Below are 57,671 nucleotides of genomic sequence, written 5' to 3' on the forward strand. Positions count from 1 at the left end.
ACTCGAATTATTTTGGTATTATCCGCTCGACGCCTCACGCTTTGATGTCAATAAGCTAAATGACCTGGCCAATAGCCTCATTATTGCGCTGGATAACCTCTCGAGCAGGTCGGTCGATCCTCCTTTTGTAGGCAGGACCTCGGCCATTGGCCCTCTCGATGTAATAACAAACTACCGTAACCGCATTGCAGTAGTGCGCATACCCCTGATGAGTCTTGCCTATCTGATTGGTGCCCTGGTGTTGTTCTTTGTCAGCTTGATGACTGGCCTGCTAGTAGATTGCCAGTCGGAGGCCATTGCGTTGCTACGCAGTCGCGGAGCCAGCCGTAGCCAAATCTTCGCCTCATTAATGATGCAGTGCATAGCTGTGGGCTTGATTGCACTCATTGTGGGGCCTCTGCTGGCAATTGCTTCCACCCGATTCCTGGCGTTGGGTACACTGACCTTGCCCGATCAAGGCGCGATCAACCTGGTTACGAATAATGTGGCACAGGTAGCGTGGGGACTGCGCTGGTCGGCCCTGGTGACGGTAGGAGCTGGTGTACTCGCCATGATCATTTCGATTGGGCAGGCTATTCGCGTGGGTGCGCTGGCTCTGCGCCGCGAGTCTGCTCGCTCGACGTATCGACCTCTCTGGCAGCGCATGCGCCTGGATGTCATGGCAGCTATAATCGCGCTGGTTGCCTATGGCTTCTCGTTGTATGTGACAGATGCGGGCGTGCTTGATACGCGCGTGAGTGTGCTGGTATTGCCAGCAGTAACTGTAGAGGGGGCGCTCTTCTTGTTATTGGGGGGTGTGCTGCTCATGTCGCGGCTTTTCCCACTCGTCTTGCACCTTGCTTCATGGTTAGCCTCGCGCTGCCGCGGTGCCACATCCATGCTGGCACTGGCACAGATGGCCCGTACGCCGCGCCAAATGCTGCGCATAACTATGCTGCTAGCACTCGCCATCGCTTTCAGCATCTTTACCCTATCGTTCACCGCTTCGCAGGCGCAGCGCATTCCTGACCTGGCGGCCTACGAGGTAGGGTCTGATTTCAGCGGAGCGTTCCAGTTAGACAGCTTCGCCAGCTTTGATTCCTGGATACAACAGGAGGCTGTGTACCGTCACATTCCAGGAGTCACCTCGGCTACCATCGGCTATGTCAACTTTATACCAGCCTCGCAGAATACGATAAATGTGGACCTGCGAGCAGTGGATGCTGCTACCTATGCCCAGACTACAATCTGGATGGCCCACGACTCGCCGCAATCCGTTACATCACTCATGGCGCAACTGATAGCGCATCGAGCTATGGCAAATTCAGGCAACGCAGTTCCGGCCATTATTGATGCCGCGATGCAGAACCTGTTGCGCCTATCGATTGGTTCGCATTTCACCATAAACAACGTGAATGACCCGGTCAACATGGTAGTGATTGCCGAGGTTGACCATATTCCAACAGTAAATGATACCACCGAAGTCGGCGGAACGAGCGATACTGCCTCCTTTGGCGGCGTGCTGGTGGACTACGCGAGCTATGACAGCTATTCAAAGAAAGTCAATAGCGTGGGTATCACAGCAACCAACATATGGCTGCGGACACGTAATGACGCTGCATCGCTGGCAAGTGTACGAGCAGCTCTGAGTAAGGGAATGATGCAATTGGAGAGCATCAACGACCGCCGCGCCATCATCGAAAATCTGAATACCGACCCGCTCTATTTAGCGCTCATAGGTGTGCTGATCATAGCAGCAACAACAGCATTACTATTGGCTGTTGTAGGCAATCTGGTGCTTTCATGGCTGAGTGCGCGCAGCCGCCTGGGGAACTTTGCCATCATGCGTGCCCTGGGCAGTACACCACGCCAGGTAACAGGCGTACTGATTTGGGAGCAAAGCATCGTCTATGCCACAGCCATCGTACCAGGTGTTGCTTTTGGTGTACTCTTTTCTATAATAGCCTTGCCCGCCTTAGTTTTCACGAGTGTTGTTACCACCAGCGGTAGCGGTCCGCTCAGCGCAGGACAGTTTTACATCATGCAGGATGTGCCACCGGTACAAGTGGTGCTACCCATCTCGCTAATAAGTATAGCCCTGGGAATTCTTCTAGTTATATGTGTAATTGCCCTTGGTATAATGGTGCGCGTCGTCTCACGTTCATCCGTTGGCCAGGCATTGCGACTGAGCGAGGATTAGGCCTATTGTCATCATCCTGGCCATGTGCGACCCTACCCTCGACGAACAAAAACCACTCAATCACGAAAAGCGTGGGACGCCATTTCCTAAAATAAATTACGCTCTTGCGCACGCAATCACATCCGCCAGCAATCCCTGTCCCGTCTGCATAGCCCCTGCGCCCGGTCCAATAATCGTCACCTCTGAAAGCGTATCGGTCTGGATCGAGATCGCATTCATCACACCATCAACGCGGGCAAGCGGATCGCTCAAAGGCAAAGCAACCGGCTCAACGCAGGCCTCCAGGGAATTTGCCTTGCCATTCTCATTAGTAAGCAGGCGTAACGAAGCCACCAGCTTAATTCTTTGTCCCTGTTCCGTGGCATGCCGCACCTGCTCGTGCGTAATCGTGGTAATGCCCTGCCGCGCGACCTCACCGGGCTTGAGCGAGCGCCCGAATACAAGCGCCGCCAGAATAAGCGTCTTGGCCGCGGCATCATACCCCTCGACATCGGCAGTAGGGTCTGTCTCAGCGTATCCCCGTGCCTGCGCGTCCGCCAGAACCTCGGCGTAATCCCGGCCCGTTGCCATCGCGCTCAAAATATAGTTCGTCGTGCCATTGAGGATACCCCGAATGGATTGCACCCGTGCGCCTGCCATACCTTCACATATCGTACTCAGAACCGGTGTACCCGCCATCACCGACGCTTCCATACGCAGTTGCACGGCATGCTGGCGTGCCAATTCAAGCAGTTCAAGGCCAGCGAGCGCAGCAGGCCCCTTGTTCGCGGTCACCACATGCATCCCCTGTGATAGCGCGGCCCGTATATGGCTCATGCCCGGTTCCGCGTCCCGCAAATTAGTAGGCGTTGCCTCCACCAGCACATCCGCATCTATGGCACGCAGTCCCTCTAATGGGTTCGTCCACTGCACGATTCCTGGATAGCTCATCAATGGTTGCTTCGAGGCTGCAAGTGCCAGCAACGTTTCTAAATCCAGCCCATCTTCCCGATACATAAAGCCGTGACGAGCATTTGCCACACCCACAAGAGTAATATCAAGATCATATTGCTGCCTCAGCAGATATTGTTTGTCGGAGAGCAAACGGGCAAATCCCTGGCCCACAACGCCAAAACCTATCAAGACGAGTCGCACATGTTTCATATAGCGGAACGCTTCCTTTGGTTAGAAATAGAACAGATCGTTGGTAGCCATTTTAACATGCTCTTGCTATCGGATGCCATCTCGAATCAGGAAAACGAACAGCTCAGGGCGCTTGCTCTTGTCACCGGCCTTGCTCTGGAGTACAATAGCCAGAAAAGGGTCTCGGCACGCGCCGGGGAAGGAGATCGGCGATGATCCATGCGTTACGCTACGAGCCGCAAGGCCAGCGCCAGCGTTTTGAAGCACCAGAGCAGCAGGACAGGCACATCCATCTGCACCTGCATTTGAACTTGACGTTCCGGGCGCGGCAGGAGCGTGCCAGCCATCCCAACGCGATCCATCTCAGAAGAATCTTCGCCGCTCTGCTCGCGGCGACGGTGATGCCTGTTGGGATTTTCCTCTTCGCAGTGGCAACAGCAGGAGACGGCCCACCTCTGGCCGCCTGGGAGAATGTGGTGTGGGTGAGTAGTTGCCTCCTTGTTGTTGCCGGCCTCGTCCTGGCCTGGTGGGCCGTTGGCTCACTTCTCTCTCAGGCCTGGCGAGCAAGTCCGCGTGGGCGTCTGGGTCTGCTTCGCCCGTTGTGGCTGTTGTTGCTCCTCCCTCTTGTCGCCGCCATGGAACAATTTGGCCCATTTTTTGTGAAGATACTTCTCGCGGCTCCGTTGCTTCTGGTGCTTCTTGCCCAACCTATCATCATTGCTCTCTTGCTTGGGTGGGTGACCCACGAGGCGCGTGTTCTTGGAGAGAACGACCCCACTCAGCGCAAGCTCGGCTTCGGTCTGGTGGCTGGAGTGGCGCTTGTGCTGCTCGGTGGACTCGTCTGGAACCTCTTGTTCATGCAGGGTGGAGGCAATACGCAGATGATCTTCCTGCCTGCAATTCCAATGGTTGCCGTCATTGTCGCCATTCGCCCGCTCGTGGAGCTTTTGCGCTCACGTGGCAGGATGCAGGCACCTCCCAAGGACGCTTCTCCCTTTGACACTGGGTCGGCTCAGGAGTCGTGAGGGGATCGGGACGGCTCTCGCTGCAACGCTTGCGCGATCCTATCATCCTGTGCAGGCCTGAAGACGAGAGCTCGTCAGAAGACAGAGGGACCCGGGTGCGGATGAGAAGCCCAGAGAACGAAGACAGGGCACTACAGACAACTCCTTCAGAAGTCTTTCTGAGATTGTCTGCCCAAAACATGCACTGCTTTGTTTTTCTCCTGCTTGTTTTCTTACACAACTTTCGTCATGGTATCGGATGCCAGGGCGACTCCGTGGAACCGCAATCCTTTGTTGGGTACAAACATTATCAACTTTCTCAACAATAAGCCCTTGACACTTACCCCGCTTCTCCGTTATACTTACTAACAATACAGCAAGCACCTTACAATTGAACATACACAGCATTTGTTCTCATCAAGAGAGGTGGAGGGAAACGGCCCGGTGAAGCCCGGCAACCCATCTACAAAGTAGTAGAAAGGGTGCCAATTCCGGCGGAATTGTCCGCAAGATGAGGGGAAAAAGCTATGAAAGCTACCCCTGAACTACAGGGGTTTTTTATTGCTTAAACCTTCGCTCTTGGGGTGAAGGTTTTTTTGTCTCAATTTTTAGCAACCAGCAGGTAAAGAAAGGAGAAGTCATGGTGGCCCAGATTGACCGCAATGGCGTTCCGGTCAAGGTAGAAGCAGCGCCGGCGCAGGTACTGCCCGCATATACCACGCATACCTTCGATTCACTCCCCCTACAGTTGGGTGGTCAACTGGGGCCAATCACATTGGCATATGAAACGTGGGGTACTCTGAGTGCCACGCGAGACAATGCTATCTTGATCACGCACGCCCTTACGGGCAGTTCGCACGCTCATGATCCTGAACATCCCGGCGATCCAAAGGCCGCGTGGTGGAATCCATTGATCGGAGAGGGACGCCCTTTCGATACGTCGCGCTACTTCGTGATCTGCTCGAATATCCTGGGAGGGTGTTATGGCAGCACCGGCCCTTCTTCGCTCAATCCACACACAGGCCGCCGCTACAACATGGATTTTCCTGTTGTCACCATTCGTGACATGGTCAACGCCCAAAAGAGGCTGATCGAATACCTTGGTATCAATCAGCTGGCAATGGTTGCCGGTGGCTCAATTGGCGGCCAGCAAGCGCTGGAATGGGCCATCACCTACCCTGAACTGGTGCAAAGCGCCGCGGTGGTAGCGGCGACGGCCCGGCTGACCGCGCAGGCCATCGCCTTCAGCGAGGTGCAGCGACAGGCAATCATGACGGACCCTCTCTGGCAGTGTGGCAACTACTTGCCGGGCGCAGGCCCATCTGCCGGCCTCGCCATCGCCCGTATGCTCGCCATGATTACCTACCAGAGCGAGGAAGCCATGGAGATGCGTTTCGCCCGCAAGCCTGCCACCCGCATGAGCGTTTCCTCGCCCAGCGGCGCGGCTGACCTGGGTACCCGTTTCGATGTAGAGGACTACCTGTACTACCAGGGAGATGCGCTGGTACGGCGTTTCGATGCCAATAGTTACATCTACATCAGCCGTGCCATGGATTTGTATGACGTGAGCGCCGGCTATCCATCGATGGAAGCCGCGCTGCGCCGCCTGCGCAGCAAGCTCCTGTTTATCGGTATTCGCTCAGATTTTCTCTTCCCGGCAGCACATGTGCGCCGCCTGGCGGAGCAGGTTCGCGCCCTGGATGGTAACGCGAACTATATCGAACTTGACTCACCGCACGGCCATGACGCCTTCCTCAAGGAATGGCAACAAATGGCCGCCGCACTTTCCACAATCATCTAGTCTAAAGGAGAACATAAATGGCTTTGAATAGTAATCGCCACTACGGTTTTGAAACGTTATCTTTGCATGCGGGCCAGGAGACGGCGGATAGCGCCACAAATGCCAGGGCTGTCCCCATCTATCAAACATCCTCCTATGTCTTCGATAGCCCGGAACATGCCGCGAATCTTTTTGGATTGAAGCAATTTGGCAATATCTATACCCGCATTATGAATCCAACCCAGGATGCTTTTGAGCGTCGTATTGCCGCGCTCGAAGGCGGTGTGGGCGCCCTGGCAACCGCGTCCGGTCAATCAGCTGAAACATTGGCCATTCTCAATATTGCCCAGGCCGGCGATGAGATCATCAGTTCGGCCAGCCTGTACGGTGGAACCTATAACCTCTTCCATTATACGCTGCCCAAATTGGGCATCAACGTCCGTTTCGTCGATAGCCGCGACCCGGAAAACTTCAGCTCTGCCTTCAACGAACGCACGAAAGCCGTTTTTGCCGAGACGGTAGGCAATCCACGCCTCGATACGCTCGATATTCAAAAAGTAGCCAGCATCGCTCACGAACACGGTGTGCCCCTGATCATCGATAACACGCTGCCCACGCCATACCTGGTGCAGCCCTTGAAACATGGCGCCGATATCGTCATTCACTCGGCTACCAAGTTCATCGGCGGGCATGGCACATCCATTGGTGGCGTGATCGTCGATGGCGGTAAGTTCGACTGGACGAATGGGCGTTTCCCCGGCCTGGTCGAGCCTGATCCCTCCTATCATGGACTTCGCTTCGTCGACGCCCTTGGCCCGCTTGCTTACATCATCAAGGCACGTGTTCAATTGATGCGCGATATTGGCCCGGCCATCTCCCCTCTGAACTCCTGGCTCTTCCTGCAAGGACTGGAAACGCTGCCCCTGCGCATGGAGCGCCATAGCCAGAATGCCCAGCGCATCGCGGAATTTTTAGAGGAACATGAATTCGTCGATTGGGTCAGCTATCCCGGCCTCAAGAGCCATCCCCAGCACGAGATCGCCGCGAAATACCATACCCATGGCTATGGCGCGATTATCGGCTTTGGTATCAAGGGCGGACTGGAGGCAGGCAAACAGCTCATTCGCCACGTCGAACTATTCTCCCACCTGGCGAACGTCGGCGACGCGAAATCACTCATTATCCATCCCGCCAGCACCACTCACTCGCAGCTGACGCCCGAAGAGCAATATGAAACCGGTGTCACACCCGATTTCGTGCGCCTATCCGTCGGCCTCGAAACCATTGACGACCTGATCGACGACCTGGATCAGGCCCTGAAGGCCGCGACAACGAAGGCCAGCGAGCCGGCCAGTGTGTAAACGCAGCTATTATTCTGGAGTCATTATGGATAATCCTGTAAGCATCTTGAAATTTGGAGGCACCTCAGTAGGCACTGGCGAGCGCATTCGCCATGTCGCCCATATCATTGAGAAACAACTGCATGATCGTGAAGAAAATTTTCCCGTCGTCGTCGTCTCCGCTATGTCTGGCGTGACCGACCAGTTGCTGCGCATCGCTCATCACGCCTGGACGCATGAACACGACGCACGCGAACAAGAACTGCACGCCTTAAAACAGAGGCATCTCGAAGCCGCCTGCAAAGCCGTTCATAACCCTGAAAAACAACGCGCTTTGCTTCACGATCTCGAAGCCACCTTCACATCCCTGGAGCAAGACATAGCTAAGGTAGCATCACGCAATCTCCAGGAAAGTGAAACAGGCAAACTCAACACCGCGCTATACGGCGGTTCAGTCATCGCTGCCTGGGGTGAGCGCCTTTCAGTTCTGTTGCTGGCGGCCGCTGTATGTGACATAAATGTCCAGGCAGCACCGGTGCGGCGGGAGATCATCATTACCGGCCATCCGAAAGGTCAAGCGCCAACCTCACCCGCGTCAGTAGTTGGAGCCGAACCTCTATCTGAAGAGACGCGAGCCAATGCGCAGGCGCTGCTTTCCCCATTTCTTGAGCATCGCACCGTACCAATCGCGGCAGGCTTTATCGGCCGCACGAAGTCAGGCATCGTTACCACATTGGGGCGTAATGGCTCGGATTATTCCGCCTCGGTCATTGGAGCAGCCCTGGATTGTAGCGCCGTTTCGATTTACACCGATGTCGATGGTATTCTGACCGCCGACCCACGTATCGTTCCCAATGCACGCCTGCTCCCGGAACTCTCGTACTCTGAAGCCGCCCGTTTATCCTGGTTTGGCGCCAAAGTGCTTCACCCCCGCACGCTGATGCCATTAGCGCATCGCAACATACCTGTGCATGTGCGCAACACTTTTCACCCGCATCGCCGCGGCACCATCGTTGGCCCGGAGGGCAGGTCGTCGAGCGCGGCCAGAGCAATTGCCATTCGCCGCCACCTGGCATTGATCACCGTAGAAAGCACAGCAATGTTCGGCATACCCGAAAACGCCGCGCAAGTTTTTGCCCTTGCGGCTCGTGCCGGTGCCGCGCCCGTTGCTATATGTTCATCATCCGGCTATCATCTTTCGTTTCTCGTGGAGGAGCAGGCTGGCGATTCCGTTGTGGCCCTCTTGCAGCATGATACGGGTAACTGGCGCGTCCTATGCCGGCGTGGACTGGCTGCCTGCGCCTGTATCGGTTCCGGCTTCACGGTCAGCCCGATGAGTCCTGCTCGTGCAATCTCTGCTCTCGCCCACGAACGCATCCCCGTTGTTGCGCAGGGCGTCTCCGAAGGCAGCATCATATTGATTATTGAAGATGAAGACACCGAGCCAGCCTTGCGCAGCCTGCACCGTGATTTGATCGCCCCCGTCATTCCCCTGGTGCGCAGCCACACAGAGGAGAAACACCGCGAAGTCATCTAAGGAGAAATTCAATGCCTCTTCAATCCCCTATTCCCGTAGCGGTTTTAGGCGCCACCGGCATGGTCGGCCAGCGTTTCATTGAACTGCTCTCCGCGCATCCCTGGTTTGACCTCGTTGCGCTGGCCGCCTCACAAGCCCATAGCGGCCGTCCCTATGGCGAGGCTGTACGCTGGCGGCTTCCAGGCAGCGAAATGCCAGCCGCTGCCGCCTCGCTGCCCATCTTACCCTGTCGCCCCACAGCATTGCCAGATGTGAAGATCGTCTTTTCCGCGCTGCCCGGTGAAGTAGCCGGCGAAATCGAAGCCGACTTTGCACGCGCAGGCATGGCCGTCTTCAGCAACGCGAAGAATTATCGCATGGCCCCCGATGTACCATTGGTCGTACCAGAGGTCAACGCTGATCACGCGGCATCTATTATATCGCAGCGCAAAACCCGCGGCTGGTCAGGTTCCATCGTTACCAACGCCAACTGTTCGGCAACGCCCCTGGTCATGGCGCTCAAACCCTTGCAGCAGGCATTCGGCGTCCGCAAAGTCCTGGTAACCACCCTGCAGTCCATCTCCGGCGCCGGCTATCCTGGCCTGCCCTCCTATGATATCCTCGACAATGCCATCCCTTTTATCGACGGCGAAGAAGAGAAGGTCGAGCACGAAACCCGCAAAATGCTCGGTACCTGGCAAGAAGGTTACGGCTTTATCGACGCTTCCACCATCGTCAGCGCCCAATGCAACCGCGTCGCCACCCGTGAGGGTCACCTGGAATGCGTCAGCGTCGAACTGGACACCCATGCCCGTGAAGAGGATATCATCGCCGCCTGGCAAAACTACCAGGCCGAACCGCAGCAACTTCGGTTGCCCAGCGCGCCCACGCGTGCCTTAATCTACCGTACCGAACCAGACCGCCCCCAGACACTGCGCGACCGCGATGCCGGTCATGGTATGTCCATCACCATCGGCAGGCTGCGCCCCTGCCCCATCCTCAGCCACAAATTCGTGCTGCTCGGTCACAACACCATTCGCGGTGCCGCAGGAGGGTCGATTCTGAACGCGGAATTGTGCGTAAGCAGGGGTCTTATTTAAGGAAATCTTGTGCCAGGGAAGCTTCAAGATGGCTCTCGGTAAAGGATACGATTGAAAATCAAGGCTTCCTCCAGGTGGTCTATCCTGACTCTCAGATGGAGGTTGGAGTTCGCAGGCCCTGAAACAGACCGAGTATCCCTGGATGTATGAGGTGTCCAAGTGCGCGCCGCAAGAAGCGCTCAGAGACCTGGAGAAAGCGTATAAGAACTTCTTCAGACGTGTGCAACTCAAGAAGGAAGGCAAGTGGAAGGGCAAACTCGGCTTTCCCACTTTCAAGAAGAAGAGCAAAGGCATCGGCTCCTTCCGTTTGACCGGAAGCATTCATGTCTTTGCCGATAGCATCCAGTTGCCACGTTTAGGCCGCTTGCGCTTGCATGAGCAGGACTACCTCGCCACGTCAGCAAAAGTGCTTTCCGCTACCGTCTCAGAGGAGGCAGGACGCTGGTTTGTCAGTGTGCAGATAGAGGAAGAACAGGACGAATCGGACCGTACAGCCATGCCTGCTATCGGCGTTGATCTTGGCATTAAGACACTTGCCACGCTTTCCGATGGAACCACGTTCCACAACCCACGTGCCTTGAAGCACGCGCAGAAGAAACTCCGGCGTTTAGAGCGGCAAAAGTCACGACGCACAAAAGGAAGCCAGAACCGCGAGAAGACAGTCAAGCACCTCGCGAAAGTTCATGCTCGCATTGCACATATCCGCAAAGACGCGGCGCATCAACTCACGAGCTATCTGGTCAAAAACCACGCTCTGATAGCGATTGAAGATGTACATGTGGCTGGCATGCTTAAAAATCACAAGCTTGCGCAAGCCGTGAGTGATAGCAACTTTGGCGAGATCAGGCGGCAACTGGAATACAAGTCCCTCTGGCATGGCACACATCTGGTCACTGTAGACCGCTTCTATCCATCAAGCAAGACCTGTTCAAGCTGTGGATGGGTGAATGAAAAGCTAACGCTGGCAGATCGTACCTTCATCTGTGAGCAATGTGGGCTTGCCATTGATCGTGACTTGAACGCGGCTATCAATTTAAAGATTGTGGCGGTAAGTTCTATCGACACACGAAACGCCTGTGGACAGAAGAGCACTGGCGCATTCAACGGAATGCGTGAAACTGTTCTGGTGGAAGCAGGAACCAATCATCTTTATGGCTTGTCCGTAAAAGTCTAAGTATTGGAGAACGGTAATTGAGCGCTACCATGATCAAAAACTCTCCTATGTGGATGCTTTTTCCATTGCCTTGATCCAGTCTCGACCCGACATCGACGCGGTTTTTGCTTTCGATCATCATATGACACTTGCCGGTCTGCCCGTCCTACCAGGATGGCTAGATGGGAGCCACCGTTAAGTATAACCATTCTTGAGCCTGGTGGATTTTTCCAACTGGACGAGGCTATACTGAAGGGACAGTACCTGGTGCCTGTCTTCCTTATCCTCACTGTCCGCTGATACTAATCGTCCCGGTCGCGTTATTTACATTAATCGGCACGGATGTCAGTGGCGTAGGAGCCGGACCGCTAACGACGGCCGCTCCCCTGGCCGGATCAAATTGCGCGCCGTGACATGGGCAGAGCAGGAGCTGGCTGCTCGGATCGTATGACACCGGGCACCCGGCGTGCGTGCAGGTGGCGTCGAAAGCCACAAACTGGCCATTGTTGAGATGGACAAGCACACCGGGATCGCCATTCGACGGAATCGTGAAGCTCACAGAGCTATTCGCCGGCACTGCGCTTATCTGCGCAATCGTGCCAGGCGTACCACTTGCGGTCGCTGTCCCAGAAGTGCCACCCGAGCCGGAGCCGCTAGTGGGTGGGGGAAGTGCCCCTTCGTTAGAGCTATCGATGCGGTTCAGCACCTGCCAGACTGCCACAATCCCCAGCATACTCGCCCCGCCAGTTACCAACCCCCACAAGAAATTGCGCCGGCTCTGCTGTTGCTGCCTTAACGCCGCCAATCGTGCCTTAGGCGCCACTTGTTTACCGCCTGGTGCAACTCTTCCCTGCGCCTGCTGCGCTCCTGAATTGGTAGCAAGCTGCGGTTGCTCGCGAACTCCCAGCAGGATATAGTATACCCGCGCCATCCGCAGTCGCCTTGCCGGTGAAGCCTTCTCAAGTAATCGCGCCACGAGCCATGTATCGAGGGCGGGCAGCCAGCACATCTCAGGCCCCGCAATCAGCATCGTGATCCAGCAGAACACAAAGACGATATCAGCTCCATAAAAGTACGGATACACGCGCCAGCTGGCAGAAAGAAAGAACATCAGGCTCAATAAGAGTCCGAAGAAAGCCGCGGGACGCAGGAGCAACCCCAACAATGTTCCAAGACCTATAGCCAGCTCGCCAAACGCCACCAGCGCCCCAAAGAAAGTAGCGTGTGGAACCACAGCATAGACCAGAAAGTTATGAATCGGCGATCCGAACGCGAAGCCCAGGATTTGCTTGCCGATGTATCCCGGCGCCGAATGATTGAAATATTGTGGATCGGTCAATTTCTGAATTCCAGCATACACGAACGTCACACCCAGAAACAATCTAAGCGGCAGCAGAATCCACTCCGCCAGCCGCCTCATCTTATCGCCAGGACTATCCGCTTGTGAACTATTCGGAACAGGGGGCGCGTCAGGCCCTCCCTGCTGCTGGCTAGAGGATTTCGGTTTATTCATTTGTTTCATAAATGCTTTGTACCTCTGTTGATAACATCATAAAAAGGGCTATTTGCGTTATCGCGTTCAGGACGAGGCCCTCCACTTCGACAGCTTTCGCTTTCTGAGTATACAAAGGAATTATGAAGGAGTGATGAAGATTTTATCAATTTATCTAGACCAGATCAGATCGTCTATGTAACCTGCTTTTCTAAAGGAAGAGCTACCGTAAACGTTGTGCCGTTCCCGACCTCGCTCTCAACGGAAACAGTTCCTTTATGAGCCTGCACTATCCAATCGACGATAGCCAGCCCAAGTCCACTGCCACCTGCCGCCCGCGAACGAGCGGCATCTGCCCGGTAAAAACGCTCGAAGATATGCTCCATGTGCTCAGGTGCTATCCCAATACCCGTATCGCGAACAATGAGCAATGCCTTATCCCCGCTGGCTTTGACAACCAGTGAAACCTTTCCACCCGGGTTGGTATAAACAAGCGCGTTTTGTAGCAGGTTCAAAATAACCTGGATCAGCCGCACTTCATCGCCCAGCACCAGCACAGGCTCCCGCGTATCGACTTCGACCACTATATTCCGGTCGCTTGCCAGTAACTCCGTTGACGCCGCGACATCCGTCGCCAGCAGGTCCAATCGCACCGGCTTGCGTTCCAGCAGCACCTGTCCCTCGTCAGCGCGTGCCAGGGTCAGCAGATCATTGAGTAGTTGAGCCAGCCGTTCAGATACACTATTAACCTCGGACAGTACATGCACATATTCTTCCTCTCCGGCGCCTTGCGCGAGTACCACATCTGTCATACTGCGGATGGCAGCAACCGGAGTGCGTAGTTCGTGTGAGGCATCGGCCACGAAGCGACGCTGCTGCGTAAATGCCTTATCAAGCCGCTCGATCATTTCATTGAACGTCAGCGCCAGGTCCTGCACTTCATCCCTGGCGCGCGGTACCGGCACGCGCTGGTGCAGGTCCTCCGCCTCGATCTGCTGCGCGGTGCGCGTTAAACGATGAATTGGCGCGAACGCACGTGCCGCCAACCAGTAGCTTCCCAACGCACCGAATAAAAGCACGAAAGGCACAATCAGCAAAAATTCAAACAAAATGCTGCGCAGCGTCTTATCTAACGACGCAAGCGGTTCCCCAACCTGTACAACGCCGAAAACTTTTCCATTTTCCTCCAGCGCCATACTATAAAGTCTGACCGGGTGACCATTCCGCGCGCTAACCGTTCCTTGCCATGATGTGCCATGCAATGGCTCTACAATACTTGCAGAAGGGACATCCAGGAACCGGAATGCAGGTGAGACATAAACAATCTGTCCATCGCTGTTCAAAACACGTACCAGCACACCGATATCAACATTCGGCCCCGGTTCCTGGTCTGTTTCTTGTTGTGTTGTGGAAGTTGCCTGTGGTGTTACGTTTGTGTGAGCAGCATCATCATTGTCAATCAGCCCTGGCAGTTCGCCGGAAACATCCGAAATCACAATCTTCCCATTCCGGTCGCTAATACCTGCCGCGATTTGTTCTGTGCGCTCTTGGAGACTGCTATCGAAGCTCGTCGACAGTGATGCTCTCACATTCACATAGAAGATGGCCCCGAAGATCAGAATCAGTATCGTAAAGACCGCAATATACCACAGCGTCAACTGCGCGCGTATCCCTGGATTCCTTACGCGACCGATTCGCCGCATCATCTCACGGCTCCTTTAACTGGTAACCAAATCCCCTGATGGTCTGAATCACGTTAGGCTCTCCATTCTCACACAACTTACGCCTTAGATAGCGAATATAGACATCGATAACGTTCGAAAGATGTTCCGCCTCAACATTCCATAAATGTTCCGCGATCATCATGCGACTCAACACCTGTCGTGGGTTGCGCATCAGCAATTCCAGCAGCATATATTCCTTGCTTGTAAGTGTAATAGCTCGATCTCCCCGGTATACCTCGTGAGTCCCTATATTGAGAGTAATGTCCATAAATCGTAATTCCGTCGTCTTCGACGTACTTTCTCGCCGCAACAAAGCGCGCACGCGTGCCTCCAGTTCGCGAAAGGCAAAAGGCTTCGTCAGGTAATCATCGGCCCCCAGGTCCAGCCCATTCACCCGTTCATCGATACCATCCAGTGCTGTCAAAAACAGGATTGGCGTTTTCTTCCCCGCGTCTCGCAGCCGCCGGCAGACCTCAAACCCACTGAGGCCTGGTAACAGCACATCCAGGATGATCAAATCATATGGTGCAGCAAAGCTATAGGAGAGCGCCTCCTCACCCTCCTCAACAAGATCAACAGCATAATGATTGCCCTCCAGCCCTTTCTTCAGACTGGGGCCTAAATGAGTATCATCTTCCGCGACTAATATCCTCATATTTTTTTTACACCTGTGGCCGGTACGGGCCGGTAATATGCTCGAAATTGGGGCGATAACGCGTCGTATGGTAATCCTCCAGGCTTACCCGGCGCGCGGGCAAGTTCTTACCTGGAATATCGGTTGAGATAAACTGTCCATCCCGGTGTGCCGCCATGACTCCGTGGATACCCTGCCGCACCAGGCTCGTAACCACGTTAGCATAAAAGACCGCCATATGCTTATCGTACACCTCCGGCTCGCCGCTGCGCAAGAAATAGGTCAAATCGATGGGCAGAAAACGAATATTGGGAAGGCGCTTCGCAAGCTCGTCGGCAAGAAATTCGGCTACATTGGCCTTTTTGCGGTGTCCATAAGCATCGGCCGGGCCAGTTTCTGGCACCGGAACCCCCAGGTTAGCCCCCTCCGAAAGGATGACGGTCGAGTAATGGCGCGGATTATGCCGGTCCTGCAGAATAAGCTCCGCCAGCCTGTCGATATTAGCAGGCGCTTCAGGGATCAACACACGATCCGCCCATGTGGCTATGGCCGTTTCCAGCGCGGTAAACCCCGCGTCACGCCCAAACATGCGGAATAGCACAGTCTCACTATGCGAGCCTGCCGTGGAGCGGATGCGCGTAATAAACTCCGCCGCCCGGCTGATGGCCGTCTGAAATCCGATGCAATAATCCGTACCATGCACATCATTGTCCATCGTCTTGGGAATACCCCAGACAGGCACGCCCTTCGCCGCCAGTATTGCTCCATAACTCAAGGTATCGTCGCCGCCTATGACAACCAGTCCATCGAGTTCAAGAAACTTCAAATTCTCCAGCACCTCATTCGTCAGATCAACGCGATCATCGGGAGCGTGTCCGGCACCGTATGCCGCGAGATATGGCGGAAGATCACCAACACGCACCCGTGCTGGATTCGTGCGTGTCGATTGCAGAATCGTACCTCCCTGGCGATCAATGGTACGCGTATTGAGCCGGTTTAATGGCAAGATATAATTGCTGTCCCAGGTCTTGGGGTCATCCGCGTCGAAAATAAGGTTGTTCAGACCACGCGCGCGGTCAAGAAAAGTAATTCCTTCCCACCCCTCACGAATACCTGTAATACGAATGCCCAATGGTTCTGTGCTATAGACAAGCGCTTTGATAGCCGCATTCAACCCCGGTACGTCGCCACCGCCGGTCAATACACCGAGCGCGCGTACAGGTCTGGATAATTGTCCTGGCATCTAAGTCCTCGCTTCTTGTTCTATTTCTACTGCCTGCTCATCGTCATTTGGTGAAGGACCCCTTGCCTAGAAGGCAGGGGCTTCTATAGGAATTGCTCCCTGTTGGCTTCTTCCAAGCCGGAGTATATTTATGGCAGCGTTGGTATCTCTATCGAGAACTACCCCACAATGGACACAGATGTGTACCCGTTCATCCAGTTCTTTATGGGGGCATTCTTGCAAACAACTGCTGCAGATCTGGCTGGTTTTGTAGGGGTTGACTTTGAGCATGGTACGACCGGCGCATGCTGCCTTGTACGCAACCATGTGCTGAAACATTCCCCATCCAGCATCAAGAATTGACTTGTTGAGTCCGGCCTTTGCACTAGCCCCGTTGGGAAGATATTTCCCCTGTTCGTCCTGTTTTGCCTTCGGGCGTTTCACCAGATTGTCTGTGTGCAAGTCTTCAAAGACAATCGTTTGATGACGCTCGACAAGCCTCTTTGCTTGCTTATGCAGGAAATCACGGCGTTGGTTGGCTCTCTTCCTTTGGGCCTTTGCTACCAACCTACGGGCTTTTTCACGGCGGTGAGAACCCCGCTTGCGCCTGTCTTTGACCTGTTGCCGCCGTGCAAGGGATTGCTCTGCCTTCCGGTAGTGCCTCGGATTGTCGATAACGGTTCCATCAGAAAGAGCCGCAAAGTGGAGTAGCCCAAGATCAATGCCCACTTCCTCGCTTGACATGGGCAATGGTTCGGGAGCTTCACACTCGCAAGAAAAGACGGCGTACCATTGTCCGGCCTCGTACTTGATGGTACAGGTTTTGATGGTGCCCTCAATGGGCCGATGCAGCTTGATCTTGATGGAGCCGATTTTCGAGAGCGTGACACGCTTCTCGGAAAGACTATAGCCTCCTTGTGGATAGGTGAAACTGTTGTAGCGGTTGCGTCCCTGAAAGCGTGGGGAGCCTGGCTTTTCCCCAGTAGCAACCCGCCGGAAGAAGGCTTTGAAGGCCCTATCCAGACGCAAAAGCACATCTTGCAACACCTGAGAGTGTATCTGCTGGTACTCTTCTCGCAAGATGCCTTTGATTTCAGGCAGATCGCGCTTCTGGTGGTAGTAGCTGATCGATTTGCCAGCCATTTTGTAGGCATCACGGCGTTCGGAGAGGGCAGCATTATACACTTCTCGACACCGTGCCAGTGTCCAGAACAGAGTACGCTCTTGCTCTTTGTTGGGGTAGAGCCGGTACTTAAATGCCTTTCTCATCGGTTCTTTTGTCCTTCCACATAGCGTTTCAGGGTTTCCAGTGTCACGCCCCCTACCGTGGCACAAAAATAGGTATTCGTCCACAAAGAGGGCAAGCGGCGTTTTAACGGTGGAAACTCTTGCCTCAAGTAGCGGCTACTTGTTCCCTTGATATACTTCACAAGCCGATGGATACCGAATTGTGGGTCACAACCGAGAAGCAAATGGACATGATCGGGCATGACTTCCATTTCAATCAGTTCTTGTCCCCACTTCTCTACTGTTTCCATGATGATAGTTTTGAGCCGTTCATCTACAGGTGGCACAAGTACCTTACGTCGGTACTTAGGACAAAACACCACATGATAATGGCAGATGTACGCTATGTTGTTGTTTGTCTTCAGTTCATATTTCATACAAGATAGGATACCACAGAGCAATAGATACACTTGCAAGTGTATCTATTGCTCTGTGGAGGGCCTTCTCTCCCCCTGCCTGAAGGCCAGGGGGCTTACGGCACGTAAGCTAAGATGAGAATCTGACATCGGCAAAGCATTCCTCTCCATTTCATGAAAAAAGCATACCACATTCGCACCGAATCGGAACAGAAGACCTACCAGCACCAGGATCATTTATAAATCCAGTAGGGACAGGGACAAGCCATTGTCCCTATTGGACACGATGATGATGATTTCCCCATTCGATTGGAAAAATTCATCAGGAGCTAGTCGTGTTCGCTCGCCTTTTCAATTGCCCTGTACCAGCACGAGTGCTAGAGTTATGAGCGCTCTTGCAATCACCCTGTTGCCCCGCCTCAATCTGACACCCTCGCCATAGGCGATGAGCCCGAAGTGCTCTGTTCCTTCGGCGCCAGGCGTGTTGGTCGCACTATCAACAGCGGCAATCTGGTAGTATGCAGGACACGCTCCGTTATGCTACCAAGCGTCCACCGCTGCAGGCCACTATATCCATGTGTGGCCATAGCGATCATATCGCACCTGCCAAACGTCCCCGCACCTTCCGCATCTTCACCATTTTCCGCCATGCGCACAATACCCCCGGCAATATCGTCATCAACAGTGACCGACCAGGTGATCGAGAGATGAAGATCATCTCCATAATTCGCGATCAGCCCTTTACGGATCTCTTGCACAGTAGCGCTCAGATTTTCTTTGGCCTTTTGCAAGATCATTGCGCGCTCGCTATAGCTCAACTGCTCTAGTGCCGGCATTACCACCACCTGCGTAAGATGGAGCGCGCCCCGCCCAGGAGCCGCCAGCCCTGCAATCAATTGCGCGGCTGGCGCGATTGCTGCCTCAGCGTGAGCAGAACCGTCCAGTGGAACCAGCGCTTTCAAAGAGCCGCTGCCATCCGGGTGCAAACCGGCCAGCGGCGGCTTCCCTTCGCGCAGGATGAGTACCGGAACCGGCGAAGCATGAGACACTTTCTCCGCGACACTTCCCATGATCCAGCGCGTCATGCCCGTGTAGCCATGGCTCGACAGAATGATCAGATCCATACCATATGATTCGGCAGCCGAGAGTATATTCACAGCGGGTTGGCCGAAAAACACCAGTGTTCTGGTTTGTATATTCGCCAGGCTTTCCTCTTTCGCCAGGCGATCCAGGTAGTTCTTTGCCTCTTCAAGCTGGCTATCGATGGCCTGCTGCGTCACGAGTGGTTCAAGCGCCGTATATGAGGCAAACTGGTTGGACATACTCACAACCCGCAACAAAAAGATTGTGCTCCCGGAAGCACGCGCGAGACGTGCAGCAACCGCGACCGCCTCTTCCGCGCGCCGCGACCCATCGAGAGGAACCAGTATATTCTGATACATAAACGAACTCCTTTCAGCATCGCCGGTGATCATTCATCACCAGTGTTTCTCTCCTGCGGTTGAGAAACCGAGGGCGGGTACCTTCTTCACCGGCTCGCCCTTATCCCTCTGCTCAGAGGATAGCGCGCTGAAATCACGGAGCAATCACATTCGGGGGATAGAATATCACAATGTGACATATCGATTTTGAGATTCTTCCCCTTCGTTCCTCAGGGCTTCGGCTTACTTCACTCAGCATGACGTAATAGCCTCCAAACCTTTTCCGGCTTCAGTGGCATGTCGATCTCCTTGATCCCCAGTGGCTCAAGCGCGTCCAGTACCGCATTCACTATCGCGGGCGGAGCGCCAATGCAGCCTGCTTCGCCCACACCCTTTGCCCCGGTTGGATTGAAAGGCGAAGGCGTCTCGACAAAATCCGTCAGGAACTCAGGTATCTGCGTGGCAATCGGCAGCGCGTAATCCATCAATGTGCCCGTGAGAAGCTGCCCGTCCTCGTCATACTGCACCTCCTCATAGAGCGCCTGCCCAATGCCCTGGGCGATGCTACCGTGTATCTGCGATTCGGCAAGGTAGTGATTGAGTACGCGCCCGCAATCGTCAACCGCTACATATTTAAGAATATGCACCTCGCCGGTTTCAGTTTCTATCTCCACCACCGCTACATGCGTGCCAGAAGCATAGGTCGCGCCCTGCGGACTGAAATCTCGCCATGCCGCCAGCCCCTCGATAGGAACGTCATTTGACGGATTGGCAGCCTCACGTTCAATCAAATCGGGCTGTTCCTCCACCAGCCGGGCAAGTTCTCCTAAGGCAATAGACCGCGCAGGCACCCCTCGTACCATCACACTGCCATTCTCCATCGCCAGGTCTGCCGGGGCCGCTTCCAATCTGCTTGCCGCCACTCGCATAGCCTTTTCGCGCACAGCCTCGGCTGCCAGCTGCACAGCAGAACCGGCGACCTGGGTGACACGGCTGCCAAATGTGCCAATGCTAAAACCCGGCAAGCTCGAATCGTTCATCTGCACTTCCACTTTTGAACCCGGTAGGCCAAATACACTTGCCGCGATCCGGGCAAAAGCCGTAAAATGTCCCTGGCCGTTATGTGCTACGCCGCTTTGAACCAGAATAGTTCCATCCCTGCGAATGCGTACCGTTGCTGCTTCGCGGAGCATGCCGGGCGGAGCCGCGTTATCGCCCGTCAGTTCAATAAAGCTGGATATCCCGATGCCGAGCAACCTGGGATCTCCTGACTTCCGCCTTCGCAATTGTTCTTTGCGCAAACTCGTGTACTCGGATAATTCTAAGGCCCTATCCAGTGCGGCAGCGTAATTGCCACTATCGTATCTGACACCCGTCACAGTCGTGTAAGGGAAAGCATCCACTGAAATAAAGTTGCGCCGTCGCAGTTCGGCAGCATCGATCTTCAGTTCGCGCGCGATGCGATCCATAGTCCGTTCCACAATATATGTCGCTTCGGGCCGTCCCGCGCCCCTGTAAGGAGCGGTCGGCACCTTGTTGGTGAGCACTCCCACCACCTCGCTCTCCACCGCCTGTATTCGATATGGGCCGCACAGAAAAGACGGAGTGCGATTAGGAACCATGGCAGTTGCCCCGGCTAGAAACGCGCCAAGATCGGCAATCGTGCGTACTCTTAAGCCAAGAACCCGCCCATCAGCTTTGACTGCCGCCTCGATATAGTTTACCTGGCCGCGCCCATGCGTCTGAGCCTGCAAATTCTCGCTACGCCCCTCAATCCATTTCACCGCCCTCCCCAATCTCACTGCCAGCGCTGCCGCCACGATTTCCTCCCCTAAAAGCGCGTTTTTAGCGCCAAAAGCACCGCCTACATCCGCATTTCGCACTCGAATATGGCGCCGGTCCAGGTGCAAAAAAGTAGCCAGCGTATCTCGCGCCCTGAAAATGGATTGACAAGACAGCCAGGCCGCAAGCTCGCCACTGGCCGGGTCAAAGTCAAACATGCAAGCTCGCGGCTCAATTGAGCTCGGCGCCAGCCGCTGGTTGACTACTCGCAGCCGCACAATCTGATCCGCCTGCTCGAAAGCGCTCGCGATATCGCCGCCCCTCATCTGCGAAGTGAAAGCAACATTTGAGCCTGTTTCCTCATACAGCAAAGGCGCATCCCCTTGCAGCGCTTGCTCCGCGTCCGTCACTGCCTCTAGAGGCTCATACTCAACCTCCACCAGGTCGCGCGCATCCATCGCGGCATACAGGCTTTCTGCCACCACAACAGCCACCGCATCGCCTGCGTAACGCGCTTTTCCTATAGCCATAGGACGCCGCTCCGGTTTCTTGAGGCCGGGCACAGGAATGGTATCGAGGACAGGCATGTCTTTTACCAGTTCCGCGCCCTCGAAGACACCAACTACCCCCGGCACAGCTCTGGCAGCATCAAGACGCATATTTTTGATCTCCGCGTGTCCATAGGGGCTACGAACTACCGCCATATAAAGCGCAGCAGGCCGACCCTCTGCCGGTCTCAAATCGTCAACGTACCGCCCGTGACCGGTTATCAGCGGATAATCCTCTTTGCGCCGTTCAAATCCCGTTGAAGAGCCTGTAGCATTCAATTGTTCTGCTTCCATATTTTTACCCTTGCATGCATTCCTAATGTATGGTAGAGTTGAGTTCATAATTGGTCGATTGCAACCGAAAGGAGCTGGCACAATGCTCTCAATGCCCGATTCGCACCAGCCTGTGCAGCATAGCAACACATCGACATCCGCGTGGACAAGGCGCCTGATCGTCCTGCTCACCATCCTCGCCGCTCTTGCCCTGGCCCTCGTCATACTCTGGGCCGCCAGCCATATTACCACATCGCTGCTCATCATCGCAGTAGCCGCCCTCATCGCCTATGCCATCACACCACTGGTAGCCCTTTTCAGACGCTTCATACCGCGCCCGCTTGCCATTCTTGCCTCCTATCTCATCGTTCTGATCATTCTCGGCTTAGTTTTCTACTTGATCATCACAACCATGATTGCCCAACTCTCTGCCCTGGCAAATAATGTCAGTATCTGGTTGACACCCACCAGTAATGGCGGAAATTCCCCCCTCGTCGGCATCTTGCTACGCTTAGGCCTGACCGCCAATCAGATTCAGTCCATCGCGCAGCAGCTCGGATCCCAGCTCACCAGTATTGCGGGCAGCGTTGCCGGTGGAATTTTGCCGGTCATTCAAGGGATCGCCAGCGGTATCCTCAACATCCTGCTTACCCTCGTCATCAGCATTTACCTGTTAGTAGATGGCAAGCGTATCAATGAATGGTTGCGTACCCGGACGCCATTATCACAGAGAGGGCGTGTTGAAACGCTTATTACCGTCTTCCAGCATGTTGTTGGCAATTATATCCGCGGCCAGTTTACCCTGTCCATCGTCATCGGAATAATCGTCGGCATAGGTATGGCTATTCTGGGGCTGCGTTCTTATGCCGTTCTCCTCGGCGTTCTCTCTTTCGTCACCGAATTTATTCCGGTACTCGGTACCATCATCTGCGGCACCGTCGCCGTCCTCCTGGCGCTCACACAGGGCTGGCTGACCGCCATCCTCGTCCTGGCCTATTTCGTACTCGTACACATCTTCGAGGGCTATATCCTGGCCCCGCGTCTCGTTGGCAAGGCGGTAGGATTGAACCCCGCCATCTCCTTACTGGCCCTCAGCATCGGCGCCGAACTCTTCGGACCGTGGGGCGCCATCTTCGCCTCCCCCATCGCCGGTCTGCTCCAGGCCCTCGCCGTTGCCCTCTGGATCAACTATCGCAGGACACACCGCGAAGAATTTCCAGTTGTGGAAGAGGAGACGCCGCAAGCCCCCGTTGGCATTGCCGTTGCCCCTACCATACCCGCTATCCAACCAGGCGACAACAACGGGGCGAAGGAGTAAAATAATATAAGGGCGACCCTTGCGGTCACCCTCCAGTTGCGGGTACCACTGACGAGTGCGCTCTACCAATCCGCATTCTACTGTGGTCGCCCTCCAGTTGCCCTGTTCTCATAGAAACTGAAAGGTCTTCAATGCCCGACAACAATGTGTATCCTCGTTTCTCTGCTGTCGAGTTTGCCCGTCGTTATGCAGCTCTTCGTGCCACAATGCAAAAAGCCGGCCTCTCCGCGCTCATCGTTTCCGGTACAGTGAGTTCCTACAACGAAATAGCCTATCTCTCCAACTTCCTGGTAACTCGCGAGGCTATGCTTGTCTTTCCGCTTGAAGGTGATCCTGCCCTTTTCGTGCAAATGTACAATCATGTCCCCACCGCTCGCCAGATGGCCTGCATAAGCGATGTACGCTGGGGCGGGCCGGATACATCAGTGACAGCCGCCGGAAACGTGCTGGAAAGAGGATTTGGCGAGAGCCGTATTGGACTGGTTGGAGCCATCTCCTACAAGCAATATGAAACACTCAGGCGCTTACTCCCAGGCGCAGCGCTCGTCGACTTTATGCCCCAGTTTATACAACTCCGTCTTATCAAGAGCGACGAAGAGATTGAATTTTTGCGCAAAGGCGCTCAATTCAGCGACCTGGCCATGCAAGCCCTCGAAAACGAAGCGCGTCCCGGAATTACAGAACATCAATTGACAGCCATCGTCGAAAAAGCCTATCTTGGACTGGGGGGTAGAACCCATATTCACTACATGGCAACCACCTCCATGCGCAACCCTGCAGTATGCGTGCCCGCTCAGCACCAATCAGATCGCGTTATCGAAAATGGCGATGTTCTCCTGACCGAAATCAGCGCCCATTATCATAGCTATCCTGGGCAGATACTCCGGCCTTTCGCCATTGGCACGCCTCCTACGCCGCAATACCGGCATATGTATGATGTTGCTTCAGAAGCATTTCATCGTATCGCAAGCGTCATTCGCCCAGGAGCTACTATTGATGACCTACTGGATGCAGCCGAATATATCCATTCCGCCGGATTCACCATCTACGATGACTTACTGCATGGTTTCGGCGGCGGTTACCTCCCGCCCGTTTTACGAACGAGGCGCACAAGCCCTCAACCTCCGGCGCCATTTATCTTTCAGGAAAACATGACTCTCGTAATCCAACCCAATGTCATCACAGCAGATGAGCGTATGGGCGTTCAAGTTGGCGAACTGGTGCTGATAACTCACGACGGGATCGAATCGCTACATCACTATCCGCTACGTTTCGTATTATGCGCTCAATAATAAATCGAAGATAGTTCTGTTCTTCGTTAATAATGCCGAAATAATGCCGATTTGGTTCTCCAGAATGCTGAAAAATCAGCTAGTTTGGTGTATACTTCATTATGAAGTATATCTCTTGCACATCATAAACAGTAGAGCTAAAGCCATAGGGAGAAAACATCAAATTGTGCTTTTGGTGTACCTGAAGTAAGGAAGACAGCATCCGTTATAGAGGGGTAACGTGATGCTTTTCGGGAATTGGATTATGCCATCCGCCAAAGGAGTAGAACATGGATTTCGGCAAATGGGTCCTTCAAATGGTCTTTGTATTGTTTGTCCTGATCGTTTTAGCCGCCGCCGGTGCGCTCACATTCCCTGGGATTTCTGGCCTTGGTGCGGTTGCCACGACTCCGCCGGCCAACCTTTTCTTCCTCTTGCTCTCGATTATCGTCTTGACTTTGATGGCTTTTGCTCTTGGTAGAGGCGTAAAGGGCATAAAAAGTACCTTCGAAGGCGTTCTACTCGCCTTTGCCAGCAGCATCATGCTCGGTGGAATCTTATCCCTCCTGGCCGTCTTTAAATTCCCCTATTCCATACAAATGAATCTGACCTGGTTGGGGCCAAACTGGTATGATCCATGGATCGCCGCTTTCCTGGTCGGCGCTCCGATCTTGCTGGTTTACGTTGTGTGAAGGCTGCATAGAGTATGGCCTCGAGCTAGTGACCAGTTGGCGTTAGCGGTGATAAGTTCACTGCTTTCCGTGCCTTCAATTTGTATGTATCGTTAATGAGCTGTATTACCGTCACCAGTTTAAAACCATGGTGCTGTAATGCCTCGATAATAACGGGTAGAGCTGCAACAGTCTCCGAGCGGTTCCCTCCGCCGTCATGCATCAGAATAATGCTGCCATTGCGAGCAGCCGCCAGCGCAGTATTAACGATGCTTGATACTCCCAGGCGCTTCCAATCATTGGTATCCGCGCTCCACATCACTTTCCCAGAACGTGGTACACTTGTGAATAGGATACCCATACAGGATAGCGGCTCACCTTACGAACCCTTGTGGTTGCCCTGAAGCGGGTTGCTGCCTTTAAATATGTATGGAGCGGCCACCAGCGCCGATAATGAAGTTTACTAATCAAAATCGGTAATCCGAGCAGCCTGGCCCTGTCATTCTTCGCTGTCCTGTCATTCTGAGCGCAGCGAAGAATCTGCATCGTGGCCATCGAGATTCTTCGCTGCGCTCAGAATGACAGGGCTAGAGAGTGCTTCCCGATTTTGCCTGTTAAAATTCATCAACGATGTGTACGATCAATCGGCCTCTACGGTCGCCTTGAAAGGAGCTACTATACAATGACCACCACCGGCAATATCATTGATCCCAGCATCTTTAAAGCCTACGATGTGCGCGGCGTTTATGGACAGGACCTCAATGAGGAGATCGTTTATCGCATCGGGCGGGCCGCCGCCATCTATTTGAATGTCCCGGAGATTGTAGTCAGCCGTGATATGCGTGTCTCATCTCCTCAACTGGCTGCTGCCCTCATCCGCGGCATCACCGATCAAGGCATCAACGTTGCCGATTGCGGCCTGACCACTACCGACGAACTGTATTTCATCGTCGGCAACTATAATTATCCGGCAGGCATCATGATTACGGCATCGCACAACCCCAAGCAATATAACGGCATGAAATTCTGCCGCGCCGGGGCCGCCCCCATTAGCCTCGATACCGGCCTCGCTGATATACGCGACCTGGCAATACAGGGCAACTTTCCTGAACCACAAAACAAGGGCCAGGTCACTCATCGCGATGCCACCGATGACTACATCCAGCACGCCCTTTCCTACATCGACATCAGCAAGATTCGACCGCTCAAAGTCGTCGTCGATGCCGGCAACGGCATGGCCGGCATGATTATGCCCCGCGTATTCCAGCACCTGTCGGCCCAACTCGTTCCTCTCTACTTTGAACTCGATGGCACGTTCCCGAACCATCCTCCCAGCCCGATTGAGCCGGAAAATCTTGAAGCCCTGCGCAAGAAAGTCATCGAGGTCGGAGCCGAATTTGGAGCCGCCTTCGATGGCGATGCCGACCGCATGTTCCCCGTCGATGAGCATGGCAACATCGTCGATGGCTCCATGGTCATGCTACTCGTCTCCGACAGCATCCTGCGCAAGCATCCCGGTTCCACCATCCTCTACAACCTCATCCTCTCGAAGAGCGTCCCAGCCTTGATTGAAAGAGAGGGTGGCAGGGCAGTTCGCACGCGCGTCGGGCACTCGTTTATCAAAGCCGAAATGCGTAAAGAGAATGCCATCTTCGGCGGTGAGCATTCCGGCCATTTCTACTTCCGCGACAACTGGTACGCAGACTCCGGCCTCATCGCCTTCCTGCTTATCCTCGAACTCCTCTCCGTCGAAAACAAGCCGCTCTCCCAGCTCATCCGCCCCCTGGATACCTGGGTTCGCAGTGGAGAGATCAACACCCACGTCAACGATGTTCAGGGCAAGCTCAAGGCCATCGAAGAGCATTTCGGCAAAGACGCCCAATCGCTCGATCACCTGGATGGCATCACCATCGACTATGGCGACTGGTGGTTCAATGTCCGCCCATCCAATACCGAACCCTTGCTACGTCTCAATCTCGAAGCAAACACACAATCCCTCATGGAGCAGAAACGTGACGAAGTCCTTGAATTCATCCGCAGTTAATAGATCACTCAGCAAAATCGGTAAGCACCGGTGACGCATGTCATAGTGACGCGCCTCGCGGCGAAGCCGCGTAGGGGCCGATTTATCGTACACACCGCCGATTTATCGGCCCCCCGGCGCCAATTCACAAAGCTAATATAGGAGACTCTCTTTTATGACTGCCACGAACGACAAACCCATTGTAGTCCTCAGCCTGGCTCGCCTCGGCGCAGGCTGGTTGGAACGTTTACAGCAAATCTCACCCAACCTGCGTATTGAAAAGCGCTCGCCCGGCGATTTGAATACCATCCCCACAGACCTGTGGCGAGAAACCCAGATTCTCTACACCTTCGGCTGGAATCTGCCTGCCCCTGACCAGGTTCCTAACCTGCGCTGGGTGCAACTCTACTCGGCAGGCGTAAACCAGGTCGTGAATCAGCCCCTTTTCAAAACTGATGTTATCTTCACCACTTCCAGCGGTATTCATGCCGTCAACATCGCCGAATACGTCTTTACCATGATCCTGGCCTGGTTCCATCGTCTCCCCAGCCTGCTTGAATGGCAGCAAACAGGAGTATGGCCGCCCGAGGCACAATCTCGCTCGGTCTTTCTCCCCCAGGAATTATGGGGCAAAACCATCGGCATCGTCGGCTACGGCAGCATCGGTCGCCAGGTCGCGCGCCTGGCCGCCGCCTTCGGCATGCGCATCCTCGCCATGCAGCGCGGCGCCGACCACCGCGATCATGGCTTTCAATTTCCCGGTGTTGGCGACCCCGACGGCTCGCTGCCCGCGCGCTATTACGTCCCGGATCAACTCCATGCCATGCTAGGTGAATGCGATATCGTCGTCATCTCCCTTCCATCAACCTCCAGCACACGCGGCCTGTTCAATCGAGCCGCTTTCCAGTCCATGAAAAACAGCGCTTTCCTCGTCAACATCGCTCGCGGTGACGTCTGCAATCAAGCCGATCTCATTCAAGCCCTGGAAGAGAAACAGATCGCAGGAGCCGCTCTCGACGTATTCGAACAGGAACCGCTCCCAAGCGATAGCCCCTTATGGCATCTTCCCAACGTCTTTCTCAGCCCCCACATCTCCGGCCTCACCCCCGAATATGACAACCGCGTCTCAATGATCTTCGCCGAAAATTTGTGCCGCTACCTCGCCGGCCAGCCCCTCTACAACCTCGTAGACAAAGAACAGGAGTATTAATGTCTTCCTCTATCCTGGACTGCTCGTACACAATGTAATAGAATCTGAAAAGAAGGAAAAACTAGCAACAAAAAGAAGGAGACAAACACATGCAAAATACTCAGAACAGGTGCAGCCAATTGCGCCGGCTCCATACAAACCTCATGCTAGAAATCAATACCATGAAACAAAACATCAGCATGGAAGAGTACGACGGCGTAGCCAACCCTATCGAGACTGTCAGCATTCTCAAAAGCCTGCAAAATACCCTCCAACTTGTAGAAAATGAACTCAAGAAGTGCCCTCCTGAGCCGTAGGGCCTGGAACTTTTCCGCTCGTAGAAACGTAGAATGGACGTGGGTTACTCCACAAACCGGTACTTTTACCGGTACATATACGTAGCTTTAACGTTCCAACCTTGCTCCTGAAACTGCTCTGCGCAACTCCCTTACCTGTCCATTTTCAGGAGCAAACTGTTTTTACAGCTTCCATCAGGAGAACACATATCATGACAACCAGACAAGCAACGAAAACCCAATCCAACGGCAAGGTCAAGCTATTCCCTGCGCCCGCACAATTGGCGACACCTACGGACCTGACATCCCAGGAGTCACAGGCAATCACCGAAGCGCTCAATCCTCTCATCGCCGACCTGTTTGCTCTCTATGTCAAAACCAAGAACTTCCACTGGCACCTGTCCGGCTCGCACTTCCGCGACTACCACCTGCTTTTTGACGAGCAGGCCGACCAGGTCTTCGATGCCGTTGATACCCTGGCAGAACGTGTGCGCCGTGTCGGTGGCACCACCATTCGCAGTATCAGCCATATCAGCCAGTTGCAGACAATTGAGGACGATAACAACGAGTTTGTCCCTCCTGGCGAAATGGCCAGGCGCTTGATGCAGGACAACGCCCACCTCGCTAAGAAGCAGCGGGAAGCGCATCAGGTATGCGAGCGCTGTCGCGATGTAGCCACAGCCAGTCAACTAGAAATCCTTATTGACGAGAGCGAACGCCGCAAGTGGTTCCTCTTCGAGATCGTGCAAGGATTGAACAATACCGACTGACATCGTGCTGTCCTGAGATAGCCCAGGTAACAGGTCGATGATGATGAATATTCACCATCAAGATCGGCAAGAAGAGCAGCCACATCCTGTCATTCTGAGCGCAGCGAAGAATCTCAAGTCAGGCGCCGGTCCTGTCATTCTGAGCGCAGCGAAGAATCTCAGTGTTCTTCGCCAGAGATTCTTCGCTGCGCTCAGAATGACAGGACCGGCAGACGCCACAAACAATGGCCCTATTCATTTGTTCAAACTCATTATTTAGCGGCAGGCTTCCCCAGGATTTGCCTGTGGTTAAAAGCGTACAGGTTGCGATCATCCGAACCCATATACACCACCCCATCAGCTACTCGTGGAGACGAAACAATCATTCCGCCCGTTGTATAGCTCCAGAGCCGCTCACCGCTCTCCGCATTAAGCGCATACAACGTATGATCCTGCGACCCAACATATACTACGCCATCTGCCAGTGCCGGCGACGAATCAATAATTCCTCCGCTCCTGAAGCTCCACCATTCCTCGCCCGAGTCGGTATCGAGCGCGTATAATCTATGATCGTGCGAGCCGAAATACACGATCCCATTAGCGACTGCCGGCGACGAATGAATCATATCGCCAGCTTCATACTTCCATACTTCCATGCCGCTAGCAGCATCCAGCGCATAAAAGTTGTGATCGCGCGAACCAAAGTAGACTCTGCCCTCCGCAATTGCCGGTGAAGATAGCACAGCACCTTCCGTTTCATAGCTCCATATCTCTTTGCCCGTCATCATATCCAGCGTGTATAGCTTATAATCATATGAGCCGAAGTAGACCTTTCCATTGTCTACCGCGGCCGAGGAGTAAATAGGCCCACCGGTCGTATAACTCCACAACCTCTCACCTGTATTCACATCAAACGCGTAAAAGGTATGATCGTGCGAACCAATCAGCACCATCCCTTGCGCAATTACAGGCGAAGCCGTAACGTTCCCGCCGGTTGCCGCGCTCCACAACCTGGCTCCCGTACTACCTGCCAGGGCATAGACCAGGTTATCATTCGAGCCGATATAGACCACTTCATCCACAACTGCCGGTGAAGAATAGATGCTACCTCCCGTCACGTAATTCCACTGCTCATCACCACTCATCGCATCTAATGCATAGACTCTATGGTCGTGCGAGCCAACGTAGACCAGCCCATTTGCCACCGCCGGCGACGACTGCACGCTTCCTGCCGTCGTATAGCTCCACAGCCTGTCGCTGGTAAATGCATAAAGCTTGCCATCGCGCGAACCCACATACACTACCCCGTTTGCGACGGCCGCCGCTGCCTCGATGGCATCTCCGGTAGCATAGCTCCACAGCCTTTCGCCTGTTATGGTAGAGAGCGCGTACAGGTTCGTATCCCAGGAGCCAACATAAAGCACCTCATCGGCAATGACAGGAGCAGCATCGATGGCACCCCCGGCCAGGAAATTCCACAGTGACTCGCCGCGAACCGCATCCAGCGCGTGCAACCTGCTGTCGTGCGACCCAATATAGACGACTCCATTGCTCACTACCGGCGAAGAAAGAATAATATCTCCCGTCTCATAGCTCCATAACTCCGCGCCCGTACCAGCATCCAGCGCGTAGATGCTATGATCTTGCGAGCCGAAGTACACAACCCCATTGGCTACCGCCGGTGAAGAACTGATCCTCCCACCCGTCGTAAAAGTCCATACCTTCGCGCCGGTAGAAGCATCCAGCGCGTACAGCGTCCCATCCCAGCACCCGAAGTAAACCATCCCATCAGCGATTGCAGGCGTAGACTGAATACCTCCCTCTGCCTCAAAACGCCAGCGCAGGTCGCCCGTGCTGGCATCCAGCGCGTACAGCGAATGATCGGTCGAACCTGCATACACCAACCCATCTGCGACAATCGGAGCAGCGTCGATAGCATCCTTCGTGGTGTAGCTCCACAATAGACCACCTGATCTGGCCTCAAGCGCCACCAGCGTGCCATCAAATGAGCCGGCATACACCACATCGTCAGCCACTGCCGGAGCAGTTTCGACAGTATTGCCCATCAAATACCTCCAGCCTAACTGCCTGCTGCCGGCATCCAGCGCGTACAAGTTATGGTCGCTTGAGCCGAAATAGATCGTTCCATTGGCCACAACCGGCGAGGAACTGATCGCCCCCCCTGTAGCATAAGTCCAGTCCAGCCGCAACTCCGGCACATTTTCAGGATAAATTACCCGGTTGCCAGCAGCGTTCTGCGTCATGTCGTCCTCCCTTCATTTTGCATCTAAAACCAATCATTATACGAGCAAAACGGCCAACAAAGTTTCTCTGCTACCTATATCGCTGATCCCTCTTGAAACCGTTCAAGCCCGAATGGCAGGATCACATCCGGCGTCTTTCCTGTCGTTATCAACTCAGCAATCGCCTTGCCCGTGATTGCGCTCAACTCGAAGCCACCCGCGCCATGCCCGGTCGCCAGGATAACATTCTCCCAGCCAGGCGCTTTACCAAGAATAGGATACGTATCCCGCGACATCGGACGCAAACCCGCCCACATGTTCACCAGCGCTGCTCCTTCAAGTTCGGGGATCAACCGGATAGCAGACGAAAGCAGCCAGTACAGACCACCGGCGGTATTCCTTTTATCAAACCCAACACTCTCAACCGTGGCACCAACATAGATCGTATTATCGACCTTGGGCACCAGGTACACGCCATTGCCAAAGATCGTATGGTTGAGCGGCGTAGCCGGCTGTCTCAGCGAAAGAATCTGGCCGCGCGCCGGAAAAACAGGAATGCTCAACCCCAACCATCGCCCAATATGCTCAGACCATGCTCCTGCCGCGATCACAACTTGTTTGCATTCAATCATCTCTCCAGTTGCTATTTCAATCCCCGTAACCCTCTCTGAATTCTGCTCCAGGCCGATTACTTCGGTATGCTCTAAAATTTGAACCCCATTCTTGCGCGCTGCCTCGGCATACGCCATCGTCATCAAACTCGGTCGAATACTCGCCGCGTGGGGAATGTACAGCGCGCGCTTGAACGCCGGATGCAGCAATGGCTCAAACCGGTGTAGCTCATCGCCTGTTATCCACGCGACATCGGGCGCATGCTTTTTCCACACCTCCGCATACTTCTCCGCTTCAGCCTCTTCATCTGCATCCTCTACCAGGTGCAGCGCACCTGTACGAAAATACTCGACCAGCACGCCACTCACAGCCTCGATCTCAACAATCACCTCCCCTGTAATTGACCAGCTTGCCAGAAACAGCTTTGCCCCCTCCTCAGGACCGGTAAGTACCCCTGCCGGAGCAAGTAATCCTGCCGCCGCGCTCGAAGCCTCAGCCGCGACCTCTTCTCGTTCTAGAACAGTGACCTGCACCCCAGCCTTACTCAACTGGTAAGCAATCGAACAGCCGCTCACTCCCCCGCCAATAATGGCAACATCTGTTGTTCTACTCATAATCATCTTTCATCTCCCTCCAACCTTATTGTAGCATGAAATCTGGCAATCGCTCCGCTCCGCCCCTGTCACATCCTTTCCCCAACAAACGTGATACACACAGGCAGGCTTTCATTGGACGTATTCCCTATATTATAAAGGGACTGTTTCTATAACATACACGTATTGAGGAGGAGGTAGGAAGTGTCAATAGCTGAACCCATGCCGCAGCAGCCCCCGACCCTGGGCGATGTGGAAAATTGTGATGCCAAAGACCCTATTGAAACGGCGAAAGCCGCAGGTTTGCGTTACGTCACCGATGCCATGCCCGGCATCCGCCGCAAGCGTGTCGGCAAGCACTTCAGCTACATAGGGCTCGATGGCAAACCCATTCGCGACCCCGCTGAACTACAGCGCATCAAGTCGCTTGGCATTCCACCCGCCTGGACCAACGTCTGGATCTGCCCAAAGCCTAACGGCCATATCCAGGCCACCGGCAGAGACGCCAAAGGACGCAAGCAATACCGCTATCATCCGCGCTGGCGCCAGGTACGCGACGAAACCAAATATGATCACATGATTTCGTTTGCCCAGATGCTGCCCAGGCTGCGCGCGCGGGTCGCCCATGACCTATCTCTCTCCGGTATGCCCCGCGACAAGCTACTTGCCACCATCGTCAGGTTGCTCGATACCACCCTTATTCGCGTCGGCAACGAAGAGTATGCCCGCGAGAACAATTCCTACGGCCTGACCACACTGCGCAATGAGCATGTCGAAGTCTCAGGCTCGAAGGTCGAATTCCATTTTCGTGGCAAGAGCGGCAAAGAGCACGTCATCGATATCCGCGACCGCCAGCTTGCCAGAATCGTCAAGCGCTCTAAAGACCTGCCTGGCCACGTACTTTTTGAATACATCAACGAAAATGGAGACCTGCGCACAGTTGAATCAAGCGACGTAAATGATTACTTGCAAGAGATATCCGGCCAGGACATCACCGCCAAAGATTTTCGCACCTGGGGCGGCACAGTTGCCGCGACCGAAGCCCTGCAATCCATAGGCGGTTTTGACACCCAGACTCAGGCCAAAAAAAACGTCGTCCAGGCCATAAAAGTAGCCGCCCAGGAGCTTGGTAATACTCCCGCCATCTGCCGCAAATGCTACGTCCATCCCGCCATCATCGACTCCTACATGAACGGCTCCCTGCTCAACTACATCAAACAATATCACGAACAACACAGTAGGGGCGGGAGTGGTGGTGGAGGCGGGGAGGAGGTGCTTGCACCGCCCTCCTCTGATGAACAGGAGAGTTTACGCCCAGAAGAATCTCTGGTACTGGCATTTTTACAACAAGAATCAGAGAAACAATAACGTAGCACCGCGCTCTGTAACCAATACCCGCAACCCCGTAGGGGCCGGTTTACCGTACACATCGCCGATTTATCGGCCCGTGCGGAATTGCCGGAATACGTTAGGAAAACCCCATGCTCGGCCCAACTAGATGAACAGATGATAATGACACAACAGCATAAAGCCAGGCGCCAATTGCGCCGCATCGCTCACGAAAAATTCGGGTACGAAAACCTCCGTCCGGGGCAGGAACCGGCAATTCAGGCCGTCATCGATGGACATGATACGCTTGCCGTCATGCCCACCGGCTCGGGCAAATCCATGATTTACCAGGCCGCCGGCTTGCTTATGCATGGGCCAACCATCATCGTCTCCCCCCTCATCGCCCTGCAACGCGACCAGGTCGAATCCATTGAAGAGCAGCAAGTGGGCAGCGCTGCCCTATTGAACTCCACTATCCACGCAGGTGAATGGCGTGAGGTAATAGAATCGTTCAACCACGGCAATCTCCAGTTTCTCTTCCTCGCCCCCGAACAGTTCAATAACGAGGAAACGCTTGCCCAACTGAAAGCCGCTCATCCCACGCTTTTCGTCGTCGATGAAGCCCACTGTATCAGTGAATGGGGCCACGATTTTCGCCCCGAATACCTGCGCCTGGGCAGCGTCATCGAAGAACTCGGTCATCCCAGAGTGCTTGCCCTCACCGCCACTGCCGCCCTGCCCGTCCGCACCGAGATACTGGAGCGCCTGAATATGCGCGACCCTCGCGTTGTCGTGCAGGGCTTTGACCGCCCCAACATCTGGCTCGGCGTCGAAATGTTCCACGATGAAACTCAGAAAATGCAAGCACTGGTCGAGAGAGTCGCCAGCGCTGAAAAACCTGGCATCGTCTACGTCGCCACACGCAAACATGCGGAAGAAGTCGCTCATGCTTTGCAAGCGCATAACGAAAAAGCCCTCTTTTATCACGCTGGCATGAAGACGAAGGAACGCCATGCCGTACAGCAGGCCTTCATGGATGGCGAAGTCGACGTAATCGTTGCCACCACCGCCTTTGGCATGGGCGTCAACAAAGAAAACGTCCGTTTCGTCTACCACTACGATATCAGCGATTCCGTTGACTCCTACTATCAAGAAATTGGGCGCGCCGGGCGCGATGGCATCGATGCCGGGGCCATCCTCTTTTACGACCCCAAAGACCTCGGCCTCCAGCAATTCCTCACCGGCAGCGGTAAAATCGACGCCGACCAGGTTGAGCTGGTAACCACCGTCATCCAGGAACATGGAGAACCGGTCAGTCCAGGCGAATTGCGCGAAGAACTGCATCTTTCAGAAACGAAATTGATGCAGATACTTACCAGCCTCGAAGAAATCGGCGTCGTCGAAATGCTCCCCAACGGCGATGTCGCTCCTGCCGACCATCCTCCAGACCTCAGCGAAGTGAAAGATTCCGCGATGCAGATGCAGCAATCCCGCCGCCAGTTCGACCAATCACGCATCGACATGATGCGCGGCTATGCCGAGACGACGGACTGCCGCCGCGGATACCTGCTCAACTACTTCGGCGAACCTTTTGAGGGACGCTGTGGCTTCTGCGATAACTGCGATGCAGGCATTTCCGAAGCAGAAAACACGGAGAATGAACCATTTCCGCTCAACAGCCGTGTCATACATAGAACCTGGGGCGAAGGTCTTGTGTTGCGATACGAGAATGGCAAAATGGTCATCCTCTTCGATGAAGTCGGCTACAAAACCCTCGCGGTCGATATTGTGATCGAAAAAGGTCTGCTTGAGCCTGTGCAGGAGGAATAACAACTATGGCAAAAAAACAGTACGATCTGTTGGTCATCGGCTCCGGCGCCGCGGGTAGCTCCGCCGTCACTTCTATAGACAAAAAAGGCCTGCGCATCGCGCTTGTCGAGCGAGGCAAACTCGGCGGCACCTGCCTCAACTATGGCTGCGACCCGACCAAAACGCTGCTCTACACCGCGAACCTGCTCTACGAAACACGTCATGCCTCTCAATATGGCCTCGACATCCCCGAATCCCAGGTCGATTGGCCCGCCGTTCAGCAACGCGTGCAAGACATTATCATTCGCCTGCGCGGGGGAACGCCCGAAGAGGCACGCGCCAGATTTGCTCAACAGGGCATTGACACCCTCGAAGGCGAGGCCAAATTTCTCTCACCTCACGAAATAAGCGTATCAGGTTACGATGATACCTTTTCCGCCGAGCGCATCATCATCGCTACCGGCAGTGAAACGCTGATCCCACCGATTGAAGGCCTCGATGAAGCCGGCTATATCACCAACGTCCAGGCGGTATCACTGCCCTCTCTGCCGCGTCGCATGGCAATCGCGGGGGGCGGCGCCATCGGCATCGAATTTGCCCAGATGTTCCGCCGCTTCGGCGTCGAAGTCACCGTCCTGGAACGCAGTCCCGACATCCTCGATACCGAAGATCGCGAACTGGCCGGTAAGCTCTGCGAATTGCTCACGAAAGAAGGCATCCATCTGAAAACTGGTGCCGAACTCAAACGAGTTCAGAAGAAAGGTGCTTGCAAGCTCCTCACCGTTCAATGCGGCGAGCAAGATCAGGAAGAACTTGAGGTCGACGAACTGCTAATCGCGGTCGGCCGTCGTGCCTCCTTCACTTCACTCAACCTTGAAGCTGCCGGCGTGCAAACCTCCAAAAAAGGCATCATCGTCGATGAACACTTACGTACCTCTGTGCCTCATATCTGGGCCGCGGGCGATGTCGCCAGCCCCTATCAATTCACCCATGTCGCCTCCGAACAGGGCAAACTGGCAGCTCATAACGCCTTCAGCAGCAATCCCTATGCATTTGATGATCGCGTCATACCCTGGGGCATCTTCACCTACCCATCCCTTGCTCATGTCGGAAAAACCGAACAGCAACTTCAACAGGAACATGTAGAATATCGCTCGACCTGTGTCCCTTTCAGCGAAAATGAACGCGCCCTCATCGACGGAAAAACCGACGGCCTGATAAAGCTGCTCGTAGACAGCAGGGGAAATATCCTCGGCGGCCATATCCTCGGCACCAGGGCCGGCGATCTGCTGGCCCCCATCGTCCTGGCCATGCACGCCTCATTACCTGTCCAGGCCCTTGCCTCCACCATTCTTCCCTACCCCACCATCTCCGAAATTGTGCGCCTGGCTGCAGGGAAGCTCTAGCGCCCAGAATCCACGAAGGAGGGTCAATAATGCCATCTCATGTGAAGCAATCACACAACCAGAAGAGATGGAGATTCAACAAGCGCATCCAGGCTGTCTTTCACCCCTTGAATCCCCTGAAGAATTTTATCATCAAGTTCAACAATGACTGGTCGATGAATCTCGCCGGCCTGCTGGCTTACAATCTGCTTATGGCCATGATACCTATCGCGGTAGCCATTATCGCTATCACCGGCCAGATCCTCAGATTGCCGGGTGTGCAAGCATCCATCACAAAAGCAGTCTCCGGTGTGTTCCCAGGCATAATCTCTAAGGAAAACGCTCTGACCATTGCTTTACATGAGGTCGCTAACGAAACAGGAATTCTGCTCGTGATTGCCCTGGTCGTCGCCTTTTTCTTAGGTTCTCGCCTCTTTGTCGTACTCGATGAGTGCTTTGCCATCATCTACGGCGTGCAAAATCGCTCATTTATTCCCCAGAATCTCATGGCCATAGGCATGCTGCTGCTATTTATTGTTCTCATCCCCCTGATGGTTTTTACCTCGATCGCATCCAGGTTTATATTCACCCTCATCAACAATCAATTTCTCTATGCAGGCGCTGTCGGTAATGCTATCGTCACCATCGGTGGGTACGTGACCAGTTTCATCGTCTCCTTTATTCTCTTTGAAGCCATCTATTTGATCGTGCCAAATCAGCACATCAGCTTTCGCTATAGCTGGCAAGGAGCTTTGCTGGCCGCCTTCGGAGTAGAAATCTACTTCTTGCTCTTTCCATTCTATGCCACGCATTTCCTCGTCGGCATCAGCGGACCGGTAGGTTTTGCCATCATTCTGCTGCTCTTTTTCTACTTTTTTGCTGTGATTCTTTTGCTCGGCGCAGAGATCAATGCCATGATCCAGGGAGTACGGCCAATCCCCGATTATCTCCCCACCTTCATCAGCAAGATGGTGGGCAGGATCAATAGCGAGGCTCCCGGACAGAGAGCAGCATCCTCCGATTCACCCGATTCTTAGCTTTACGGCTTTTTCAATCGTACTTCCATACCAATCTCCTGAGCCGCGATTTCGCATCCACTGGAGGCGCTCTCAGCGGCCAGGCGCTCAAACTGCTCCCTGGTATAGGCGCGCTGCCGCGGCATTCCTGGTGGGGCGATTTTAGGATCGCCCCTACTTTTATTGCCCATGTACCTGTTTTATTCTGTCCAGCATTGCTTACAGCGACAGCATTCTCTGCAATGCTACCCTCGCCCAGTGCGCCGTCTCCTCGTCCACGCTCACCTGGTTAATCACCTTGCCCTCAACCAGTCCCTCAAGCACCCAGGCAAGATAGGCCGGGTGTATGCGGTACATCGTAGAACACGGACACACAACCGGGTCAAGACAGAAAATCAGCTGCTCCGGGTGCTCTTTCGCCAGTCGATGCACCAGGTTGATCTCGGTTCCCACCGCCCACTGACTGCCCGCCGGAGCCTGCTCGATCTGCTGGATGATATACTCGGTCGAACCGTACAGATCAGCCGCTTCTACCACCTCGCGGCGGCACTCGGGATGTACCAGCACCTTGATGCCAGGATATTCAGCACGTGCCTTCGCGACCTGCTGCACATTGAAACGCATATGCGTCGTACAATAGCCCTTCCACAGGATGATCCTGGCCCGCTCGATCTCCTCCTCAGCATCTATCGAGGCCAGCGGGTCTTTTGGATTCCACACCGCCATCTGCTCCTCCGGAATGCCATACTTCAGCGCCGTATTGCGTCCAAGATGCTCATCCGGGAAGAATAGTACGCGCTTGCCCTGAGTAAATGCCCACTTTATCACCGCAGGAGCATTCGACGAGGTGCAGACAATACCCCCGTTGCGCCCGCAAAATGCCTTCAGATTGGCAGCCGAGTTCATATACGTGACCGGAATAATCCCCGCATCCTCCCCCAATATTTCTTCAAGCATCGCCCAGCACTCTTCGACCTCGGCAATATTCGCCATATCGGCCATCGAGCAACCGGCGGCAGGGTTAGGCAAAATCACCTTCTGGTGTGGCGCGCTGAGGATATCCGCGCTCTCGGCCATGAAATGCACCCCGCAGAACACGATATAATCCGCCTGCGGGCGAGCTGCCGCCAGCTGCGCCAGCTTGAACGAATCGCCGCGATAATCGGCGTATTTGATGATCTCATCGCGCTGGTAGTGATGCCCCAGGATCACAAGCCGCTCTCCCAATGTAGCTTTTGCAGCCGCGATGCGCTGATCCAGCTCCTCCCCTGACATCTCCGCGTACTTCAACGGCACATGATCAATGCGCACTCCATGGCTATGCTCCCCCCGCGTGCGAGGAGACAAAAGCGGCAGAATGCGCTCTTCCTTGCTTTCCGCACAAACTGCTTGAATTGCCATAGAAAATCTCCTTTGTTAGCGTCTGGCAACCATAAACGCTTCGTATGTAACAAGGGCGATCCTTGTGATTGCCCTGCTCGATTGCTTATTCTACAAACTCCAGCGAAACATCAAAATTCGGAGCCGAATGCGTCAGCGCGCCCAGCGAGATGAAATCCACACCCGTTGCTGCCACCGCTGCCAGGCGCGCGGGATTCGTGCCAATATTTCCCGAGGCCTCGATCAATACTCCCGGGTTCATACGGCGTACCAGCCTGACCGCTTCACTCATCACCTCAATACTCATATTATCCAGCAGCACCACATCTGCCCCCGCTTCCAGCGCCTCCCGCACCTCCGCCAGCGTCTCGCACTCTACCTCGATCTTCAGCAGGTGAGGAGCCGCCTTGCGCGCTGCCGTAACAGCCTCGGCGATTCCTCCCGCTGCCTTGATATGGTTGTCTTTAATCAGCACGCCATCGTTCAGACCAGAGCGATGATTCTGACCTCCACCCAGGCGCACAGCCTCCTTCTCCAGAGCGCGCAGCCCAGGCGTCGTCTTACGAGTGTCCAGAATACGTACCCCGGTGCCCTCAATCGCATCTACGCATTGCGCGGTCAGGCTAGCAATGCCGGAAAGATGCCCCAGGAAGTTCATCGCCACACGCTCGGCGCTCAAAATTGAACGCGCCGGGCCGCTCAATCGCGCCAGAACCTGCCCGGCATGCACAGGCGCTCCATCCTTTACCATCTGCTCGACCGCGATCCGCGCGTCAAGTTCTTGGAAAGTCGCAATAGCCACTTCGAGTCCGGCAATAACGCCGTCCTGGCGGGCCAGGATATGCGCCTGCGCCTGTCGTCCCTCTGGAACCGTACTCAAAGTCGTAATATCGAATTCCGCTCCATCTTCGGCCAGCGCCTGCCGAATACTATCAATAGGTGGTTTAGGCATGGTACGCCATCTCCTTTGTAGAGGTGCCGGGAGTCCCATCTCCCGGCACCCGGCGACCCTGAATATTGCCGCTCAGCAATGTTTCGTCGCCCTCCTCTTGTGCCGCCTGGAACACATAGTGATGTCCTGCCAGTTCCTCATCCATAGCCGGAAAATCGTCGCGCCAGTGGCTCCCTCGACTCTCGCGTCGTTGCAAAGCTGCCTCAACCACCAGCCCGGCCACGATAAGCATATTCCTCGTCTCAAGCCAACGGGGAAGCGCCTGTTCTTCTTCCGGCCTCTCGGCCATACTCCTGCGTAGCGCATCAATCGCCCGTTTCGCCTCCATCAACCCAGCCTCGTCGCGACGCAGCGAAACATGCTTCCACATGATCTTCTTCAACTCGCTCCGTGTGTCTGTCACTGTAGGGATGGTGCAGTGTGATATGCGAACCCTTGTGGCCGCTCGTTGCTGTTCCATCTCATCAAGCGCAAGCGTAATTGTGGTTGCCTGCCTTCGGAATTGCATTTCTCCTGCCAGCGCTTCATGCTTCTCTACCAACCCATCGGCCAATCGCAGCCCAAAGACCAGTCCCTCAAGCAACGAATTACTCGCCAGCCGGTTCGCGCCATGCACGCCCGTGCAGGAAACCTCTCCCACCGCATACAGGCCATCAACCGTCGTGCGGCCATAGCTATCAACCATCACTCCGCCCATGCAGTAATGGGCCGCTGGAGCAACAGGCAACAGGTCTGTGGCAAGATCGAGTCCATAGCCGCGACAGATGGCAGAAATGGTGGGGAAACGCTCGTGCATGCGTTGCGCAGGCAGGTGGCGCAGGTCAAGGTACTGGCAATCGGTTCCCTCGGATAGCATCTCGCTCAGTATCGAGCGGGCAACCACATCGCGAGGCGCAAGCTCCGCCAATGGAGAATAGCGAAGCATGAATCGCTCGCCCGCGTGATTGCGCAGGTAAGCTCCTTCGCCGCGTACCGCCTCTGATATCAGATGCGAACCACCACCGGCTACCAGCACCGTCGGATGGAACTGCATAAACTCCAGGTCGGTCACAGCAGCACCCGCCCTCCATGCCAGCGCCAGCCCATCCGCCGTCGCACCAGCCGGATTCGAGGTATGCTGCCATAAGCTTCCCGCGCCCCCGCTCGCCAGGACTATCGCGTCCGACTTCACGCTGAATACGTTTCCCTCGCGGTCGATTGCCTCCAGCCCGGTACATACTCCCTCTTCAACGATCAGACGGTTTACAAAAGTTTCTTCATATAGCACAATCGAGGAACGCTTGAGTAGCTCCTTCATCAACGCGCGTTCAATTTCTGCGCCTGTAGCATCTCCGCCCGCGTGCAAAACGCGCCAGCGGCTATGCGCCGCCTCTCGCCCCAGCAACAATCCATCATCCGTGGTATGTTCATCGCCGGAGTGCGCTCGATCAAACCGCACACCCATCGCGATCAGCCACCGCACCGCTGCCGGAGCCTCTTCTACCAGGATGCGCACCGCCTGCTCATCACAAAGCCCGGCGCCTGCCGCAATTGTATCCTGGAAATGCAATTCGGGGCTATCATCGTCTCCCAATGCCACTGCCAGCCCGCCCTGTGCATAGCGTGTATTGCTCTCCCCAAGTTGCCCCTTGGTGAAAAGCGCAACCCGCATCTGCTCCGGCAGGCGCAAAGCGACCGAGAGTCCTGCAATGCCACCTCCGATTATCGCCACATCGTATGATTGGCTATCCGCGATCATTTCTTTCTCCTTCAATAAGTGTATTTAGTACACTTACATAAGTGTAAAAAAAACACTTTGTCCGCGGACAAAAGAAAAAAGTGTTTTCTGTACACTAACTGATTAATGCCAAGTATACCAGGGAATTTTCCAAAATTCAAGGGGAAAAGAACGATAGAACGATCCTTCTTCTTGACAATCATGTAATCTGAGAGATACCTTTAAACTGTTGTATTTCTTCTCTTCCGCCTCTGGAAGAGCCATTCTCAAGGGGGAGTAAACATTTGAAACACATTACTAGCAGCCAGCCACAAGGCCACTTTGTAAGAGTATCATTTGCTCTGGCTATCGCCCTCAGCCTCATCTCTGTCTTTGCCGGTACTGGCCCCGTGTCGGCATCCAGCAGCCCGCCGAAACACAAATCGTTCTCGATCAACTATCATGGACACCCGGCCAGACTCTATGAACCGAATTCGACAACCCCGCCTACCGATGCCCAGTGCCGCCAGCAATACGGTATACCTTGCTACAGTCCGCAGGAAATGCGCACGGCATACGACCTGAATCCCATCCTGAACGCGGGCTATGATGGGACCGGCCAGACCATTATCATCATCGACTCCTTCGGTAGCCCCACCATAAAGAGTGATTTGAAGACCTTTGATGCCGGCTATGGCCTGCCAGACCCTCCCTCATTCAAAATACTTCATCCGGTTGGCTCAGTACCTTTCAATCCCAATGATGGCACGATGGTCTCCTGGGCCGTTGAGACTTCGCTCGATGTCGAATGGGCCCATGCCATGGCTCCTGGCGCCAACATTGTACTCATGACCAGCCCCGTAGCGGAGACGCAGGGTGTAATGGGTATGCCCAAATTCTTGCACCTGGAAAAATATGCCCTCGATCATCACCTGGGCAATATTATCTCGCAAAGCTGGGCTACGACTGAAAACACCCTCTTCGCGAATAAGGCCGGTAAAATAGTGCTGAAGGACTTCGAGGCCTTCTACCAGCAGGCCGCGCAGGACAACGTCACCGTTTTTGCCTCCTCCGGCGATACCGGTGTGGCTAATCCCGATGTCAACGGGCAGATTTACCCTTTCCCTACCGTCAATTTTCCCGCGTCATCTCCCTATGTCACAGCCGTCGGCGGCACCAGCCTCTATGCCGACACACAGGGCAACTACCAGTCCGAAAATGGCTGGAGCGGCTCCGGCGGGGGCATCAGCCAGTACTTCGCCGAACCTGACTACGAGGTGAACTACCTGCCCCCATCCATCCAAAGCCAGTTGAACAACCATCGCGGCCTGCCCGACATCTCCTACAACGCCGACCCCAGCACCTCCATTTTGTATTACGCCAGTTTCATACCGGGTCAGTCCGGCTACTACTTCGTCGGTGGCACCAGCGAAGGCTCACCCCAGTGGGCCGGCATCATTGCCGATGCCAACGACTTTGCCGGATATCCCCTCGGCTTCTTGAATCCGAAGTTATATGCCCTGGGAGCCGGTTCGCAGTACAATACTCTCTACCACGACATTCTGGTAGGTAATAATAGTAACGATGGCATTCAGGGCTACAACTGTGGCCCCGGTTGGGACTTTGTTACCGGCTGGGGAACCCTCGATGCCGCGCAGCTTATTCATGCCCTCGTCGGAAAATAGTCTGTTCGTAGCCTGTATCCATCCTTATACGTGCCTGCGATTTCATTGCCTCAAATGAGATTGCAGGCATACGTAGGTAATGTCGCATGCGATAGCAGGAGGTAACTTCCATGAACCGTCTCATCTCACTGATCGCTCTGCCTGGTCTCGCCCTTGTCTTGCTACTCGCTCTTCCGCCAGCCCATATACTGGCAGCTAGCTCTGCAGGCCTGACTTCTTCCCGCGCGCATTCCGGCATCTCTAAAAATCACAAGCACTGGCAGGTGATCCCCAGCCCGAATGTTGGTAGTACCGGTAGTGATCTTCTCGCCATCTCCTCGATCTCTACCGGCGATATCTGGTCGGTTGGCGTCTTCTATACTCCACAGTACACGCCTCAAACCCTGGTTGAACATTGGAACGGCACAGCCTGGCAGGTTGTCCCCAGCCCGAATAATGGCCAGGACGAAAACCAGTTAAATGGAGTGGCCGCCATTTCCAGCACCAATGTCTGGGCCGTTGGATACTACAAAAATGGAGTTCTACGAACGCTCATTGAACACTGGGATGGCACGCAATGGAGCATTATCCCCAGTCCCAATGCCGGAAACTCAGACAACCAGCTCGAAGGCATCTGGGCACTCTCCCAGAACGATATCTGGGCCGTAGGAACATACTTCGATATTTCCAAAAACAGCAACCTCACTCTGGTCGAACATTGGAATGGCTCAAAATGGAAACTGGTTTCCAGCCCCAATACCGGCGAGAGCATCAATGTTCTTACCGCGGTCACCGCCGTTTCCAAAAATAACATCTGGGCTGTTGGCTATGGCGAAACCCCAGGATACATCACCCTGGTCGAACATTGGGATGGCACGCGGTGGAGTATCATCGCCAGCCCCAATCCCGGTAACAGCAACAGCTCTCTGGAAGGGCTGACGGTTGTTGCCGCCAATAACATCTGGGCTGCCGGTTTCTACTACGACAACAATTCAAATACCGATAAGACGCTCATCGAACACTGGGACGGCACGCAATGGAGCATTATCCCCAGCCCGAACGTGGGTACGGACTTTTGCCAGCTCTACGGCGTCGCAGCTATTTCAGCGCGTAATATCTGGGCAGTGGGAGTCGATACACGTGTTCCCCCAGTGTTTACCCTGGCCGAACACTGGAATGGCACAAAATGGAGCATTGTCAAAAGCCCCAACGTCAGCAAAACATACAACGGCCTCTCCGCAGTCATTGCGGTTTCAGGCAATCTCTGGGCCGTCGGCGAATATTTCAATACTTCGGAATACGCCTATGATACTTTAATCGAGTATTATGGATAGCATACCAGGACGCCCATAAAAGGAATATCCACGCCCGCCCATTTCCCGCCTTTTTCCCTTGACAATTCCTGAGTTTGAAGGGTATGCTTCTTGTATCCTTTTATTTCAGCTCTTCCGTTGCCAGAAGAGCCATTCACAGGGGGAAAATTTTGATTCACTCAACCCGCGCCACGGCTCGCGAACACGTTTCCATCGTGTCTTTCGTCGTAGCCATTACCATCAGCCTTTTGTCTATTTTTGCTGCTACCAGCACCGCCTGGGCCGCCAGCAGTACGGCGAGAAACATCTCTTTCAACCCGAAGCTGCCTCCGCTGGTCACTGCCGGACCAAATTCGTCCACTCCGCCCACGGACTCTCAGTGTCATTCGCAGTATCACCATCCCTGCTACAGTCCGCAGGAAATGCGCACTGCCTACGACCTCAACCCGATTCTCAATGCCGGATATAACGGCTCCGGCCAGACCATCATCATCATCGACTCCTATGGCAGCCCTACTATCCAGAGCGACCTGAAGACCTTCGATGCCGGTTATGGTCTGCCAGATCCGCCATCCTTCCAGGTGCTTCACCCACTTGGCACAAAACCATGGGATCCACACGATCAAACCATGGTCTCCTGGGCATACGAGACCTCGCTGGATGTCGAATGGGCGCATGCCATGGCTCCTGGCGCCAATATCGTCCTCATGACCAGCCCTGTCGCCGAGACGCAAGGCGTCCCTGGTATGCCGCAATTCTTGAAGCTGGAAAAGTACGCTCTCAAGCATAAGCTCGGCAACATCATCTCGCAGAGCTGGGCCACCACGGAAAATACCCTCTTCGCCAATAAAAAGGGCTTAAAGGTGCTCAGTGACTTCGAGAACTTTTATGCCAGCGCTGTAAAGCAGAACGTCACCATCTTCTCTTCGTCCGGCGATTCCGGTGTGGGTAATCCCGATACGCATGGCCAGATCTATCCATTCCCCACCGTCAACTATCCTGCCTCTTCCCCATACGTAACGGCTGTTGGGGGTACCGACCTCACCGCCGATACGCAAGGAAACTACCAGTCTGAGGTTGGCTGGAGCGGCTCCGGCGGCGGTATCAGCCAGTACTTCGCCGAACCTGACTACGAGGTGAGCTACTTGCCACCATCCATTCAGAGCCAGTTGAACAACCATCGTGGCTTACCCGACATCTCCTATAATGCTGACCCCAGTACGTCCATCGTGATTTACGGCAGTTTCCTCGGAACCGGAACCTGGTACTTCATCGGTGGCACCAGCGAGGGATCGCCACAATGGGCCGGCATCATTGCCGATGCCAATCAGTTTGCCGGCCATCCGCTCGGCTTCCTGAATCCACAACTCTATGCTCTGGGAGCCGGTTCGCAGTACAACACCCTCTATCACGACATTTTGACGGGCAACAATAGCAGCCACGGCATTCAGGGCTACAACGCCGGACCCGGTTGGGACTTTGTCACCGGCTGGGGCACACTCGACGCCGCGCAACTCATTCACGCCCTCGTCGGAAAATAGGCTAGCATCTGACTAAAGAGGGTTGAGTATAGCGCCCGCGCTGTACCCAACCCTTTCTATCAGGATGCAAAATCATCTCTGAAGCTCTTGCCAGCTTCATACTCAGTCGCTTCCCCACCACGATATATGGTTACCATGCCCTCGCCATAAACATGCCAGCCCGTCTTCCTGCCATCACCGCCATCATCGATCATCCCCGTCCGCTCATCGATACCCAACAACACAGCACCAGGCAGATACCGGGTTAAAAGTTTGGCCCAACCCTTGCCAAAAGTATTGTGATGCGGCAACACACAGCTATTCGGCACAAGCCCCAATCCTTGAATAGCCTGAGACCTGGCAGGATCATAGTAATACTGGCATAGCACCATCGCGCCCGCGCTGCTGCCCGCGATCACCGCTCCGGCCTCGTAAGCCTGGAGCATAGCCTGCAAGCTGAGACTATTGGACAGCGTCTCCCCCAGGTAGCCGGCAAAACCGCCCAGCATATAAATCAAACGCGACTGGCGAATCACATCCGCGATAGCCGGATCATTGGCCGTAGTCTTATCGATGAGAGGAACAAGCTCAACTCGCGTTGCCCCCAGGCTCTGAAACCACGTGACACCGTTGCTACCCGCGCGCTGCCAATTATTATCGGGAGCAGCTGCGGCGGGAATAATGCTAATCAGCGCATCTGCTCCTCCGGCCAGTTCAATTGCTCGCATATCCGGCTCGGCCATCTTCCCGCCAAATTCGGCCCCACCTTCTAAAAGAATGTAACCCGTCATATCATCTCCTCGCTCTCTTGTATCATATATAATGCTTCATAATTAGCCCTGCACTTTCCATTGTACTATCTTAAACGCAAGACAGGCAAAGGCATATCCTGCCGGCAGCCGGGGCGAATGGGTGGGGTAATCCTTCCCACCACTCATCCACCGCAATCCCCGCCCCTACTGCTAATACCATTGTTGCTCTTATGAATTTTCACGAAATGACCCGGCAACAGGGCGATGAATTGGCGCCACGGCGGAGCCGTAGGGCCGATTCATCGTGCCCACCGCCGATTCATCGGCCCCGCGTCCATTACCGGACTATGTTTTGAAAACCCACCAGAGCATCCAGCATTTGATATAATCACTGGTATAGACTGGAAAGCACCGGGTAGAAAGAACATCAGAGGAACAACAATGGATTGGATTGAACCATTTTATACAAAGCGCAGCCAATGGATGGGACCCACAGGTATTTTTGATCACCATCGTGCGCGAGCAGCATCCCTCGAACGTTACAGCGGGCCAGGCAAAAAACGCATCCTGGAATTGGGCGCGGGCGCTGGAGGCACAGCAGCAGCAATGGCTGATCTTGGGCATAGCGTGATCGCCGTAGAGTTAAGTCCACTTCGTGCCGCCTTTGCGCGAGAGTTGGCTCAGGAACCACGACAGGGACAACTTACTATCATCGAAGGCGATTACTATACGCTGAATTTCCCCATGCAATTTGATCTGATCTGCCACTGGGATAGCTTTGGCATGGGTTCAGATTCAGACAATCGACGGCTGCTCCGGCGTATGGCAGAAGACTGGTTAGCCCCTGATGGATGCGTGCTAATGGATATCTTCAACCCGTCGTGGTGGATACAACAGGCAGGAACAGAGGAACGAGATGACCGCCGTGGACTCATGCGAGGCTATGACTTCGATCCCATTGGGAGCCGCTTTCTTGATCAATGGTGGCCAATTGGAGAAAAAGGACAGTTGATTACTCAAACCGTTCGTTGCTACGCCCCCACAGATTTTCTGTTGTTGCTCGAAGGAACCGGACTCACAGTAGAGATATTCGTAGTTGCTGAGAATATCTTCCAGGTAGAAGAGAGCAGTACAATGGCCCATGCCTTGTGGAATGAGGCCAGCTATTTTGTGAAGCTGGTACTCGCAAACTAAAGAACTTCCTCGTTCAACATGTCAATCATTGCCTGCATTTCGTATAATATGCGCAGAGAAGCACTGAATAAACCAGGCGCTAAACGCCGCGAGAACCTTTGTCGAGGATAGCCTATGAAGACCGTCACCATCAAAACAAACAAAAAAGATCAAGTAGTTGACATAACGGAAACAGCGGAAACCTGCTTGCGAGAGGCGCAGGCAGAAAGCGGCGTCTGCGTCGTCTTCGCGGCCCATACAACCTGCGCGCTGACCACCGCAGACCTCGACCCTGGAACCGACCTTGACCTCCTGGCCGCGCTGCGCCATCTTTTGCCGCAGATGTCCTATCGTCACCCACACGACCCCACACACGCGCCCGATCACCTCATCTCATCCATCATCGGCCCATCGCTTGCCATCCCCTTTCAAAACCGACGACTCCTTCTCGGCACCTGGCAACGCGTCATTCTAATCGAACTGGATGGGCCACGACAACGAACAGTGCATATTGCCAGCTTTTAGGGAGAATGTTTACAATCCAGTCCTGGCTCCCTGGCCATCATTCCTTGGATGAAACAGCGGATAAAAATTGATCGTCCAACCCATCCCAAATGCTGTTGGCACCAGTAGCTGCGGATTATCCTTGTTCCAGAAAGTAGCCTGCAGCTTGTCAATAGTCGGCACGCGCAAGTCATATGGAATGCCCAGGACTGACCCATGCCAGGTGCGTTCTTCTGGCGACCGATTCAGTTGCTGGTTGATCGCTAACCCGAATAGCGCCAAAAGCACCGCAATCCAAAGAATGTTACCCGGACTCAGAAATTTGCCCCTCTTTTTTCTCTTTGGCATACTCTTAGCTCCTTTTCTATAGACGCTTTATGTCGTACCGATTTGATTATGATGCCGTTTTGCCTGTTGTGCAAATCGGACTATTCCTGCGAAAAATCATATTCATTAAAATCGCACACCGCCCGGTAGCCTATGCGCTGGTAAATGCTATTCGAGGTCGGATTGGAAAGATCGGTAAAGAGGCTGCATCGTTCCCAACCGCTATCAAGCAAGTGCTGGCTAAGAGCGGCAACGCTGCGCGAAGCGTATCCCTGTCCCCGCAATTCCGGTGGCGTGTAAACAAAACTGATGCTGATAATGTGCCCAACCGGGCGTGTTGTGTTTAGCATCGAAACAATAGCCCCATCCGGCAACTCCCACAGGTAGAATTCATGGTTACCGATTCGCCTTCGCGCCAGAGAATCCGCCTCCTCGTCACTGATAGACTCTCGTAGCGCCTCTTGCATAAAGGCTTTCACCCAGCGAGCTACCAGAACTGTATCATCTGGAGTCGCGACTCGCAATCGGCCAGGTCCTGGCCGCGGTGCGATAACGTGCGTCAACTCAAAGAGCCGCTCGCGTGTACGCACATGAGCCTTTTCGCCTGTCAAACTGGTCCATGTCTGAGCGAAGAGATCTGAGAGGTAAGACGGTCCTATCACGCCCGGAACCCTCCATCCATCCTCGCGCAGATTATAAATGATCAGCGAAGGCGCCTCGCCAAAAGCATCGACCAGGTTGCTGGTTACCACCAGCCTGAAAAGGGGCGTCATCAACGCCGCCATAATCAGTTCTCCCTCATCTTCGACCGTTGCCAGGTAAGGCGGAATCTCAATATGCTCAGGAAACTGCTGCAGGCGTAGCGCGATACCAAGGAGCAGGTTGTTCAGTACCTCGTTGCGTTCCAGTTCAGCTTGTGCCCGCGCAAGAAAATCGCCGGCCTGCTTGTACGTTGTGATATTCACAAACCCGTCCTCTCCTGCTTTCATATAAAATATCTTCTTCCTTGAAATCTAAAAATAATTCCGCAGTTCCGCGAAACGTGAGAGCGTCAGCAGTCTTCCATCGTCCACAGGCGTCACCTCTTCATGCTCCATGTGCCACGTATGAGGGTGCGGCACAAACACCGCGCGCAATCCGGCTGCCAGCGCGGGGTTAATATCAGAACGCGGAGAATTGCCAATCATCCAGGTCATATTTGCATCAAGCCCCAGGCGTCGTACAATCTCCTCATACGTCGCCACATTTTTCTCATGCGCCACGACCACCTCTCGGAAAAACCGCTCGACGCCCGACTGCTCGACCTTAAACAGTTGCTCCTCGCGGTCGCCTTTCGTCAGCAGAATCAGATCATGGCGCGCGGATAAATACTCCAGCGTCTCCTCAACGCCCTCAAGGAATTCTAACGGGTGTGCCCGAATCTGCTCTCCAAACTTTCGCACGTGCTGCAAGTCCTCTTCGCGGAACTCATTTTCCGCCAGGTGCCGGTACGTCTCCTCCAGGCTTTTAGTGAAATTTGCCGACCCGATGCCGTTGGCTCGTTCAAACTCGTCGATCACCGCTCGTACCTCGTCCGGCGTCAGGCGAGAATGATTGAGAAACTCAATAAATTCATGAATGGCCCGTTCAAAGTAAATATTATTCTCCCAAAGCGTATCATCGGCATCAATCAAGAAATGGTAGCGCATCCTATCACCTTTCTAATTCATTGTTTATGACTATGGCGAGCATCCAAACGTATGACATCCGGTGGGTGCCAGACCAGAGGCGAGCACAGGCAAGAGAATCCCAAACACCAGCACTATCAGGACCATCCCAATCAGCACGAACCTGGCCTGCGGGTGGCCAAAATTCATCGTCCATCCCCAACCGAAGCGCTTCGGAACAAACAGAGCAGGATCGTCGGGATTGTTGTAAAAGACCTCCGCGTACCAGTACCGGTCATCATCACGAAAAATGACATCGCTACTCCTGCGATCAGCGAACGTATTTGCCTTTGTCGGGAAGCGCTGGGGATGCCAGAAAAGGGCCAGGACGACCGCAATCAGCAGTACACACATCAGCAAGAGAAAGAGCCACAAACTCATAAAGCTTCTTCTTTCAAGGCAAAAAGATAGCGCAAATCACATAATTCAGCCAGGTAAACGAATACTCGTGCTCATTCTCAAATTACGCCGCAGTTCCGTCGCTGTCAAGAGCTATTCCCAGCAATCCTTTGCTATAATCCAATTGGAGCCATTTAGTCCGAAACGACTATGCGGCCAGCAAAAAAAGTTCGCGCAAAATTCATACAAGGAGAAACATAACAATGTATATCGTAGTCAACAAGATAGCTGTACCGCCAGAACACCGCCAGCGGGCGCTCGAAGGTTTTAAGCACGCCCTTCCCAGCATGAAGCGCTTCAGCGGCTTCCTCGGATTCGAATTGTGGACCGCCGAAGATGGCACCATTCTCGGCGTCTCCCGTTGGGAATCAAAAGAGGCAGTAGACGAATACCTGCAACACGACCTCTTCCGCCAGCATCACGGCGGCCCTGCGCGCCAGCAAGAAGACCCCTCGATTACAACCCGTTATACCGCCGAAGTTTTGAGCTAGCTAACGATGAATCGGCCCCCGGTCCAGCCGTGGCCGATTCATCATAACCACCACGGTGATGAATATTTACCAGCAAAATCGGCAAGCTCCTCTACGTCGTGTCATGCTGAGCGCAAGAAGCCGCAAGCCCTGAGCGGAGCGAATAGGGAAGAATCGCTGTCTGGGACCATGTTCTTCTGAGTGGAGCGAAGAATCGCTGTCTGGAGCCATGTCATTCTAAGTGGAGCGAATGGGGAAGAATCGGTGTCTGGGGCCATGTCATTCTGAGCGCAGCGAAGAATCTGTCTCGCCCGGCACCGAGATTCTTCGCTCCGTTCAGAACGACACAGCACGCGTGTCACATGCATTTGAACCACGTCTTAACTGCATCATCAGCCCTCCGGATGGTCGGATCAATTTGCTCAAACTCATTATCATCCCCTGCCATCGCAGGGGCAGAAAAATCCTACGCTGTCCTTCTCATCTCCTGAAATTCGCGCTCTCCATTGCTGTTCTTTTGAACATAGATTCCTACGTGCTCGAAACCTGCGCGCTCATATACCTTGATCGCACGCTGATTGAACGTGAGGACGAAAAGGCGGAAGTAATCAGGGGCAAACTGTTTTCTGGCAAAATCGAGACCTGCGTTAACCAACGTCAGACCCAGCTTCTTGCCTGTCAGGTCTGGTATCCTGCTGAAATTCGACAAGCGGATGGCAAAAGCTGCCAGGAATGAGGACAGGTACCAGATGCTGTTCCTACCGCATTGCCCGATTCGCTTGTCGAATTTCAGCATGACGAAGCATATTGAGTACTCGGGTTATCCCGGCTTTGTACCGCTATGCCCTCTATTTCCGTGAATGATCCGCGATAAACGCAAGCACGCGCTGCCACGCATCCGCCGATGCCTCGGCATACTGGTCGGCACGGCGATCAAAGAAACTGTGCGGCGCCTCTGGATAGATAGTAATCGAGTGCTCAATCCCCGCCTTGTGCAGTTCCTGGTTAAACTTCTCTACATCGCTCACAGGAATGCCCTGGTCCGCTCCACCAAAAAGACCCAGCACCGGGTATTTAATATTTTTGGCCTGCTCAAGTAGCGTAGCACCGCCAAATGCCGGCAAAGCCCTGGTAAGTCCGGCATAAAATCCAATTGCCCCGGCCAAACCCACCGGGCGTGTAGCCGTCAGCAGCGACAAGGTTCCACCCATGCAAAAGCCAACCGTGAACGTCGGGTTGTTCGCGCCCTCGCCCTGGCGCAAGTAATCGAACGCCGCGTTCGCATCCGCTTCAAGACCTGCCGCTTGCATCTGCTGCACATGCGGCCAGAATTCGAACGAGTCGTCGCGCGGCCCCGTACCCGCCGTCCGGCCAAAATAATCGATCGCGATAGCAGTGGTTCCCGTCTCCCCGAAGCGAATCGCCAGCTCCTTGTAGAACTGGTGCAGCCCTCGCACATCTGGAAAGATCACTATCTGCGCCCCCGTTGGTTTCTCAGGATGGCCTACATACGCCGCAAAACGATTACCATCCGCTGCCGTCAAAATAATATCCTCACCACGAGCAGACCCGCTTACCGGTGGCACCGGAGGACGCGCATCGTTGTCATAGCACATACTCTAAACTCCTTACATCTGAAAAATAATAGCCAGAACATTTCGGCTGCCAGAAAGATATGTTAGCCTCCTGCCTATAAGTATAGTACCAGGAGCCGTTTCATGTACAGCCCGTAGGGGCCGATTTATCGGCCTCGCGCCCCATGCCGGATGATGTTGCAACCCATGAACGGCCCGCCCGAGATTACCCGGTTTATCGCTCTCTAAAGAGCCTAGAGCTACTGTGCGCCGTTTGTGATATAGCGCGGCGTGGCCGTGATGAGTTTGTGAGTGGCCCGCCTTATGCTTCTGTCATTAGGTAATTGTATCTAGCAGGAGCCAGGGCACTCCCTCTTCTGGCATAGATGAGGAAAGCGTCCGACGACATTGCTGAGAGGAGGTCGACATGGCCTATCGTTTTCAGGTCAATCGACAAACATGTATTAATTGTGGTATCTGTATGGACTTATGTCCTGTACGTTGTCTCGACATGACGCGGCCCTCTGGAGAGGGCGAAATCGGCGCTGAGCAAGATCTCCGCAGCCCCATCCCCGGTCCTTTTGCTGAGCGCCCCTGGATGATGCTCGTCCCGGTGCAGGTCGCGCAATGTGTGGGATGCCAGGTATGTGTCCAGGAATGCCCCACCAACGCCATCACCATTGAGAGCAGTATCAAGGAACTGTCCTACGCAAAACGCGGCCCTGTTGCCTATATGCCTCCCGAACATGGCTGGCAGCCCCTTGACGCCTACACGCGCGCGAACCCCGAAGAGCCTGGCGAGACGCCCTGGGGCGAAAATCATGCCTGGCGCGTCGCCGAGCGCAAGGCCACATGGCAGAGCTGGCGCACCTGGTTGGGTGAGCGCAAAGAAGACCTGCGCGCCCCCTGCCAGGCTGCCTGTCCCGTCGGCACCAACGCCGGCCTCTATGTCAGCCTCATCGCCGAGGGGCGCTATGACGAAGCATTGCGCGTCGCATCCGAGCCGAATCCGTTCCCGGCCATCTGTGGACGTGTCTGCACAGCCCCTTGCGAGGATGCCTGCCGTCGTGGCGAGTTCGATCTTCCCATCGCCATTCGCGATCTCAAGCGCTTCGCCACCGATCACGGTACAACCATGAAGCGCCGCATTGCACCCCCGAAGCACAAGTATCTCGAACGCGTCGCCATCATCGGCGCCGGCCCTACCGGACTGAGCGCGGCCTACTACCTGGCGCGGCGTGGCTATAGCGTCACCGTCTTCGATGCCATGCCCGTTGCCGGAGGCATGATGGCCATCGGCATCCCCGACTATCGCCTGCCACGCACCGAACTGAATCGTGACATCGACGCCATCCGCGAACTGGGTGTCGAAATGCGCCTCAATACCGCCATTGGCCGCGATATCGGCCTGGATGACCTGCAGCGCGACTATGACGCTGTCTTGATTGCAGTCGGCGCACAGCGCAGCCAGCGCTTAGGTATTCCCGGCGAAGGAGAGCTAAAAGGAGTCATCCCAGCCACCACCTTCCTGAAGGATTTTAACCTCGACCCCAATACCCGGTTGGAGGGCGAAGTCGCCGTGGTTGGCGGTGGCAGCACTGCCATGGATGCCGCCCGATCAGCGCTCCGGGCAGGCGCCAGCAAGGTTCACATCCTCTATCGTCGCAGTCGTGTCGAAATGCCTGCTCAGACCGAAGAGGTCCGCGCAGCCCTGGCAGAAGGCATTGCGCTCCACGAACTCGTGACCCCCGTTCAGATTCTCAGTTTCGATGGCCACGTACATGCCGTTCGCTGTCAGCGCATGGCGCTCTCCGACCCCGACGAAAAAGGACGCCGCAGGCCCGTTCCGGTCCTGGGCACCGAATTTGATCTGCCCGTCGACATCGTCCTGGTCGCCATCGGCGAAGCGCCCGACCCGTCCTTCTTACCGGAGGGAACCAGCGTCGGCGTCGCTCCCTGGGGTGGTCTGCTCATCAATCAAGCAACGCTCGCTACCGGCGCTCCTGGCGTCTTCGCTGCCGGCGACGTCACCTATGGGCCAAAATCCATCATTCACGCCGCCGCCCATGGTCGCAAGGCTGCCAGATCGATCCATGCCTACCTGGCCAAAATCCCACCACATAGGGTGCATGAGATGCCGGATGATGAATTCGAGACGGAATCAATGCTTCCGCCGGATGGCAGAATCACACTGGACCTCCGCCCGATGGCGCGCGAAATCATGCCATTGCGTAACGGCGATGCCTCTCGCGACCGCTCCATCGAATTTGCCACGGGCTTTATGGAAGAACAGGCGCGGCGTGAGGCAAGTCGTTGCTTGCGCTGCGACCTCGCCTACCTCTGTCCATCTATTCACGTCATCTCGGTTGATACAGTCGTCTCAACCACCAGGCGTCAATGAAATTGTCTACTTCTATAATCGAGAGGGGCAAAGACATCTCACCCCTCTCATAACAAAGGAGGTGCTGCTGTGTCAGTACAAGATCTGACCAATGCTATTGTTCAAGGTATCAACGCCGGCGGCGAACAGTTCCTGGAAGGGACGCTTGCCGCCATGCTGCCCATCATGTGGTTAGCCATTCTAGGCTTGCACCTGGGTCGTCCCTATATCCTCGATATGATCGATCGCTTTACCCTGCGCCTGGGTGCCGATCTGCTCTGGCTCATCTATATCGGCCTGCGCGACTTCCTGATCGTCTCAGGCGTGGTCATGAGCTTCATGTTCTTCTTCCCCGATGTAGTGGTCACCGACCAGTTGCCGCTCACAGGTGGTCTGGCCGCCTGCTGCCTCTTCGGCATTTTGCTGGTCAAACTGATGGGCGACCCCGATCACAACCTGCGCGATTTCCAGTTCGTCACGGGCCTGCTCGGTCTGGGAGCCGTCTTCTACTTCGTACCCTACCTGCTGGGTGTGCAGGCCAATGCCATTGCCGCCGGTCAGATGGCCAGTATCAGCAATTTCCTGGTCACAAATTCTAATCCCAACTGGGCGGTGGGCATTGGCTACGTCTCGATTGCCTTGCTGGCTATCATGGGCGCAATCGCCACTGGCTATACCCTCCTCACCGGAGGCCGTGCTGAAGTCCCCGAAGCATCGCAAGACAGCGCTGCGGGCCAATAAGACGGCCAGGTGCTTGTTGAGCGTCATGAGAAAAGACAAACAAAGAAAAGGAGCAAATCAATGAAACCCGATGATGTCGCCAATGCCATCACCCAGGCCCTCATCACAGGCGGCGCCCAATGGCTTATCAGTACTGTGGTCGCCTTTCTGCCCGCCATGTGGACTCTGGCCCTGATCTTACATCTTGGCCGGCCCTACGTCCTGCGCACGCTGCGTCGCTGCGGCCTGCGCTTAGGCGCCGATGTGTGGTGGATGTCCTACCTGCTCATGCGTGATGCCGTCTTATTGATCACCTTTGCTATGAGCTGGATCTTCTTCCTGCCCAATATCGTCGTCAATGCCGCGCTGCCCATCACCGGACCATTAGCCGCCTTGCTATTGCTGCTGGCGCTCGGTGTCAAACTCTCGAGGCGCGTCGATGATGATGTCAACGCCTACCGGCTCGCCACCATCTTCCTGGTACTGGGCGCGACCCTCTATTATGGACCGCAGGTCTTCGCCGTCGAAGCCACCAGCCAGGCCTATCTCGCGGGTTTCGGCCAGGTCTTCACCAGCAACAGCAATCCGCCCGCTGCCCTCTGGATCATGTGGATCTCCCTGGCCGGTGTCGCCGTAGTTGCACTCTGGCTCTTCGCGCGTGCCCTGGTCTCCGCCAACCGCACCATGGCAAAACAACTGGCGAA

The 57,671-nt window shown here is 54.6% G+C and carries 51 protein-coding genes and 1 riboswitch (2 of these 52 cut by a window edge); of the genes, 28 read left to right on the top strand and 23 right to left on the bottom strand.

The features are described from left to right. On the top strand, positions 1 to 2,179 hold the 3' portion of the coding sequence (locus VFA09_03535) for an FtsX-like permease family protein (protein ID HZU66325.1). 875 nt of this gene lie to the left of the window's left edge; the window shows 2,179 of its 3,054 coding nt (coding positions 876-3,054); its start codon lies beyond the left edge, outside the window; it ends in the stop codon at positions 2,177 to 2,179. 96 nt (positions 2,180 to 2,275) lie between these two features. Here VFA09_03535 and VFA09_03540 read toward each other — a convergent pair whose 3' ends face one another. Next, positions 2,276 to 3,322, bottom strand: a complete 1,047-nt coding sequence (locus VFA09_03540; GenBank protein ID HZU66326.1) for a homoserine dehydrogenase — start codon at positions 3,320 to 3,322, stop codon at positions 2,276 to 2,278. On the opposite strand from VFA09_03540, the gene VFA09_03545 reads away from it, so the two are divergent. The 7 genes from VFA09_03545 to VFA09_03575 all read left to right on the top strand — a co-directional run bounded on the left by VFA09_03545 (position 3,314) and on the right by VFA09_03575 (position 11,215). Continuing rightward, entirely contained in the window at positions 3,314 to 3,517 is a 204-nt protein-coding gene (locus VFA09_03545) for a hypothetical protein (GenBank protein ID HZU66327.1), read from the top strand. The genes VFA09_03540 and VFA09_03545 overlap by 9 nt on opposite strands. After that, complete coding sequence (locus VFA09_03550) at positions 3,514 to 4,326, top strand: hypothetical protein (protein ID HZU66328.1); 813 nt, start codon at positions 3,514 to 3,516, stop codon at positions 4,324 to 4,326. The genes VFA09_03545 and VFA09_03550 overlap by 4 nt, the downstream gene beginning before the upstream one ends. A gap of 390 nt (positions 4,327 to 4,716) precedes the next feature. Then, positions 4,717 to 4,823: riboswitch (SAM riboswitch) on the top strand. Positions 4,824 to 4,945: 122 nt separating this feature from the next. Beyond that, complete coding sequence (locus VFA09_03555; protein ID HZU66329.1) at positions 4,946 to 6,106, top strand: homoserine O-acetyltransferase; 1,161 nt, start codon at positions 4,946 to 4,948, stop codon at positions 6,104 to 6,106. Between the two features lie 17 nt (positions 6,107 to 6,123). Next, positions 6,124 to 7,446, top strand: coding sequence for a homocysteine synthase (locus VFA09_03560; GenBank protein ID HZU66330.1), 1,323 nt, complete (start codon positions 6,124 to 6,126; stop codon positions 7,444 to 7,446). A gap of 25 nt (positions 7,447 to 7,471) precedes the next feature. Next, positions 7,472 to 8,962: an aspartate kinase gene (locus tag VFA09_03565; GenBank protein ID HZU66331.1), complete on the top strand. Its 1,491-nt coding sequence runs from the start codon at positions 7,472 to 7,474 to the stop codon at positions 8,960 to 8,962. Positions 8,963 to 8,973: 11 nt separating this feature from the next. Beyond that, positions 8,974 to 10,041: an aspartate-semialdehyde dehydrogenase gene (gene asd, locus VFA09_03570; protein HZU66332.1), complete on the top strand. Its 1,068-nt coding sequence runs from the start codon at positions 8,974 to 8,976 to the stop codon at positions 10,039 to 10,041. A gap of 118 nt (positions 10,042 to 10,159) precedes the next feature. Next, positions 10,160 to 11,215 carry an RNA-guided endonuclease TnpB family protein gene (locus VFA09_03575; GenBank protein ID HZU66333.1) on the top strand — a complete coding sequence of 352 codons (1,056 nt, stop codon included), beginning with the start codon at positions 10,160 to 10,162 and terminating at the stop codon, positions 11,213 to 11,215. Between the two features lie 265 nt (positions 11,216 to 11,480). Here the strand turns inward: VFA09_03575 and VFA09_03580 are convergent, their stop codons facing one another. From VFA09_03580 to VFA09_03615, 8 genes are all read right to left on the bottom strand, one after another. Further along, positions 11,481 to 12,716: a TQO small subunit DoxD gene (locus VFA09_03580; protein HZU66334.1), complete on the bottom strand. Its 1,236-nt coding sequence runs from the start codon at positions 12,714 to 12,716 to the stop codon at positions 11,481 to 11,483. A gap of 164 nt (positions 12,717 to 12,880) precedes the next feature. Continuing rightward, positions 12,881 to 14,392, bottom strand: coding sequence for an ATP-binding protein (locus tag VFA09_03585; protein HZU66335.1), 1,512 nt, complete (start codon positions 14,390 to 14,392; stop codon positions 12,881 to 12,883). Position 14,393: 1 nt separating this feature from the next. Further along, on the bottom strand, positions 14,394 to 15,065 hold the full coding sequence (locus VFA09_03590) for a response regulator transcription factor (protein HZU66336.1): 672 nt from the start codon (positions 15,063 to 15,065) through the stop codon (positions 14,394 to 14,396). Between the two features lie 7 nt (positions 15,066 to 15,072). Beyond that, on the bottom strand, positions 15,073 to 16,287 hold the full coding sequence (locus VFA09_03595; protein HZU66337.1) for a 6-phosphofructokinase: 1,215 nt from the start codon (positions 16,285 to 16,287) through the stop codon (positions 15,073 to 15,075). A 66-nt stretch (positions 16,288 to 16,353) separates the two neighbouring features. Continuing rightward, on the bottom strand, positions 16,354 to 17,535 hold the full coding sequence (locus VFA09_03600) for a transposase (protein ID HZU66338.1): 1,182 nt from the start codon (positions 17,533 to 17,535) through the stop codon (positions 16,354 to 16,356). Then, positions 17,532 to 17,930, bottom strand: a complete 399-nt coding sequence (gene tnpA / locus VFA09_03605) for an IS200/IS605 family transposase (protein ID HZU66339.1) — start codon at positions 17,928 to 17,930, stop codon at positions 17,532 to 17,534. Before tnpA ends, VFA09_03600 begins: the two co-directional genes overlap by 4 nt. A gap of 398 nt (positions 17,931 to 18,328) precedes the next feature. Further along, complete coding sequence (locus VFA09_03610) at positions 18,329 to 19,351, bottom strand: universal stress protein (GenBank protein ID HZU66340.1); 1,023 nt, start codon at positions 19,349 to 19,351, stop codon at positions 18,329 to 18,331. 227 nt (positions 19,352 to 19,578) lie between these two features. Beyond that, positions 19,579 to 21,954 carry a xanthine dehydrogenase family protein molybdopterin-binding subunit gene (locus tag VFA09_03615; GenBank protein ID HZU66341.1) on the bottom strand — a complete coding sequence of 792 codons (2,376 nt, stop codon included), beginning with the start codon at positions 21,952 to 21,954 and terminating at the stop codon, positions 19,579 to 19,581. Positions 21,955 to 22,036: 82 nt separating this feature from the next. Here VFA09_03615 and VFA09_03620 point away from each other — a divergent pair, with 82 nt between their 5' ends. From VFA09_03620 to VFA09_03630, 3 genes are all read left to right on the top strand, one after another. Continuing rightward, a complete protein-coding gene (locus tag VFA09_03620) occupies positions 22,037 to 23,251 on the top strand; it encodes an AI-2E family transporter (GenBank protein HZU66342.1) in 1,215 nt (404 codons plus the stop codon). 131 nt (positions 23,252 to 23,382) lie between these two features. Then, positions 23,383 to 24,543, top strand: coding sequence for a Xaa-Pro peptidase family protein (locus VFA09_03625; GenBank protein ID HZU66343.1), 1,161 nt, complete (start codon positions 23,383 to 23,385; stop codon positions 24,541 to 24,543). Positions 24,544 to 24,812: 269 nt separating this feature from the next. Continuing rightward, the gene (locus VFA09_03630) at positions 24,813 to 25,214 is read left to right on the top strand and encodes a hypothetical protein (protein HZU66344.1); all 402 of its coding nucleotides are present in this window, start codon (positions 24,813 to 24,815) and stop codon (positions 25,212 to 25,214) included. Between the two features lie 25 nt (positions 25,215 to 25,239). Here the strand turns inward: VFA09_03630 and VFA09_03635 are convergent, their stop codons facing one another. Then, complete coding sequence (locus VFA09_03635; GenBank protein ID HZU66345.1) at positions 25,240 to 25,554, bottom strand: hypothetical protein; 315 nt, start codon at positions 25,552 to 25,554, stop codon at positions 25,240 to 25,242. 321 nt (positions 25,555 to 25,875) lie between these two features. Between VFA09_03635 and manB the strand changes: the two genes are divergently transcribed. The 4 genes from manB (at position 25,876) to VFA09_03655 (ending at position 29,471) form a co-directional block, all read left to right on the top strand. Then, a complete protein-coding gene (gene manB, locus VFA09_03640) occupies positions 25,876 to 27,237 on the top strand; it encodes a phosphomannomutase/phosphoglucomutase (protein ID HZU66346.1) in 1,362 nt (453 codons plus the stop codon). A gap of 154 nt (positions 27,238 to 27,391) precedes the next feature. Next, complete coding sequence (locus tag VFA09_03645; GenBank protein ID HZU66347.1) at positions 27,392 to 28,426, top strand: D-2-hydroxyacid dehydrogenase; 1,035 nt, start codon at positions 27,392 to 27,394, stop codon at positions 28,424 to 28,426. Positions 28,427 to 28,515: 89 nt separating this feature from the next. Further along, a complete protein-coding gene (locus VFA09_03650) occupies positions 28,516 to 28,722 on the top strand; it encodes a hypothetical protein (protein ID HZU66348.1) in 207 nt (68 codons plus the stop codon). A 191-nt stretch (positions 28,723 to 28,913) separates the two neighbouring features. Continuing rightward, positions 28,914 to 29,471 carry a DNA starvation/stationary phase protection protein gene (locus tag VFA09_03655; GenBank protein HZU66349.1) on the top strand — a complete coding sequence of 186 codons (558 nt, stop codon included), beginning with the start codon at positions 28,914 to 28,916 and terminating at the stop codon, positions 29,469 to 29,471. Between the two features lie 251 nt (positions 29,472 to 29,722). Here the strand turns inward: VFA09_03655 and VFA09_03660 are convergent, their stop codons facing one another. Beyond that, the gene (locus tag VFA09_03660; protein ID HZU66350.1) at positions 29,723 to 31,714 is read right to left on the bottom strand and encodes a PQQ-binding-like beta-propeller repeat protein; all 1,992 of its coding nucleotides are present in this window, start codon (positions 31,712 to 31,714) and stop codon (positions 29,723 to 29,725) included. 74 nt (positions 31,715 to 31,788) lie between these two features. Then, the gene (gene thiO / locus VFA09_03665; protein HZU66351.1) at positions 31,789 to 32,919 is read right to left on the bottom strand and encodes a glycine oxidase ThiO; all 1,131 of its coding nucleotides are present in this window, start codon (positions 32,917 to 32,919) and stop codon (positions 31,789 to 31,791) included. 183 nt (positions 32,920 to 33,102) lie between these two features. Between thiO and VFA09_03670 the strand changes: the two genes are divergently transcribed. The 4 genes from VFA09_03670 to VFA09_03685 all read left to right on the top strand — a co-directional run bounded on the left by VFA09_03670 (position 33,103) and on the right by VFA09_03685 (position 38,458). After that, positions 33,103 to 34,266 carry a DNA topoisomerase IB gene (locus VFA09_03670; GenBank protein HZU66352.1) on the top strand — a complete coding sequence of 388 codons (1,164 nt, stop codon included), beginning with the start codon at positions 33,103 to 33,105 and terminating at the stop codon, positions 34,264 to 34,266. Positions 34,267 to 34,410: 144 nt separating this feature from the next. Further along, positions 34,411 to 36,057 carry an ATP-dependent DNA helicase RecQ gene (locus tag VFA09_03675; protein HZU66353.1) on the top strand — a complete coding sequence of 549 codons (1,647 nt, stop codon included), beginning with the start codon at positions 34,411 to 34,413 and terminating at the stop codon, positions 36,055 to 36,057. Positions 36,058 to 36,062: 5 nt separating this feature from the next. Then, complete coding sequence (lpdA, locus tag VFA09_03680; GenBank protein HZU66354.1) at positions 36,063 to 37,442, top strand: dihydrolipoyl dehydrogenase; 1,380 nt, start codon at positions 36,063 to 36,065, stop codon at positions 37,440 to 37,442. A 29-nt stretch (positions 37,443 to 37,471) separates the two neighbouring features. Then, the gene (locus VFA09_03685) at positions 37,472 to 38,458 is read left to right on the top strand and encodes a YihY/virulence factor BrkB family protein (protein HZU66355.1); all 987 of its coding nucleotides are present in this window, start codon (positions 37,472 to 37,474) and stop codon (positions 38,456 to 38,458) included. Positions 38,459 to 38,460: 2 nt separating this feature from the next. Here VFA09_03685 and VFA09_03690 read toward each other — a convergent pair whose 3' ends face one another. From VFA09_03690 to nadB, 4 genes are all read right to left on the bottom strand, one after another. Further along, positions 38,461 to 38,628, bottom strand: coding sequence for a hypothetical protein (locus VFA09_03690; protein ID HZU66356.1), 168 nt, complete (start codon positions 38,626 to 38,628; stop codon positions 38,461 to 38,463). A 28-nt stretch (positions 38,629 to 38,656) separates the two neighbouring features. After that, on the bottom strand, positions 38,657 to 39,838 hold the full coding sequence (nadA, locus tag VFA09_03695) for a quinolinate synthase NadA (protein ID HZU66357.1): 1,182 nt from the start codon (positions 39,836 to 39,838) through the stop codon (positions 38,657 to 38,659). A gap of 85 nt (positions 39,839 to 39,923) precedes the next feature. Then, positions 39,924 to 40,769 (bottom strand): carboxylating nicotinate-nucleotide diphosphorylase, encoded by an 846-nt coding sequence (nadC, locus tag VFA09_03700; protein ID HZU66358.1) that lies wholly within the window; start codon positions 40,767 to 40,769, stop codon positions 39,924 to 39,926. Continuing rightward, positions 40,762 to 42,507, bottom strand: a complete 1,746-nt coding sequence (nadB, locus tag VFA09_03705) for an L-aspartate oxidase (protein ID HZU66359.1) — start codon at positions 42,505 to 42,507, stop codon at positions 40,762 to 40,764. Before nadB ends, nadC begins: the two co-directional genes overlap by 8 nt. Before the next feature lie 263 nt (positions 42,508 to 42,770). Between nadB and VFA09_03710 the strand changes: the two genes are divergently transcribed. The 3 genes from VFA09_03710 to VFA09_03720 all read left to right on the top strand — a co-directional run bounded on the left by VFA09_03710 (position 42,771) and on the right by VFA09_03720 (position 46,983). Next, entirely contained in the window at positions 42,771 to 44,150 is a 1,380-nt protein-coding gene (locus VFA09_03710) for a S53 family peptidase (protein ID HZU66360.1), read from the top strand. Positions 44,151 to 44,260: 110 nt separating this feature from the next. Further along, positions 44,261 to 45,463 carry a hypothetical protein gene (locus tag VFA09_03715; GenBank protein ID HZU66361.1) on the top strand — a complete coding sequence of 401 codons (1,203 nt, stop codon included), beginning with the start codon at positions 44,261 to 44,263 and terminating at the stop codon, positions 45,461 to 45,463. A 149-nt stretch (positions 45,464 to 45,612) separates the two neighbouring features. After that, positions 45,613 to 46,983, top strand: a complete 1,371-nt coding sequence (locus VFA09_03720) for a S53 family peptidase (protein ID HZU66362.1) — start codon at positions 45,613 to 45,615, stop codon at positions 46,981 to 46,983. A gap of 59 nt (positions 46,984 to 47,042) precedes the next feature. Here VFA09_03720 and VFA09_03725 read toward each other — a convergent pair whose 3' ends face one another. After that, a complete protein-coding gene (locus tag VFA09_03725; protein ID HZU66363.1) occupies positions 47,043 to 47,753 on the bottom strand; it encodes a Type 1 glutamine amidotransferase-like domain-containing protein in 711 nt (236 codons plus the stop codon). A 402-nt stretch (positions 47,754 to 48,155) separates the two neighbouring features. On the opposite strand from VFA09_03725, the gene VFA09_03730 reads away from it, so the two are divergent. After that, positions 48,156 to 48,908: a class I SAM-dependent methyltransferase gene (locus VFA09_03730; protein HZU66364.1), complete on the top strand. Its 753-nt coding sequence runs from the start codon at positions 48,156 to 48,158 to the stop codon at positions 48,906 to 48,908. 114 nt (positions 48,909 to 49,022) lie between these two features. Next, complete coding sequence (locus VFA09_03735; protein ID HZU66365.1) at positions 49,023 to 49,412, top strand: secondary thiamine-phosphate synthase enzyme YjbQ; 390 nt, start codon at positions 49,023 to 49,025, stop codon at positions 49,410 to 49,412. Between the two features lie 9 nt (positions 49,413 to 49,421). Here VFA09_03735 and VFA09_03740 read toward each other — a convergent pair whose 3' ends face one another. The 4 genes from VFA09_03740 to VFA09_03755 form a co-directional block, all read right to left on the bottom strand. Then, complete coding sequence (locus VFA09_03740; GenBank protein ID HZU66366.1) at positions 49,422 to 49,739, bottom strand: DUF5808 domain-containing protein; 318 nt, start codon at positions 49,737 to 49,739, stop codon at positions 49,422 to 49,424. 80 nt (positions 49,740 to 49,819) lie between these two features. Then, positions 49,820 to 50,683, bottom strand: coding sequence for a GNAT family N-acetyltransferase (locus VFA09_03745; protein HZU66367.1), 864 nt, complete (start codon positions 50,681 to 50,683; stop codon positions 49,820 to 49,822). 48 nt (positions 50,684 to 50,731) lie between these two features. Beyond that, entirely contained in the window at positions 50,732 to 51,406 is a 675-nt protein-coding gene (locus tag VFA09_03750; protein ID HZU66368.1) for an HAD family hydrolase, read from the bottom strand. A 30-nt stretch (positions 51,407 to 51,436) separates the two neighbouring features. Further along, complete coding sequence (locus VFA09_03755; protein HZU66369.1) at positions 51,437 to 51,805, bottom strand: DUF5808 domain-containing protein; 369 nt, start codon at positions 51,803 to 51,805, stop codon at positions 51,437 to 51,439. Between the two features lie 221 nt (positions 51,806 to 52,026). Here VFA09_03755 and VFA09_03760 point away from each other — a divergent pair, with 221 nt between their 5' ends. Beyond that, entirely contained in the window at positions 52,027 to 52,314 is a 288-nt protein-coding gene (locus tag VFA09_03760; protein ID HZU66370.1) for an antibiotic biosynthesis monooxygenase family protein, read from the top strand. Between the two features lie 445 nt (positions 52,315 to 52,759). Here the strand turns inward: VFA09_03760 and VFA09_03765 are convergent, their stop codons facing one another. Further along, positions 52,760 to 53,089, bottom strand: coding sequence for a GNAT family protein (locus VFA09_03765; GenBank protein ID HZU66371.1), 330 nt, complete (start codon positions 53,087 to 53,089; stop codon positions 52,760 to 52,762). Positions 53,090 to 53,141: 52 nt separating this feature from the next. Next, positions 53,142 to 53,909, bottom strand: coding sequence for a dienelactone hydrolase family protein (locus VFA09_03770; protein HZU66372.1), 768 nt, complete (start codon positions 53,907 to 53,909; stop codon positions 53,142 to 53,144). Positions 53,910 to 54,294: 385 nt separating this feature from the next. Here VFA09_03770 and VFA09_03775 point away from each other — a divergent pair, with 385 nt between their 5' ends. From VFA09_03775 to VFA09_03785, 3 genes are all read left to right on the top strand, one after another. Then, positions 54,295 to 56,268 (top strand): FAD-dependent oxidoreductase, encoded by a 1,974-nt coding sequence (locus VFA09_03775; protein HZU66373.1) that lies wholly within the window; start codon positions 54,295 to 54,297, stop codon positions 56,266 to 56,268. A 69-nt stretch (positions 56,269 to 56,337) separates the two neighbouring features. After that, positions 56,338 to 56,988, top strand: a complete 651-nt coding sequence (locus tag VFA09_03780; protein HZU66374.1) for a hypothetical protein — start codon at positions 56,338 to 56,340, stop codon at positions 56,986 to 56,988. Positions 56,989 to 57,048: 60 nt separating this feature from the next. After that, positions 57,049 to 57,671 carry the 5' portion of a hypothetical protein gene (locus VFA09_03785; protein ID HZU66375.1) on the top strand. It continues 43 nt past the right edge of the window, so 623 of the gene's 666 nt are visible here — the first part of the coding sequence; it begins with the start codon at positions 57,049 to 57,051; its stop codon lies beyond the right edge, outside the window.

It is taken from the genome of Ktedonobacteraceae bacterium (assembly GCA_035653615.1).
Classification (GTDB): domain Bacteria; phylum Chloroflexota; class Ktedonobacteria; order Ktedonobacterales; family Ktedonobacteraceae; genus DASRBN01.

Bases quoted from the DNA above. Each gene is read 5' to 3' on its own strand.
- VFA09_03545 (HZU66327.1), top strand. From the start codon at position 3,314: ATGTTTCATATAGCGGAACGCTTCCTTTGGTTAGAAATAGAACAGATC.
- VFA09_03540 (HZU66326.1), bottom strand. From the start codon at position 3,322: ATGAAACATGTGCGACTCGTCTTGATAGGTTTTGGCGTTGTGGGCCAG.
- VFA09_03550 (HZU66328.1), top strand. From the start codon at position 3,514: ATGATCCATGCGTTACGCTACGAGCCGCAAGGCCAGCGCCAGCGTTTT.
- VFA09_03555 (HZU66329.1), top strand. From the start codon at position 4,946: ATGGTGGCCCAGATTGACCGCAATGGCGTTCCGGTCAAGGTAGAAGCA.
- VFA09_03560 (HZU66330.1), top strand. From the start codon at position 6,124: ATGGCTTTGAATAGTAATCGCCACTACGGTTTTGAAACGTTATCTTTG.
- VFA09_03565 (HZU66331.1), top strand. From the start codon at position 7,472: ATGGATAATCCTGTAAGCATCTTGAAATTTGGAGGCACCTCAGTAGGC.
- asd (HZU66332.1), top strand. From the start codon at position 8,974: ATGCCTCTTCAATCCCCTATTCCCGTAGCGGTTTTAGGCGCCACCGGC.
- VFA09_03580 (HZU66334.1), bottom strand. From the start codon at position 12,716: ATGAAACAAATGAATAAACCGAAATCCTCTAGCCAGCAGCAGGGAGGG.
- VFA09_03585 (HZU66335.1), bottom strand. From the start codon at position 14,392: ATGATGCGGCGAATCGGTCGCGTAAGGAATCCAGGGATACGCGCGCAG.
- VFA09_03590 (HZU66336.1), bottom strand. From the start codon at position 15,065: ATGAGGATATTAGTCGCGGAAGATGATACTCATTTAGGCCCCAGTCTG.
- VFA09_03595 (HZU66337.1), bottom strand. From the start codon at position 16,287: ATGCCAGGACAATTATCCAGACCTGTACGCGCGCTCGGTGTATTGACC.
- VFA09_03600 (HZU66338.1), bottom strand. From the start codon at position 17,535: ATGAGAAAGGCATTTAAGTACCGGCTCTACCCCAACAAAGAGCAAGAG.
- tnpA (HZU66339.1), bottom strand. From the start codon at position 17,930: ATGAAATATGAACTGAAGACAAACAACAACATAGCGTACATCTGCCAT.
- VFA09_03610 (HZU66340.1), bottom strand. From the start codon at position 19,351: ATGTATCAGAATATACTGGTTCCTCTCGATGGGTCGCGGCGCGCGGAA.
- VFA09_03615 (HZU66341.1), bottom strand. From the start codon at position 21,954: ATGGAAGCAGAACAATTGAATGCTACAGGCTCTTCAACGGGATTTGAA.
- VFA09_03620 (HZU66342.1), top strand. From the start codon at position 22,037: ATGCTCTCAATGCCCGATTCGCACCAGCCTGTGCAGCATAGCAACACA.
- VFA09_03625 (HZU66343.1), top strand. From the start codon at position 23,383: ATGCCCGACAACAATGTGTATCCTCGTTTCTCTGCTGTCGAGTTTGCC.
- VFA09_03630 (HZU66344.1), top strand. From the start codon at position 24,813: ATGGATTTCGGCAAATGGGTCCTTCAAATGGTCTTTGTATTGTTTGTC.
- VFA09_03635 (HZU66345.1), bottom strand. From the start codon at position 25,554: ATGGGTATCCTATTCACAAGTGTACCACGTTCTGGGAAAGTGATGTGG.
- manB (HZU66346.1), top strand. From the start codon at position 25,876: ATGACCACCACCGGCAATATCATTGATCCCAGCATCTTTAAAGCCTAC.
- VFA09_03645 (HZU66347.1), top strand. From the start codon at position 27,392: ATGACTGCCACGAACGACAAACCCATTGTAGTCCTCAGCCTGGCTCGC.
- VFA09_03650 (HZU66348.1), top strand. From the start codon at position 28,516: ATGCAAAATACTCAGAACAGGTGCAGCCAATTGCGCCGGCTCCATACA.
- VFA09_03655 (HZU66349.1), top strand. From the start codon at position 28,914: ATGACAACCAGACAAGCAACGAAAACCCAATCCAACGGCAAGGTCAAG.
- VFA09_03660 (HZU66350.1), bottom strand. From the start codon at position 31,714: ATGACGCAGAACGCTGCTGGCAACCGGGTAATTTATCCTGAAAATGTG.
- thiO (HZU66351.1), bottom strand. From the start codon at position 32,919: ATGAGTAGAACAACAGATGTTGCCATTATTGGCGGGGGAGTGAGCGGC.
- VFA09_03675 (HZU66353.1), top strand. From the start codon at position 34,411: ATGACACAACAGCATAAAGCCAGGCGCCAATTGCGCCGCATCGCTCAC.
- lpdA (HZU66354.1), top strand. From the start codon at position 36,063: ATGGCAAAAAAACAGTACGATCTGTTGGTCATCGGCTCCGGCGCCGCG.
- VFA09_03685 (HZU66355.1), top strand. From the start codon at position 37,472: ATGCCATCTCATGTGAAGCAATCACACAACCAGAAGAGATGGAGATTC.
- VFA09_03690 (HZU66356.1), bottom strand. From the start codon at position 38,628: ATGGGCAATAAAAGTAGGGGCGATCCTAAAATCGCCCCACCAGGAATG.
- nadA (HZU66357.1), bottom strand. From the start codon at position 39,838: ATGGCAATTCAAGCAGTTTGTGCGGAAAGCAAGGAAGAGCGCATTCTG.
- nadC (HZU66358.1), bottom strand. From the start codon at position 40,769: ATGCCTAAACCACCTATTGATAGTATTCGGCAGGCGCTGGCCGAAGAT.
- nadB (HZU66359.1), bottom strand. From the start codon at position 42,507: ATGATCGCGGATAGCCAATCATACGATGTGGCGATAATCGGAGGTGGC.
- VFA09_03715 (HZU66361.1), top strand. From the start codon at position 44,261: ATGAACCGTCTCATCTCACTGATCGCTCTGCCTGGTCTCGCCCTTGTC.
- VFA09_03725 (HZU66363.1), bottom strand. From the start codon at position 47,753: ATGACGGGTTACATTCTTTTAGAAGGTGGGGCCGAATTTGGCGGGAAG.
- VFA09_03730 (HZU66364.1), top strand. From the start codon at position 48,156: ATGGATTGGATTGAACCATTTTATACAAAGCGCAGCCAATGGATGGGA.
- VFA09_03735 (HZU66365.1), top strand. From the start codon at position 49,023: ATGAAGACCGTCACCATCAAAACAAACAAAAAAGATCAAGTAGTTGAC.
- VFA09_03740 (HZU66366.1), bottom strand. From the start codon at position 49,739: ATGCCAAAGAGAAAAAAGAGGGGCAAATTTCTGAGTCCGGGTAACATT.
- VFA09_03750 (HZU66368.1), bottom strand. From the start codon at position 51,406: ATGCGCTACCATTTCTTGATTGATGCCGATGATACGCTTTGGGAGAAT.
- VFA09_03755 (HZU66369.1), bottom strand. From the start codon at position 51,805: ATGAGTTTGTGGCTCTTTCTCTTGCTGATGTGTGTACTGCTGATTGCG.
- VFA09_03760 (HZU66370.1), top strand. From the start codon at position 52,027: ATGTATATCGTAGTCAACAAGATAGCTGTACCGCCAGAACACCGCCAG.
- VFA09_03765 (HZU66371.1), bottom strand. From the start codon at position 53,089: ATGCTGAAATTCGACAAGCGAATCGGGCAATGCGGTAGGAACAGCATC.
- VFA09_03770 (HZU66372.1), bottom strand. From the start codon at position 53,909: ATGTGCTATGACAACGATGCGCGTCCTCCGGTGCCACCGGTAAGCGGG.
- VFA09_03775 (HZU66373.1), top strand. From the start codon at position 54,295: ATGGCCTATCGTTTTCAGGTCAATCGACAAACATGTATTAATTGTGGT.